This window comes from Burkholderia sp. ABCPW 11, from assembly GCF_001523445.1.
In the GTDB taxonomy this organism is placed as follows: domain Bacteria; phylum Pseudomonadota; class Gammaproteobacteria; order Burkholderiales; family Burkholderiaceae; genus Burkholderia.
Window position 1 is genome coordinate 1 of sequence record NZ_LOVM01000066.1, and the last position, 57,671, is coordinate 57,671.

The 57,671-nt window shown below is 66.6% G+C and carries 49 protein-coding genes, 1 tRNA gene and 1 pseudogene (1 of these 51 running past the window's edge); 20 read left to right on the forward strand and 31 right to left on the reverse strand.

All coding sequences use genetic code 11. The features are described from left to right. From WS61_RS34115 to hutH, 10 genes and pseudogenes are all read right to left on the reverse strand, one after another. Window positions 1–155 (reverse strand): annotated as a pseudogene (locus WS61_RS34115) (aspartate aminotransferase family protein); the annotation flags it as partial. Between the two features lie 28 nt (window positions 156–183). Beyond that, window positions 184–1,521, reverse strand: coding sequence for a glutamine synthetase family protein (locus tag WS61_RS23480; protein WP_059503968.1), 1,338 nt, complete (start codon window positions 1,519–1,521; stop codon window positions 184–186). A gap of 12 nt (window positions 1,522–1,533) precedes the next feature. Next, entirely contained in the window at window positions 1,534–2,334 is an 801-nt protein-coding gene (locus WS61_RS23485) for a gamma-glutamyl-gamma-aminobutyrate hydrolase family protein (RefSeq protein ID WP_059503970.1), read from the reverse strand. 739 nt (window positions 2,335–3,073) lie between these two features. After that, window positions 3,074–3,871, reverse strand: a complete 798-nt coding sequence (hutG, locus tag WS61_RS23490) for an N-formylglutamate deformylase (RefSeq protein WP_059503972.1) — start codon at window positions 3,869–3,871, stop codon at window positions 3,074–3,076. A 61-nt stretch (window positions 3,872–3,932) separates the two neighbouring features. Further along, a complete protein-coding gene (locus tag WS61_RS23495) occupies window positions 3,933–5,309 on the reverse strand; it encodes a formimidoylglutamate deiminase (protein ID WP_059503974.1) in 1,377 nt (458 codons plus the stop codon). Between the two features lie 195 nt (window positions 5,310–5,504). Continuing rightward, window positions 5,505–6,728 carry an imidazolonepropionase gene (hutI, locus tag WS61_RS23500; RefSeq protein ID WP_059503976.1) on the reverse strand — a complete coding sequence of 408 codons (1,224 nt, stop codon included), beginning with the start codon at window positions 6,726–6,728 and terminating at the stop codon, window positions 5,505–5,507. Window positions 6,729–6,732: 4 nt separating this feature from the next. Further along, window positions 6,733–7,344: a HutD family protein gene (locus tag WS61_RS23505; RefSeq protein ID WP_059503978.1), complete on the reverse strand. Its 612-nt coding sequence runs from the start codon at window positions 7,342–7,344 to the stop codon at window positions 6,733–6,735. A gap of 2 nt (window positions 7,345–7,346) precedes the next feature. Further along, window positions 7,347–9,035 (reverse strand): urocanate hydratase, encoded by a 1,689-nt coding sequence (gene hutU / locus WS61_RS23510; protein WP_059503979.1) that lies wholly within the window; start codon window positions 9,033–9,035, stop codon window positions 7,347–7,349. A 39-nt stretch (window positions 9,036–9,074) separates the two neighbouring features. Further along, window positions 9,075–9,770 (reverse strand): histidine utilization repressor, encoded by a 696-nt coding sequence (gene hutC, locus WS61_RS23515; RefSeq protein WP_059503981.1) that lies wholly within the window; start codon window positions 9,768–9,770, stop codon window positions 9,075–9,077. A gap of 4 nt (window positions 9,771–9,774) precedes the next feature. Beyond that, window positions 9,775–11,298: a histidine ammonia-lyase gene (gene hutH / locus WS61_RS23520; RefSeq protein ID WP_059503983.1), complete on the reverse strand. Its 1,524-nt coding sequence runs from the start codon at window positions 11,296–11,298 to the stop codon at window positions 9,775–9,777. A 212-nt stretch (window positions 11,299–11,510) separates the two neighbouring features. Between hutH and WS61_RS23525 the strand changes: the two genes are divergently transcribed. Next, window positions 11,511–12,431, forward strand: a complete 921-nt coding sequence (locus tag WS61_RS23525; RefSeq protein ID WP_059503985.1) for a glutamate/aspartate ABC transporter substrate-binding protein — start codon at window positions 11,511–11,513, stop codon at window positions 12,429–12,431. Between the two features lie 21 nt (window positions 12,432–12,452). Here WS61_RS23525 and WS61_RS23530 read toward each other — a convergent pair whose 3' ends face one another. Together WS61_RS23530 and WS61_RS23535 are read right to left on the reverse strand one after the other, a co-directional pair. Next, window positions 12,453–13,208, reverse strand: a complete 756-nt coding sequence (locus tag WS61_RS23530) for a 4'-phosphopantetheinyl transferase superfamily protein (protein WP_059503987.1) — start codon at window positions 13,206–13,208, stop codon at window positions 12,453–12,455. A 128-nt stretch (window positions 13,209–13,336) separates the two neighbouring features. Beyond that, window positions 13,337–14,374, reverse strand: coding sequence for an alpha/beta fold hydrolase (locus WS61_RS23535; RefSeq protein ID WP_059503989.1), 1,038 nt, complete (start codon window positions 14,372–14,374; stop codon window positions 13,337–13,339). A 327-nt stretch (window positions 14,375–14,701) separates the two neighbouring features. Between WS61_RS23535 and WS61_RS23540 the strand changes: the two genes are divergently transcribed. From WS61_RS23540 to WS61_RS35745, 3 genes are all read left to right on the forward strand, one after another. Then, window positions 14,702–15,643: a LysR substrate-binding domain-containing protein gene (locus tag WS61_RS23540; RefSeq protein ID WP_059503991.1), complete on the forward strand. Its 942-nt coding sequence runs from the start codon at window positions 14,702–14,704 to the stop codon at window positions 15,641–15,643. A gap of 164 nt (window positions 15,644–15,807) precedes the next feature. Continuing rightward, window positions 15,808–17,040 (forward strand): MFS transporter, encoded by a 1,233-nt coding sequence (locus WS61_RS23545; protein ID WP_059503993.1) that lies wholly within the window; start codon window positions 15,808–15,810, stop codon window positions 17,038–17,040. Continuing rightward, window positions 17,031–17,153 (forward strand): hypothetical protein, encoded by a 123-nt coding sequence (locus WS61_RS35745; RefSeq protein WP_059503995.1) that lies wholly within the window; start codon window positions 17,031–17,033, stop codon window positions 17,151–17,153. The genes WS61_RS23545 and WS61_RS35745 overlap by 10 nt, the downstream gene beginning before the upstream one ends. A gap of 22 nt (window positions 17,154–17,175) precedes the next feature. Here the strand turns inward: WS61_RS35745 and WS61_RS23555 are convergent, their stop codons facing one another. Both WS61_RS23555 and WS61_RS23560 read right to left on the reverse strand, forming a co-directional pair. Continuing rightward, entirely contained in the window at window positions 17,176–18,654 is a 1,479-nt protein-coding gene (locus WS61_RS23555; protein ID WP_059504045.1) for a deoxyribodipyrimidine photo-lyase, read from the reverse strand. Window positions 18,655–18,988: 334 nt separating this feature from the next. Further along, the gene (locus WS61_RS23560; protein ID WP_059504047.1) at window positions 18,989–19,969 is read right to left on the reverse strand and encodes a hypothetical protein; all 981 of its coding nucleotides are present in this window, start codon (window positions 19,967–19,969) and stop codon (window positions 18,989–18,991) included. Window positions 19,970–20,416: 447 nt separating this feature from the next. Here WS61_RS23560 and WS61_RS23565 point away from each other — a divergent pair, with 447 nt between their 5' ends. After that, a complete protein-coding gene (locus WS61_RS23565; protein ID WP_059503996.1) occupies window positions 20,417–21,784 on the forward strand; it encodes an MFS transporter in 1,368 nt (455 codons plus the stop codon). After that, window positions 21,771–22,817 (forward strand): beta-propeller fold lactonase family protein, encoded by a 1,047-nt coding sequence (locus WS61_RS23570; protein WP_059503997.1) that lies wholly within the window; start codon window positions 21,771–21,773, stop codon window positions 22,815–22,817. The genes WS61_RS23565 and WS61_RS23570 overlap by 14 nt, the downstream gene beginning before the upstream one ends. 67 nt (window positions 22,818–22,884) lie before the next feature. Here the strand turns inward: WS61_RS23570 and WS61_RS23575 are convergent, their stop codons facing one another. Continuing rightward, window positions 22,885–23,922 (reverse strand): AraC family transcriptional regulator, encoded by a 1,038-nt coding sequence (locus WS61_RS23575; RefSeq protein WP_059503999.1) that lies wholly within the window; start codon window positions 23,920–23,922, stop codon window positions 22,885–22,887. A gap of 224 nt (window positions 23,923–24,146) precedes the next feature. On the opposite strand from WS61_RS23575, the gene WS61_RS23580 reads away from it, so the two are divergent. After that, window positions 24,147–25,256 carry a fatty acid desaturase gene (locus tag WS61_RS23580; protein WP_059504001.1) on the forward strand — a complete coding sequence of 370 codons (1,110 nt, stop codon included), beginning with the start codon at window positions 24,147–24,149 and terminating at the stop codon, window positions 25,254–25,256. 31 nt (window positions 25,257–25,287) lie between these two features. Here the strand turns inward: WS61_RS23580 and WS61_RS23585 are convergent, their stop codons facing one another. From WS61_RS23585 to WS61_RS23640, 12 genes are all read right to left on the reverse strand, one after another. Then, complete coding sequence (locus WS61_RS23585) at window positions 25,288–25,911, reverse strand: HAD family hydrolase (RefSeq protein ID WP_034207802.1); 624 nt, start codon at window positions 25,909–25,911, stop codon at window positions 25,288–25,290. 123 nt (window positions 25,912–26,034) lie between these two features. Further along, window positions 26,035–26,907, reverse strand: coding sequence for a hypothetical protein (locus WS61_RS23590; RefSeq protein WP_059504003.1), 873 nt, complete (start codon window positions 26,905–26,907; stop codon window positions 26,035–26,037). A gap of 51 nt (window positions 26,908–26,958) precedes the next feature. Then, a complete protein-coding gene (locus WS61_RS23595) occupies window positions 26,959–27,615 on the reverse strand; it encodes a TerD family protein (protein ID WP_059504005.1) in 657 nt (218 codons plus the stop codon). 99 nt (window positions 27,616–27,714) lie between these two features. Then, complete coding sequence (locus WS61_RS23600; protein WP_059504007.1) at window positions 27,715–28,731, reverse strand: DUF475 domain-containing protein; 1,017 nt, start codon at window positions 28,729–28,731, stop codon at window positions 27,715–27,717. Between the two features lie 43 nt (window positions 28,732–28,774). Next, window positions 28,775–29,515: a VWA domain-containing protein gene (locus WS61_RS23605; protein WP_059504010.1), complete on the reverse strand. Its 741-nt coding sequence runs from the start codon at window positions 29,513–29,515 to the stop codon at window positions 28,775–28,777. A 20-nt stretch (window positions 29,516–29,535) separates the two neighbouring features. Beyond that, window positions 29,536–30,651, reverse strand: coding sequence for a toxic anion resistance protein (locus tag WS61_RS23610; protein ID WP_059504011.1), 1,116 nt, complete (start codon window positions 30,649–30,651; stop codon window positions 29,536–29,538). Window positions 30,652–30,994: 343 nt separating this feature from the next. Then, window positions 30,995–32,332, reverse strand: a complete 1,338-nt coding sequence (locus tag WS61_RS23615) for a hypothetical protein (protein WP_059504049.1) — start codon at window positions 32,330–32,332, stop codon at window positions 30,995–30,997. Window positions 32,333–32,378: 46 nt separating this feature from the next. After that, window positions 32,379–32,642: a PAAR domain-containing protein gene (locus WS61_RS23620; RefSeq protein ID WP_027784933.1), complete on the reverse strand. Its 264-nt coding sequence runs from the start codon at window positions 32,640–32,642 to the stop codon at window positions 32,379–32,381. A 9-nt stretch (window positions 32,643–32,651) separates the two neighbouring features. Then, on the reverse strand, window positions 32,652–34,133 hold the full coding sequence (locus WS61_RS23625; protein WP_095211824.1) for a virulence factor: 1,482 nt from the start codon (window positions 34,131–34,133) through the stop codon (window positions 32,652–32,654). After that, window positions 34,130–36,391, reverse strand: a complete 2,262-nt coding sequence (locus WS61_RS23630) for a hypothetical protein (protein ID WP_059504012.1) — start codon at window positions 36,389–36,391, stop codon at window positions 34,130–34,132. Before WS61_RS23630 ends, WS61_RS23625 begins: the two co-directional genes overlap by 4 nt. Window positions 36,392–36,414: 23 nt before the next feature. Next, window positions 36,415–39,192, reverse strand: coding sequence for a type VI secretion system Vgr family protein (locus WS61_RS23635; protein ID WP_059504013.1), 2,778 nt, complete (start codon window positions 39,190–39,192; stop codon window positions 36,415–36,417). A gap of 418 nt (window positions 39,193–39,610) precedes the next feature. Further along, entirely contained in the window at window positions 39,611–40,240 is a 630-nt protein-coding gene (locus WS61_RS23640; protein WP_059504014.1) for a LysE family translocator, read from the reverse strand. A gap of 342 nt (window positions 40,241–40,582) precedes the next feature. On the opposite strand from WS61_RS23640, the gene WS61_RS23645 reads away from it, so the two are divergent. Both WS61_RS23645 and WS61_RS23650 read left to right on the forward strand, forming a co-directional pair. After that, window positions 40,583–42,763 (forward strand): TonB-dependent siderophore receptor, encoded by a 2,181-nt coding sequence (locus WS61_RS23645; protein WP_059504015.1) that lies wholly within the window; start codon window positions 40,583–40,585, stop codon window positions 42,761–42,763. A gap of 57 nt (window positions 42,764–42,820) precedes the next feature. Beyond that, window positions 42,821–42,911 (forward strand) — tRNA-Ser (locus tag WS61_RS23650). Window positions 42,912–43,140: 229 nt separating this feature from the next. Here WS61_RS23650 and WS61_RS23655 read toward each other — a convergent pair. The 3 genes from WS61_RS23655 to acs all read right to left on the reverse strand — a co-directional run bounded on the left by WS61_RS23655 (window position 43,141) and on the right by acs (window position 47,569). Next, on the reverse strand, window positions 43,141–45,156 hold the full coding sequence (locus tag WS61_RS23655) for a sodium:solute symporter family protein (RefSeq protein ID WP_059504017.1): 2,016 nt from the start codon (window positions 45,154–45,156) through the stop codon (window positions 43,141–43,143). A 3-nt stretch (window positions 45,157–45,159) separates the two neighbouring features. After that, complete coding sequence (locus WS61_RS23660) at window positions 45,160–45,504, reverse strand: DUF4212 domain-containing protein (RefSeq protein WP_059504019.1); 345 nt, start codon at window positions 45,502–45,504, stop codon at window positions 45,160–45,162. Between the two features lie 82 nt (window positions 45,505–45,586). Further along, a complete protein-coding gene (gene acs / locus WS61_RS23665; protein WP_059504021.1) occupies window positions 45,587–47,569 on the reverse strand; it encodes an acetate--CoA ligase in 1,983 nt (660 codons plus the stop codon). Window positions 47,570–47,883: 314 nt separating this feature from the next. Here acs and WS61_RS23670 point away from each other — a divergent pair, with 314 nt between their 5' ends. From WS61_RS23670 to WS61_RS23710, 9 genes are all read left to right on the forward strand, one after another. Beyond that, a complete protein-coding gene (locus WS61_RS23670) occupies window positions 47,884–48,792 on the forward strand; it encodes a DMT family transporter (RefSeq protein WP_059504023.1) in 909 nt (302 codons plus the stop codon). A 112-nt stretch (window positions 48,793–48,904) separates the two neighbouring features. Next, complete coding sequence (locus WS61_RS23675; protein WP_059504025.1) at window positions 48,905–49,489, forward strand: TIGR00645 family protein; 585 nt, start codon at window positions 48,905–48,907, stop codon at window positions 49,487–49,489. A gap of 44 nt (window positions 49,490–49,533) precedes the next feature. Then, window positions 49,534–51,057, forward strand: a complete 1,524-nt coding sequence (locus WS61_RS23680; RefSeq protein ID WP_006478316.1) for a fumarate hydratase — start codon at window positions 49,534–49,536, stop codon at window positions 51,055–51,057. Between the two features lie 193 nt (window positions 51,058–51,250). Continuing rightward, on the forward strand, window positions 51,251–51,727 hold the full coding sequence (gene bfr, locus WS61_RS23685; protein ID WP_006478315.1) for a bacterioferritin: 477 nt from the start codon (window positions 51,251–51,253) through the stop codon (window positions 51,725–51,727). Window positions 51,728–51,761: 34 nt separating this feature from the next. Then, window positions 51,762–52,619 (forward strand): glutamate racemase, encoded by an 858-nt coding sequence (gene murI, locus WS61_RS23690; protein WP_059504027.1) that lies wholly within the window; start codon window positions 51,762–51,764, stop codon window positions 52,617–52,619. Between the two features lie 146 nt (window positions 52,620–52,765). After that, window positions 52,766–53,002 (forward strand): bacterioferritin-associated ferredoxin, encoded by a 237-nt coding sequence (locus WS61_RS23695; RefSeq protein WP_059504029.1) that lies wholly within the window; start codon window positions 52,766–52,768, stop codon window positions 53,000–53,002. Between the two features lie 217 nt (window positions 53,003–53,219). Next, window positions 53,220–53,957 (forward strand): energy transducer TonB, encoded by a 738-nt coding sequence (locus tag WS61_RS23700; RefSeq protein ID WP_059504031.1) that lies wholly within the window; start codon window positions 53,220–53,222, stop codon window positions 53,955–53,957. Between the two features lie 34 nt (window positions 53,958–53,991). After that, complete coding sequence (locus WS61_RS23705) at window positions 53,992–54,726, forward strand: MotA/TolQ/ExbB proton channel family protein (RefSeq protein ID WP_027784946.1); 735 nt, start codon at window positions 53,992–53,994, stop codon at window positions 54,724–54,726. A gap of 13 nt (window positions 54,727–54,739) precedes the next feature. Next, the gene (locus WS61_RS23710) at window positions 54,740–55,168 is read left to right on the forward strand and encodes a biopolymer transporter ExbD (RefSeq protein WP_006478310.1); all 429 of its coding nucleotides are present in this window, start codon (window positions 54,740–54,742) and stop codon (window positions 55,166–55,168) included. Between the two features lie 419 nt (window positions 55,169–55,587). On the opposite strand, the gene WS61_RS23715 is transcribed toward WS61_RS23710, so the two are convergent. Continuing rightward, entirely contained in the window at window positions 55,588–56,562 is a 975-nt protein-coding gene (locus WS61_RS23715; RefSeq protein WP_059504053.1) for a LysR family transcriptional regulator, read from the reverse strand. A gap of 121 nt (window positions 56,563–56,683) precedes the next feature. Here WS61_RS23715 and WS61_RS23720 point away from each other — a divergent pair, with 121 nt between their 5' ends. Then, entirely contained in the window at window positions 56,684–57,556 is an 873-nt protein-coding gene (locus tag WS61_RS23720; protein WP_059504033.1) for a pirin family protein, read from the forward strand. Window positions 57,557–57,657: 101 nt separating this feature from the next. Then, window positions 57,658–57,671, forward strand: the 5' portion of a protein-coding gene (locus WS61_RS23725) for an SRPBCC family protein (RefSeq protein WP_059504035.1). Its footprint extends 469 nt past the window's final position; only the first 14 of its 483 coding nucleotides appear in the window; the start codon lies at window positions 57,658–57,660; its stop codon lies beyond the right edge, outside the window.

Below are 57,671 nucleotides of genomic sequence, written 5' to 3' on the forward strand. Positions count from 1 at the left end.
TCCCACAGGTAGACGCCGTCGGCCTTCACGATCACGCGGCTGCCCGCGCGATTGAGCGCGCCCATGTCCGAGAACGGGTGGATGTGGTGCGCGGCGTCGAGCGCGCGAAAATCGGCGGTCGAGCGCGGCAAAAAAGCTTCGTTTCGATCGGTCATGTTTTCTCCGTCAAACAGCGCCGCACGCTCACACGTGCAGCAGCAGATGCCTGCGTTCCCACGAGCTGATCACGCGGAAGAACGCTTCGTATTCGGTTTCCTTCAACGCCAGGTAGGCCTTCACGAACTTGTCGCCGAGAATGCCGGCGAGCGGCTCGCACGCGGCCATCAGCGAAATGCCTTCCTCGAGATTGCGTGGCAGTTGGTACGGCAGGTCGTAGCCGTCCGATGCGATCGGCTCGGTCGGCGCGAGCTGCTGCATCATGCCGAGATAGCCGGCGGCGAGCGTCGCCGCGAACGCGAGGTACGGGTTGCAGTCGACGCCCGGGATGCGGTTCTCGATGCGCCGCGCGACCGGCGTCGACTGCGGGATCCGGAATCCGACCGTCCGGTTGTCGTAGCCCCACTGCACGTTGATCGGCGCGGCCATGAAGCGCGACAGGCGGCGATACGAATTGATGTACGGCGCGAAGATCGGCATCAGCGCCGGCGTGTACTTCTGCAGCCCCGCCAGATAGCTGTGGAACAGCGGCGATACGGCGCCGTTTTCGTCGGCGAACAGATTGCGTCCGGTGCGCATATCCGCAAGGCTCTGATGAATGTGCATCGCGGAACCCGGCTCGTTTTCCATCGGCTTGGCCATGAACGTCGCATACATGTTGTGACGCAGCGCTGCCTCGCGCACCGTGCGCTTGAACAGGAACACCTGATCGGCCAGCGAGAGCGCGTCGCCGTGCATGAAGTTGATCTCCATCTGCGCGGCGCCGACTTCGTGAATCAGCGTCTCGATATCGAGGCCCTGCATTTCGCAGTACTCGTAGATGTCCTCGAACAGCGGATCGAACTCGTTGACGGCCTCGATCGAATACGACTGGCGGCCCGTTTCCGCGCGCCCCGTACGACCGACCGGCGGACGCAGCGGCAGGTCGGGATCGGCGTTCATGTCGACCAGATAGAACTCGAGTTCCGGTGCGACGACCGGCTTCCAGCCCTTCGCCTCGTACAGGTCGAGCACGCGGCGCAGCACGTAGCGCGGCGAGATCTCGACCGGCGAGCCGTCGAAATGCACGCAATCGTGGATCACCTGCGCGGTCGGATCGACCGCCCACGGGATCAGGCAGATCGTCGACGGATCGGGCACGCACACCATGTCGGGATCGGTCACGCCGGTCAGTGTGCCGTCTTCCGGATAGTCGCCGGTGACGGTCTGCACCATCACGGCCTGCGGCAAGCGCATCGATTCGCCGGATTCGAATTTGTTGCGCGGAATGATCTTGCCGCGCGCGATGCCGGCCATGTCGGGAATGATCGCTTCGACTTCGGTGATACGGTGCTGTCGCAGGAATTCGCTCAGTTCGGGTTGCATGATCGGCCTCGTTCAGTCGATGTCGGATGCGGCAGGCGTCGCGCCGCCGGCCGCATGAATGCGGTGCGTCATGTGCGCGCGGCACGCCGCGCCGAATGCCGCGAAGATGTCGCGCGACAGCGGCTGCTCCGCGTAGCGCCACTCGGGATGCCACTGCACGCCCAGCGCGAACGCGCGCGCGCCGCGCACGCTGACGGCCTCGACCAGTCCGTCGGGCGCGCTCGCCTCGATCGCGAGCCCCGCGCCCAAGCGCGCGATGCCCTGGTCGTGCAGCGAATTGACCGTCGCCTCGTGCGCGCCGCGCGCGACCCGCTGCAGCAGGCCGCCGGGGGCGAACTGCACGACGTGCGCGGGGCCGTACTGCCGTTCGAGCGGATCGTCCGGCCGTTCGCGATGGTCGTCGAAGCCGGTCGTCGCATGCAGCCGCTGATGCAGCGTGCCGCCATACGCGACGTTCAGCTCCTGCATGCCGCGGCAGATCGCGAGCACGGGCACGCCCGCTTCGATCGCCGCGCAGATCAGCGGCAACGCGGTCGCATCGCGCGCCGGATCGTGCAGCATGTCGGACGCGCTCGCGGCGCCGCCGTAATGATGCGGCTCGACGTTCGAATAGCTGCCGGTCAACAGCAGCCCGTCGATGGCCGCGACGATCGCATCGGCCGGCTGCCGCGCGCCGAGCGCGGGCAGCACGAACGCCAGCGCGCCGGCGCCGTCGACGACGGCGGCGAGGTACTTCTCGCCCGCCGCGTGGTTCGGATGCGCACCGCGCAGGATGCGGTCGGCGGTAACGGCTACGATCGGTCGCGCACGCATCGGCGTCTCTCCGGTGATGGCGCGCGACACGCTTGCACGCACAACGATGCAGGTTCTCGGACGAGCCGCACGCGCGCGCCATCGCGCCACGCAAGCGAAAACGCCAGCGCAGACGCAAGCTTGCCGCGCGAAGGCTGCGGCAACAGGCGGTGCGGTCCGGGACGGAAGCGGAAAGGGACGCTAGGGCAACAACGATGCGCTGCCGTCGCACTGCACCGCGCTGAACACGTGCGCGGTCACGAGATTGAAGCGGCGCGGGCCGCGATCGGAAATGGCGAAAAAGCGAGGCTCGCGTAACGGGGCGGCGCGCGTGCCGCGATCAGCATGCCGGTTCGGCCCGGCCTGAGGCGGCGCGCCCGCCGACGGACTTCGCGTCCGGCGTATCGAAGGGCTGGCGGCTTTCACGATCGTACTCGACTGACTGATGAAGGCAGGACACGTGTCGCAATGCCGCGTGGCGGCACGTGAGCAAGATGTCTCGCACGAATTCCGGCGCAGTCCGGCCATCGTCGATGGCCTCGCCGCCGATACGCGCGTGACGACTTTCTGACATTCAGCTTATATCACTTAAAAATTGCGTCAAATTTTCAGGTGTCGATGACGACGTCGATCAGACGAAAAAAAACGGCATCGACCGCGCGGATCGATGCCGTTTTGTGCATTGCACCGGCTTGCCTGCTATGTGTCGACGGGGGGGACGCCCTGTCGCGCCGCGCTGCCGCATACAGGCGGCCGATGCTCAACGATGCGCAAGTGCGGTTTCGACGAGCGTTTGCAGCAGCGGCACGATCCGCGCGGCACGCGCTTCGTCGTACGCGTACGGACGCGTCTCTTCCATGTAGGTGATCTGCGACAGTTCGAGCTGCACGGCTTCGACGCCGGTATCGGGCACGCCATAGTGACGCGTGATGTAGCCGCCCTTGAAGCGCCCGTTCGCGACGGCCGTATAGCCGCCATGCGCGAGCACGCGCGCAGCCAGTGCCTCCGCGAGGCCGGGCGCCGCGCTCGCGCCGCTCGACGTGCCGAAGTTGAAATCCGGCAGGCGGCCTTCGAAGAAACGCGGCACGTGCGAGCGGATCGAATGCGCTTCCCACACGAGCACGCGGCCGTGTTCGCCCTTCAGGCGTGCGATCTCGCGTTGCAGCGCGTCGTGATACGGCAGCCAGTAGCGATCGCGGCGACGCATGATCTCGTCATTGCCGGGCAGTGCGTTCGCAGGATACAGCGGCGCCTTGTCGAACGTATCGACCGGCACGAGCCCCGTCGTGTCCTGCCCCGGATACAGGTTCTCGTTGTCGGGCGGACGGTTCAGGTCGACGACGTAGCGCGCGTGCGACGGCACGAGGATCGATGCGCCGAGATCGGCCGCGAAGCCGTACAGCCGCTCGAGATGCCAGTCGCAATCGTCGACGAAGCGCGCATCGGGCGTCATCGTCGCGGCGATGTCGTCGGGGATGTACGTGCCTGCGTGCGGAATCGAGATCAGCAGCGGCAGCGTGCCCTGCTTCAACGTGAATACAGCCGGTTGTTCAGTCATGTCGCCTCACCGTGTAAGAGTCTGCCGGCGCACGCATGCGGCGTGCGCCGGTTGCCGCGCGTCAGCGCAGCAGTTGCGCCAGCGCGGCGCGGTAGTCGGCATACGCGGCGGCTTCGTCGCGATGGCGGCGGCCGCTCACGACGCGCTCGCCACCCGTGTAGACGTCGAGCACCGGCGTCTCGCCGTGCTCGGCGAACACGATGCCCGACAGCCATGCCGCGCTGCCGTGCTCGGCGATCGCCGGATGATCGGGATCGAGCACGAGCCAGTCGGCGCGACAGCCTGCACGCAGCGCACCGATGCGCCGCCCGCTCGCCTGCGCGCCGCCCGCGAGCGACGCATCGAACAGGCGATCGGCGACGTGCGCCTGCGACTCGCTCGCCAGCACGTTGCGCGCGCGGTGCACGAGCCGCTGCCCGTATTCGAGCAGGCGCAGCTCCGAGCGCCATTCGACCGACGCGTGGCTGTCCGAGCCGACGCCGATCACGCCGCCCTGCGCGAGATAGTCGACCGCCGGGAACACGCCGTCGCCGAGGTTCGCTTCGGTCGTCAGGCACAGGCCCGCGACCGCGCGACGCTTCGCGAGCGCCGCCGTCTCGGCCGCGTCGACGTGCGTGGCGTGCACGAGGCACCAGCGCGCATCGACGTCGAAGCGATCGAGCAGCCATTGTACGGGGCGTGCGCCGTAGGCACGGACGCAGTCGTCGACTTCGGCCGTCTGCTCGGCGATGTGGATATGCACCGGCGCATCGTCGGGCAGCCCTTCGAGCAGCACGCGCAGCCCGCTCTCGGACACCGCGCGCAGCGAATGCGGCGCGACGCCGTAGCGCAGCCCGCCGTGTTCGGGCGCCGCGCGACGCATCGCGTCGAGCAGTTCGAGCACGCCGTCGGGGGTGTTGATGAAGCGGCGCTGGTCGTCGCGCGGCGGCTTGTTGCCGAAGCCGGCGAACTGGTACGACACGGGCAGCATCGTGATGCCGATGCCGGCCGCGCGCGCCGCATCGACCACGCGCGTGCCGAGCTCCGCGATCCGCGGATAGCGCGAGCCGTCCTGCGCATGATGCACGTAGTGGAATTCGCACACCGACGTGTAGCCGCACTTGAGCATCTCGACATACAGCCAGCGTGCAATCGCCGCGAGCGCGTCGGGCGTGATCTTCAGTGCGAAACGGTACATCAGGTCGCGCCAGCTCCAGAAGCTGTCGGCGGGATTCGCGCGGTATTCGGTGAGCCCCGCCATCGCGCGCTGGAACGCGTGCGAATGCAGGTTCGGCATGCCGGGCAGCACCGGCCCGGCCGCACGCGTGACACCCGCCGGTGCATCGGTGTCGGGCGTCACGTCGGTCAGCGTGCCGGTTGCGTCCCAGCGCAGCAGCACGTTGCGGCGCCAGCCATCGGGCAGGTAGGCATGGTCCGCGAACAACAGGGTATCGGTCATGGCGAGTCCTCATCGACCGGCTCGAGCGCGTCAGCGTCTCGTCCGGCCCGGTGCCGCGGCAGGCAGGCGCGCGCGTCACGCCCAGCGCCTGCCTCGCGGCGATCGACCGGAGGGCGCCGTTGCGCACCGGTCCGGTCCCATGCAAAGCGTCGGCCGGACCGGGCCGTCACGACCCGGCCCGGTCCGTCGCGAAACTTATCCGTTCATCCGGCGAAACACGGTCGTGCCGCCGCGTACGACCTGCTCGCACAGCGGCCGGCCGATCCAGTACGCCAGCTCGGCCAGCGAGCCGACCGACCACACGGCGAAATCGGCCTGGCGGCCGACCTCGAGCGCGCCGTGGCGATCCGCGCGGCCGAGTGCCGCGGCCGCGTGGCGCGTGACGCCCTGCAGCACCTCGGGCACCGTCATGCGGAACAGCGTGCAGCCCATGTTCAGCGTCAGCAGCAGCGATTCGAGCGGCGACGTGCCGGGGTTGTGATCGGTCGCGAGTGCGATCGGCACGCCGTGCTTGCGCAGCAGCTCGATCGGCGGCAGTTGCGTTTCGCGGATGAAGTAGTACGCGCCGGGCAGCAGCACGGCGACCGTGCCGGCCGCCTTCATCGCCTCGATACCGGCTTCGTCGAGAAATTCGAGGTGGTCGGCGGACAGCGCGCGGTAACGCGCGGCGAGCGCCGTCCCGCCCGCATTCGACAGTTGCTCCGCATGCAGCTTCACCGGCAACCCGCGCCGCGTCGCGGCCTCGAACACGCGCTCGGTCTGCGCGAGCGAAAAGCCGATGCGTTCGCAGAACACGTCGACCGCATCGACGAGCCCTTCGTCGGCCAGCGTCGGCAGCATCCGGTCGCAGACTTCGTCGATGTACGCGTCCGCGCGCCCCGTATATTCGGGCGGCAGCGCATGCGCGCCGAGGAAGGTCGTGTAGACCGTGACCGGGAAGCGCTCGCCGAGCTGGCGCGCGACGCGCAGCATCTTGCGCTCGCTTGCGAGATCGAGCCCGTAGCCCGACTTGATCTCGATCGCGGTCACGCCTTCGGCGAGCAGCGGCTGCAGGCGCGCGGCGGCCTGCACGAACAGCGTCGTCTCGTCGGCCGCGCGCGTCGCGCGCACCGTCGACACGATCCCGCCGCCCTGCCGCGCGATCTCCTCGTAGCTGACGCCGGCGAGGCGCTGCGCGAACTCGTCGGCACGCGTGCCGCCATACACGAGGTGCGTATGGCAGTCGACGAGGCCCGGCGTCACCCACGCGCCGTGCAAGTCCTCGCGCTGCCAATGCGCATAGCCGTGCGGCAGCGCGGACAACGCGCCGAGCCACGCGATCGCGCCGGTTTCGTCGACGGCAATCGCCGCGTCGTCGATCGTCTCGTCGGGATGGCCGTGCGGACACAGCCTCAGGTGATGCCAGACAGTCGGTTTCATGCGTTCAGTCTCGTTCGCCGACGGTGAGCGAGACGGCGAGCAGCGCGCCGCTTCCGCTCACGACGACGTCAAACGCACGCCGCGGCCCGTCGAGCCGCAACGTGTCCATTTCCTGCAGTGCGTGGTGCGCGCCGTCGATCTCGACGCCGACCGCACCCGTTGCGCAGAACAGCAGGACGGTATCGGCGCACTCGATGCGGTGCATGCCCTCGGGCCATACGTCGACCGACCCGCGCGCGGCCGAACGGCGCGTCATCAGGTTGAAGTCGCGCGTCGCACCGTCGTGCAGCGTCGCATCGATCGCCGTCTCGCCCGCGAAATCCGCGCGGGCCAGCGGTGCGTCGAGCACGTGCCGCGTGCCGCCCGCTTCGACGAGCGTCATGCCCGCGCCGGACAGCAGCACGAGCGTGCGGTCGACGCCGTCGAAACGCGAGAACGGCCCGGCCGTGCCGACGTCCGCGACGCTCACACGCCATGCGAACGCGTCGAGCGCAGCACCCGGCGGGAACGCGCCGATCTCGCGCGTCACGCCGCCGCCGTTCTTCCACGGCGACGCAACGAGATCCGCGCCGCGGATCAGCGCGGCGGTCGCCGGCGCCTGATCGAGCGCCGTCATGCTCAGCGGCCGAGCATCGGCAGCTTCAGGCCGGCTTCGCGAGCCGTCTGCTGCGCGAGTTCGTAGCCGGCATCCGCATGGCGCATCACGCCGGTCGCCGGGTCGTTCAGCAGCACGCGACCGAGACGCTCGTGCGCGTCGGCCGTCCCGTCGGCGACGATCACGACACCCGAGTGCTGCGAGAAGCCCATGCCGACGCCGCCGCCATGATGCAGCGACACCCACGATGCGCCGCCCGCGGTGTTCAGCAGCGCGTTGAGCAGCGGCCAGTCGCTGACGGCGTCCGACCCGTCCTTCATCGATTCCGTCTCGCGGTTCGGGCTCGCGACCGAACCGGTGTCGAGGTGGTCGCGGCCGATCACGATCGGGGCCTTCAGTTCGCCGTTCTTCACCATCTCGTTGAACGCCTGGCCGAGGCGATAGCGATCCTTCACGCCGACCCAGCAGATCCGTGCCGGCAGGCCCTGGAACGCGATGCGCTCACGCGCCATGTCGAGCCAGTTGTGCAGGTGCGGATCGTCGGGGATCAGCTCCTTCACCTTCTGGTCGGTCTTGTAGATGTCTTCCGGGTCGCCCGACAGCGCGACCCAGCGGAACGGGCCCTTGCCTTCGCAGAACAGCGGGCGGATGTACGCCGGCACGAAGCCCGGGAAGTCGAATGCGTTCTCGACGCCCATTTCCAGCGCCATCTGGCGGATGTTGTTGCCGTAGTCGAGCGTCGCGGCACCGCTTTCCTGCAGCGCCAGCATCGCGCGCACCTGGACGGCCATCGACTGCTTCGCGACCTTCACGATGCTCTGCGGATCGACCTTCTGCGCTTCGCGCCATTGCGCGACGGTCCAGCCTTGCGGCAGGTAGCCGTTGATCGGGTCGTGCGCGCTCGTCTGGTCGGTCACGCAGTCCGGCGTAATGCCGCGCGCGACGAGTTCCGCGAACACGTCAGCTGCGTTGCCGAGCAGGCCGACCGACACCGGCTTGCCGGTGCGCTTCGCTTCGTCGATCATGCCGAGCGCTTCGTCGAGCGTCGTCGCCTTCTTGTCGACGTAGCGCGTCTTCAGGCGGAAGTCGATACGCGTCTCGTCGCATTCGACCGCGATCATCGAGAAGCCGGCCATCGTCGCGGCGAGCGGCTGCGCGCCGCCCATCCCGCCCAGACCGCCCGTCAGGATCCAGCGGCCCGACGGATCGCCGTTGAAGTGCTGGTTCGCGACCGAGAAGAAGGTTTCGTAGGTGCCCTGCACGATGCCCTGGCTGCCGATGTAGATCCAGCTGCCGGCCGTCATCTGGCCGTACATCATCAGGCCCTTGCGATCGAGCTCGTGGAAGTGATCCCAGTTGGCCCAGTGCGGCACCAGGTTCGAGTTCGCGAGCAGCACGCGCGGCGCATCCTTGTGCGTGCGGAACACGCCGACCGGCTTGCCCGACTGGATCAGCAGCGTTTCGTTCTCTTCGAGATCCTTCAGCGACGCGAGGATCTGGTCGTAGCATTCCCAGTTACGCGCCGCGCGGCCGATGCCGCCGTACACGACGAGCGCATGCGGATGCTCGGCGACTTCCGGGTCGAGGTTGTTCTGGATCATCCGGTAGGCCGCTTCGGCCAGCCAGGTCTTGCAGGTTTTCTCGCTGCCGCGCGGCGCGCGGATCGTGCGCGTCGGATCGAGACGGGGATCGATGTGTTTCGGATGGTTCATGACGACTGCTCCCGAAGGAAAATGAATATCAATAAGGAATCAGAAATGCCCGGTGAAGCGATAACGGCTGCCGGGATGCCACAGATTCGCCACCGAGGCGACGACGCCCTGCGACCAGGTGCGCCGATGTAAAACCAGACACGGTTCGACGTCGTCCATCCGCAGCTGCTCGCGCCGCTCCGGTGCCGGCGCCGCCGCTTCGATCCGGTACTCGACGCGCTGCAGCGGCGCCGCGCGCATTAGGTACAGGTTCGGCGTCGTGTTCGTGAAATCCTGCTCGGCGTAATCCGGCGCGACCACCGGATTCACCCATCGTTCTTCGAGCTGCACCGGCTCGTCGTTCTCGAAGTGCAGCACCTGCGAATGAAACAGCTTCGTGCGCACGGCCACCTGCATCTCGTCGGCGAGCGCCTCGTCGGCGCGGATCGTGTCGAGCCCGAGCACGCTGGCGCGATACGCATGCCCGCGCGCACTGACTTCCTCGGAGATGCTGCGGATCGCCACCAGCGTCGACTCGTACTTCGGCCGCGCGACGTAGGTGCCCGCGCCCTTCATGCGCGTGAGCACCTGCTCGGCCGTCAACTCGCGCAGCGCGCGGTTGACGGTCATGCGTGCCACCTTGAACTCGCGCGCCAGCTCGTTCTCGGACGGCACCTGGTCGCCCTCCTCCCACTCGCCGGTGTGGATGCGGGCCAGGATGAAGTCCTTGATCTCCTGGTAGACCGGCGCGCTCATCGGCTTACTGTTCCGATGCGAACGAGAACGGTGCGACCTTCGCGAACGCGCGCTCGCCGACGAGCTTCGCGATCACCGCGATGTCCGGCGCGAAATAGTGGTCGAGTTCGTAGTGCGCGACCTGGCTGCGGATGATTTCCATCACCGGCGCGAGCTTCGGGCTCGTGTGGTACGGCGCGCGCAGGTCGACGCCCTGGGCGGCGGCCAGCAGTTCGATCGCGAGGATGTGCTTCGTGTTGTCCGCGATGTCGGCGAGCTTGCGCGCGGCGAACGTCGCCATCGACACGTGGTCCTCCTGGTTCGCGGAAGTCGGCAGCGAATCGACCGACGCCGGGTGCGCGAGCGTCTTGTTTTCCGACGCGAGGGCGGCCGCCGTCACGTGCGCGATCATGAAGCCGGAGTTCACGCCGCCGTCCTTCACGAGGAACGGGGGCAGGCCCGACAGCGTCGCATCGATCAGCAGCGCGATGCGGCGCTCGGCCAGCGCACCGATTTCCGCCGCGGCGAGCGCGAGGTTGTCGGCCGCGAACGCGACGGGCTCGGCGTGGAAGTTGCCGCCCGACAGCACTTCGCCGGTATCCGGGAAGATCAGCGGGTTGTCCGACACGGCGTTCGCTTCGACCAGCAGCACGTCGGCCGCATGGCGCATCTGGTCCAGGCACGCGCCCATCACCTGCGGCTGGCAGCGCAGGCTGTACGGATCCTGCACCTTGTCGCAGTCGCGGTGCGACTGGTTGATCGGCGAGCCTTCGAGCAGTTCGCGGTACGACGCGGCCGCGTCGATCTGGCCTTGATGGCCGCGCAGTTCGTGGATGCGCGCGTCGAACGGCTTCACCGAGCCGGCTGCCGCGTCGACCGACAGCGCGCCCGCGACGAGCGCGGTGCGGTACAGGTCTTCGATCGCGAACATGTTGTCGAGCGCGAGCGCCGTCGACGCCTGCGTGCCGTTCAGGAGCGCCAGGCCTTCCTTCGCCTGCAGCGTCAGCGGCGCGAGGCCCGCGACGCGCAAGCCGTCGAGCGCGCTCGCCCGCTCGCCGCGGATGAACACTTCGCCGACGCCGAGCAGCACGGCCGACATGTGCGCGAGCGGCGCGAGGTCGCCCGATGCGCCGACCGAGCCCTTCACCGGAATCAGCGGCAGCACGTCGGCGTTGAACAGCGTGATCAGCGCGTCCATCACTTCACGGCGGATGCCCGAGTGACCGCGGCCGAGACTCGACAGCTTCAGCGCCATCAGCAGGCGCACCGACGAGCGCGCCATCGGCTCGCCGACGCCGACCGCGTGCGACAGCACCAGGTTCTTCTGCAGCAGTTCGAGCTGGTCGTGCGGGATGTGGGTGCTCGCCAGGCGGCCGAAGCCCGTGTTGATGCCGTAGGCCGGCTCGCCCTTCGCGGCGATGTCGGCGACGGCCTTCGCGCCCGCGTCGATCTTCGCGAAGCTCGCCGGGTCGAGCTTCAGTTGCACGGATTCGCGAGCGATCCGGCGCAGTTGCGGGAGGGTCAGGTGGCCGGGGGTCAACGTAATCATGTGAGCAATCCTGTCTAGACAAGTTCGGAATGGATTGAAGTGTAGCCACGTCAACTTGTCTAGACAACCCGTTTTTCGCCGATTTCGACTCGGGAGTTTCCCTGATGCCCCGCAGCCCCGCCGGACTGGCCCGCCAGGACCGGGCATTAACATATGTTGCAATTATTTTGTCTTTGGCAACATACGAATCACCATTCGCTCCGGAGACCGCCATGCCCTTCCCGTCACGATTCGCCGCCCGCGTCGGCGGCCCCCTGCTCGTCGCCGCGTGCGCGCTCGCGTGCAGCGCGCCCTTCGCGGCCGAGCCGTCGTCCGGCACGCTGGAGAAAGTCCGGCAGGCCAACCTGATTTCGATCGGCCATCGCGAAACGTCGGTGCCGTTCTCGTATGTCGATGCGGGCGGCAAGGTCATCGGCTTCTCGCAGGACCTGTGCGACCGCGTGATCGCCGCGGTGAAGGCGCGCACCGGCAAGCCCGACCTGCAGGTGCGCTTCATTCCGGTCACCTCGCAGAACCGCATTCCGCTGGTGCAGAACGGCACCGTCGATCTCGAATGCGGCGTGACGACCAATCTCGCCGCGCGCCATGCGCAGGTCGCGTTCTCGACCACCTTCTTCGTCGCGACGACGCGCCTGCTCACGCGCACGAACTCGGGCATCCGCGACTTCCCCGATCTCGCCGGCAAGACGGTCGTGACGAACCAGGGCACGACATCCGAACGCCTGCTGCGCAAGATGAACGAGGAAAAGAAGATGAACATGCAGATCATCAGCGCAAAGGACTACGGCGAAGGACGCCTCACGCTCGAATCGGGCCGCGCGGCCGCGTACATGATGGACGACGTGCTGCTCGCGGGCGTGCGCCAGCTCGCCGCGAAACCGGCCGACTGGCAGATCGTCGGCACGCCGCAATCGTCGGAAGCCTACGGGTTCATGCTGCGCAAGGACGATCCGCAGTTCAAGGCGCTCGTCGACGGCGTGCTCGTGCAGCTGATGAAAGGCGGCGAGATCAACGCGCTGTACGACAAATGGTTCATGAAGCCGGTGCCGCCGAAGGGGCTGGCGTTCGACTTTCCGATGAGCGACGCGATCAAGGCGCGCTATGCGGCGCCGAACGACGCGCCGCTCGAGTAAGCGCAGCGCGCCGGCCCCGGCCTACGCGCGCGTCCACGCGACGCACGCCGCGTAGCCGGGCGCCGCGTCGAGCCACGCGGCGTCGAACGCCGCGACGCCGGCGGCGGGCGCGGCCGGCTCGACGACCGTCGTCGCAGGCGTCGTGGCGTCGCGCGGCGGCACGACCGCGAACGCGCGCAGCCCGCCGACGATGCCGGTGCCGAGCGCCTTGAGCAGCGCCTCCTTCGCGGACCACACCCGCATGAATTCGCGCTCGCGCGCGCCGGGCGGCAGGCCGTCGAGATACGCGACCTCCGCAGGCGCGCACACTTCGCGCGTCAGCGCGCGCCAGTCGGCCGCGCGGTTGCAGCCCTCGATATCGACGCCGACGCGGCCCGCCGGCGCCCACGCGATCAGCGCATGATCGCCTGCGTGCGACACGTTGAAATCGAGCGCCGCGCGATGCATGCGGTCCAGCGACGGCCGCCCCGATGCGTCGACGACGATCGCGACCGCGTGCGCAGCGATGCCGAGCGCCGCGCCGAGCACGTCGCGCAGCGCGGCGCGCGTCGCGGCGCTGCGTACCGCATCCTCATGCCGCAGGAAGCGCGCGGCTCGTGCGCGTTCGTCGTCGCTCAGCGCCGCATACGCGGGCGACACGAGCGGCACGCGCCAGTCGAAATCGACGCGCGCGACCCGCACGCCGGCGCGCGTCGCGGCGGGCGGCACGTCGAGCGCATGCACGCGCCACGCGTGCGGCGTTGCAACGGGAGAAGCGGAATCGGACGGAATGGACATCGGCGCGCGGCAGCTCGCTGGGCTTTAAGACGAAACGTCCGATGTTAATCGATCGCGCCTGCCTGCGGCCGCTGCCGCCGGATCGGAAAGCAAGCCACGAGAGCGGGGTGACGTTCGGATGCGCCGGGTCATCCGTTCGCGGCCCTGCCCGGCGCGCCGCTCCCCGACAGCCGTCCGCGCGACGCCGGGTGGAGCGCATGCACGGTGCCCGGCGCATCGGCCGGCAGCACGCCGTGTTGCAGCCAGTACGACGCGACGGGCCACAGCGTGTCGGTGAAGCGGCTATGGAAAAACGCGAAATGGCCGATCGCATCGACGCCGATGTCGGCCGGCGCGATCCGCAGATGCGTGACGTTGCTGCCCGTGTAATAGCCGACCAGCCGCTCGATCGCGTCGACCGTGCCGAACGCGTCGTCGTCGAGGCCGATCGCGAGCATCGGCGCCGACAGCCCCGCGAAGCGCGCCGGCAACGCGGCGCGGCTCGCCGCGCCGTCGTCGAGCACGCTGCCGATGTAGCCATCCTCGAAACGCGGCCGCGAACGCGCCCACGACAGCGCGATACCGCGCGGCGTGTCCTCCATCCAGCCGAGCCGCTTCGCGGGCACGTAGCCGAACACGGCCGCGAGCGCGGGCATCGCGACATGCCACTTCCACCACATGCGGCGCCGCTCGGCGAGCAGGTAATCGCGCCAGTACGCATACTGCGCGCCGACGGTCACCACATGCCGCACGTGCACGTTCGACGCCGCGAGGCCGAGCACGCAGCCGCCGATGCTGTGCGCGACCACATCGAGCGGCTGGCCCGGAAACGCGTCGCGCGCGTAATGCAGCGCGGCCTCGCAATCGAGCCGGCCCCAGTCGAGCCAGGTCGCGCGCAGCTTCGCGAGCTGCGCCGGGCGCGACCCGCCGATGCCGCGATAGTCGTAGACGAGCACGTCGCGCCCCTGCGCGAACAGCCACGCCGCGAAACGAAAGTAGTAGTCGCAGCGCACCGACGTCGCGCAATTGACGACCGTCACGGGCCGCACGCCGCCGCCGCGATGGCGCCAGACATGGCCGCGCAACGGGTAGCCGTCGGCCGCGCGCAGCGTCACGGGCTCGGGCGGCAATGCGCCCGCCGCGCGGCTGCCTGGCGCCGCGCCGCTTTCCTCGTTCGAAATCGTCATCGTGTCTCCTGTCGACCCCAGTCGGCGCTTTAGCGCTTACTGGCGTCACATGCATCGCGGTCGACCCCAGTTGGCACTTCGGCGCTTACTGGGGTGCCATGCATCGCGGTCGACCTAGTTGGCACTTCAGACCTTACTGGGTTTCGTGCATGGCGGTCGCCCCGGTTAGTGTTTCAGCGCTTACTGGAATCCCATGCTTCGCGGTCGGTCCGGGCGGGCGCCTCGGGCTTACTCAACCCCTCTTCCGCGATCGACCGGCCTCCATTGAACTTGACGCGTGCCGCGTTCTCAACCAATCTTGCTGCTCCGTTCACATGAGCCACGCGCATGTCAACGCCACTCGTCCGTCTCCCGTCGCTCGATCTCGTCCGCGGTTTCGTCGCCGTCGGCCGCCGCATGAGCATCACGCTCGCCGCGCAGGACCTGTGCGTCACGCAATCGGCGGTCAGCCGCCAGGTCCATGCGCTCGAAGCGCATCTCGGCGTCACCTTGCTGCAGCGTGGCTACCGGAAGATCGCGTTCACGCCGGAAGGCGAGCGGCTGTTCCGCGTCGCCGATGCGGCGCTGCACAGCCTGCAGGACACCGTCGCGTCGCTCGCCGCCGTGCGCGAGCGCCAGCCCGTGACGATCACCGCCAGCATCGGCGTGACCGCGCTCTGGCTGCTGCCTCGGCTCGGACGGTTGCAGGCGCGGCTGCCCGCGATCGACCTGCGCGTCGCCGCGAACGACAAGGTACTCGATTTGCGCGCCGAAGGCATCGACCTCGGCATCCGCTACTGCCCGCGCGACCGTGCGCCGGCCGGTGCGCTGCGCCTGTTCGACGAGATCGTCGTGCCGGTCGCGCATCCCGCGCTCGCCGCGCGGCCGGTCGCGAGCGCGGCGGCGATCGCCGATCACGTGCTGCTCGAATTCGACGGGCCGCCGCAACCGCATCTGCAGTGGCACGCACACCTGCACGCGGCGGGGCTCGGCGATGCGCGTCCGAAAGGCGTGTTGCGCTTCAACCAGTACGACCAGGTGATCCAGGCCGCGATCGCGGGCCAGGGCATCGCGCTCGGCCGGCTCGCGCTCGTCGCGCCGATGCTCGCCGACGGCCGGCTCGCGGTGCTCGGGCCGCACACGCAAACGCGCTCGGAAACGTACGGCTACTGGCTGTTCCAGCACGATCCGGCCCCGCGCCGCGAAGTCGCCGACGTGCGCGACTGGATACTCGCCGAAGCGGCCGAATGCGACGCGGCAATGCACGCGCACGATACGACGTCGGCCTGAGCCCGCGGCGCGGATGCGCGTGAGCGCAGGCAACGGCCGCCCTCTTCGCATTCCCGTTGCGCATGCCAACCTGACCGAATGATCGCTTGAGCGTCGGCCGCCCCGCTCGTCTAATCGGGATCGAGCGCGGCCGTTTCGCCGCGCGCCTTCATCCGGAGACACGCATGACCCCGATCGAGCAGGAAGTCCGGCGCCGCTGGCTGCCCGTGCTGGCAGGCGGTCTGATCATGGGCGCCGCGCTCGGCATCCGCCACGTGCAGGGCCTGTTCCTCGCACCCGTCTCGCTCGACCACGGCTGGTCGCGCGAAGCGTTCGGGCTCGCGCTGGCGCTGCAGAACCTGATCTGGGGCGTCGCACAGCCATTCACCGGGATGGTGGCCGACCGCTTCGGCTCGGTGCGCGTGATCGTCGCCGGCATGCTGCTGTATGCGGCCGGGCTCGTCACGATGGCGCATGCTGCGTCGACCGGCCTGTTCACGGTCGGCGCCGGGCTCGTGATCGGCGTCGCGCTGTCGGGCTCGGCGTTCGCGTCGATCTACGGCGCGTTGAGCCGCCTGTTCCCGCCCGACCGGCGCGGCTGGGCGCTCGGTATCGCCGGCGCGATCGGCGGGCTCGGCCAGTTCTGCATGGTGCCCGTCGCGCAGGAACTGATCGGCGGCATCGGCTGGCGGCACGCGTTCGTCGCGCTGGCGCTCGTCGCCGCGCTGCTCGCACCGCTCGCCGTGCTGCTGCGCGACCGGCCCGCGCAGGCGGCCGGCGCTGCAGCCGGCCCCGGCCAGTCGATCGGCGAAGCCATGCGCGAGGCGTTCGCGCATCGCGGCTTCTGGCTGCTGAACGCGGGCTTCTTCGCGTGCGGCTTCCAGCTCGCGTTCATCGCGACGCACCTGCCCGCATATCTGCTCGACCACGGGCTGCCGGCGCGCCACGCAAGCGTCGCGCTCGCGCTGATCGCGCTGACCAACGTGGCCGGCACCTACGCGTGCGGGCATCTGGGCGGACTGCTGCGGCGCAAGTACGTGCTGTCGGTGCTGTACCTCGTGCGCGCATGCGCGATGGCCGCGTTCGTCGCCGTGCCGCTGTCGCCCGCGAGCGTCTACGGGTTCGCGGCCGTGATGGGATTCACGTGGCTCGGCACGGTGCCGCTGACGAACGGCGTGATCTCGCAGGTGTTCGGCGTGCGCTACATCGCGACGCTGTTCGGCTTCGTGTTCTTCGGGCACCAGCTCGGCAGCTTCTTCGGCGTGTGGCTCGGTGCGGTCGTGTACGACGCGACGCATTCGTACCTGCCGCTGTGGATCGGTTCGATCGCGCTCGGCGTGCTCGCGGCGCTGCTGCACCTGCCAATCGACGACGCGCGTGTCGCGCGCCCGGCATCGGGCAACGCGGCATGGGCATGATCCGCGCGGCACTGGCGGCCGGCACGCTCGCGTTCGTCGCGTGGTGCGGCGCGGCCTATTTCGATTCGGGCGTCGCGCACGCGCTGCTCGAGCACGTCGCGCTCTGCAATTGATGCGGCAAACCGGAGCGGACGGTCAACGGCGCTTCGGCAACGCCGCCAGCGCATCGAGCGCCCGGGCACGCGCGGCCGCGGGCTCGACGAGCGGCGCCGGGTAGTCGACGCCGAGCCGTACACCGGCCGCGTCGAGCGCCAGCGGCGACACTTCCCAGGGCGCATGGATCGACGCATCGTCGAGGCCGGCAAGCTCGGGCACCCAGCGCCGCACGTACGCGCCGTCCGGGTCGAACTTCCGCCCCTGCGCGACCGGATTGAAGATGCGGAAATACGGCGCGGCATCGGCGCCGCAGCCGGCTACCCATTGCCAGCTCGCCGCATTGTTCGCGGGATCGGCGTCGACCAGCGTGTCGCGGAACCATGCTTCGCCCGCGCGCCAGTCGATCAGCAGATGCTTGACGAGGAACGACGCGACGACCATCCGCACGCGGTTGTGCATCCAGCCGGTCGTCCACAGCTCGCGCAGGCCCGCATCGACGAGCGGGTAGCCGGTCCGCCCGCGCTGCCATGCACGTAACGCCGCAGGATCGTCGCGCCACGGCATCGCATCGAATTGCGCGCGGAAGTTGTCGGTCGCGAGCGCCGGGAAGTGATACAGCAGCATGTAGCTGAATTCGCGCCAGCCGAGCTCGCTGAGGAATTTGTCGGCGTGCGCCGCATACGCCGCGCCGCCTGCACTCGCGGCGCCCTGCACCGCATGCCACACCTGTCGCGGCGACACGTTGCCGAAGCGCAGGAACGGCGACAGCCGGCTCGTCGTCGGAAGGTCGGGCCGATCGCGCGCCTGCGCATAGCCGGCGAGCGACGTCGTCAGAAACATGTCGAGTCGCGCGTGCGCGCCGGCCTCGTCGGGCGCCGGCCACGCATCGCGCAAACCGCCGGCCCAGTCCGGCGCATGCGCACGCAACGCGAGCGCGTCGAGCGCCAGCGCGCGGTCGCGCACGGCCTTCGGCCATGGATGAAACGCGATCCGCCCGGGTGCCGGCAGCGGCACGGCAACCGTGCGATCTCGCCGCACCGCGCGCCAGTACGCGGTGAACACCTGATACGGGCCGCCGCTGCCCGTCAGCACCTCCCACGGCTCGTTCAGCAGGCTGCCGTTGCTGCTCTCCACCGTCACGCCGCGCGCCTTGAGCGACGCTTTCAGCGCCGCATCCGCGTCACGCTGCGGCTGCGCATAGCGACGGTTCCAGTACACGGCCGCCGCGCCCGTATCGCCGACGAGGCGCTCGATCTCGCGCTGCGCGTCGCCGCGCAACAGCAACAAGCGCCCGCCCTGCCGCGCGAGCGCGGTGTCGAGCCCTGCCAGCGCCCCGTGCAGCCACCAGCGCGCCGCACCGCCGAGCGCGGGCCCGGCGCCGGCGCCCGTGTCGTCGACGAAGACGCAGACGAGCGGCCGGCCGGATGCGACCGCGCGCGTCAGCGCGGGCTGATCGGTCACGCGCAGATCGTCGCGGAACCAGACGATCGCGGGGGCAACGGACTGCCGGGTGGACATGGGCAGGCACCTCGATGGCGAAAGCAAAAAGAGACGCGTATTGTCGCGGCTGCGCTGCACAGCGTCGACGCCGGCCGTCTCGGCCAGCACGCCACCGCGCCACCGCGCCACCGCGTGCGGCGGCACGATCCGCTTCAATTCGATGGAAATCGCACTGCCGGAAGGCGGCACGCGCGGCATATTTCTCCGGCTGCGGTGCGTCGAGCGGTTCGTGCACACCGCGCACCCGCACGGCCGGTGCAACACCGAACGCATCGCATCGCGCTGCGGCGGCCCCACGGGCCGACCGTGCCGCCGATGCGACCGACCGATCGGGTCATTACGATGCGTCGCGTCAATCGAGCCGGAACGCGGCCTCGAAGCGCTCGGCGAACGCATCGAACTCGGCTTCCGGCAGATGGTTGATGCCGCCCGCGCGCTTGCGCCCGCCGCCGGTCGAGAAGCCGCGGCAGAACTCGTCCGCGCCGATCGGCCGGCCGTCGGGCACGCGTACGCTGACGACGAGCCCGCCGCCTGCGCGCGGCGACAGCACCGCGAGCGCCGCATGCGGCGCGTTGCGCATCCGCTCGTTGGCGAGCATGCCGGTCGCGCGCCGCGCCCACGGGAGATCGGGCATCCGCACGAGCGTCGCGCCCGGCACCTCGCGCACCGGCGCGAGCGCGCATGCGCGCGCCATGTCGTCGCGGTAACCGTCGCGCAGCGCGGCGAACACGGCCGTCTCGCGCACGAAATCGAGCGGATCGATGCACGGCAGCATCGCGTCGGCGAGCGCCGCCGGATCGAAATGCAGATCGCCGACGCACTCGCCGTATGCGTTGTAGTTCAGATAGCGCCCGAGTTCCGCGAGCACGCAACGCTCGGCTTCGTCGACGCCGTGCTCGCGCGCCAGCGCATCGCCGAGCGCCGGCAGCTCGTCGCCGAATGCCGCGACGATCGCCCAGCGCGCGTACCGGCCGCCGAGATGGCGGTTCACGATCGCGCTGGTGCAGACGTCGGCCGCCGTGTCGATATGCGCGTCGAAGCGCGGATGGTCCGGCAGTTCGCCTGCAAAGTGATGATCGAAGTAACGGACCGTCGCACCGTCGCGCAGCAGCCGCGCGCACGCGTCGCGGTTCTGGTCGTGCGACACGTCGAGCACGGTGACGAGGTCGCCTGCGCCCGCGTCGATACGCTCGAGCAGCCTGATGTCGCGCTTCACGCCGGTCACGAGCGTGCCCTGCACGCGTTGCGCGAGCCGCAACTGCTGAAGCGCGCACAGGCCGTCCGCGTCACCGTTGAACGCGAACACATGCCGCGCGTACTGGTTGTCCTGCATGATCCGTTGCTCCGTCGTCAAGGCATGAAATCGCCGCGGTTCGCGGCGAGCGTCGCGCCCGTCGCCGGGTTCGCACGCGAGGTATTTTGCCGCAACCGCGAGCGCATCCGTCGATGGAACGTAGCCGCCCTCCGCTGCAAACGGCTGGCGAGTCGCCTGCGCGTCGTTGAACGCGATCGCGCCGAGCTTCTTCATATGCGGTACGACCTCCCGCGACGGTACCGCTCGTCGCGACGGCAACCGGCTTGATGTCATACGTCATCAGACGTTTCGAGCAGAACATCTCTTGTCGAAAACTTCACCATCATTGGGAGATTTCCGGGTAAACCCGCGACGCCATCCCCGATACTCCGGCGTACCATGTTATACGACGACGTACTACACAAACCGCCACCCAGACGCCGACGCGGGGCCATCGCCCCGTCCGCCGCCCGACCGGAGACACCGTTGAACCCGCCCTCGTCCGCCCTGCCCGGCCGCGACCCGCTCGCATCCGCCGTCTCGAAAGTGAAGTGGCACGTGCTGCCGCTCGTGCTGATCATGTTCATCGCGAACTACATCGACCGCGTGAACGTCGGCTTCGTCGATCGCCATCTCGAAGCGTCGATCGGCATCGGCGCGGCCGCGTACGGGCTCGGCGCCGGGCTGTTCTTCGTCGGCTATGCGCTGTTCGAAGTGCCGTCGAACCTGCTGATGCAGCGCTACGGCGCGCGCGTATGGCTGGCGCGGATCATGGCGACGTGGGGCATCGTCGCGGCCGCGATGGCGTTCGTGTGGAACGACACGTCGTTCTACGTGCTGCGCTTTTTGCTCGGCGCGGCCGAGGCCGGCTTCTTCCCCGGCGTCGTGCTGTACCTGTCGCAATGGCTGCCGCCGCAGGAGCGCGGCAAGGCAATGGCGATCTTCCTCGGCGGCTCCGCGTTCGCGTCGGTGCTGTCCGGGCCCGTCACCGGCGCGCTGCTGTCGATCCACGGCTTCGGCCTCGAAGGCTGGCAATGGATGTTCCTCATCGAGGGGCTGTTCTCGGTTGCACTGTGCGGCGCGAGCTGGCTGCTGCTGAAATCGCATATCCGCGACGCGACGTGGCTCACGCCGGCTGAACGCACGGCGCTCCAGAACGCGCTCGACGACGAGCGCGCCACGCGCGACGTCCGCTCGAACGTGCCGGTGCGCGCCACCACGCTGCTGCGCGGTCCGCAGATCATGCTGTTCTGCTTCCTGTACTTCTCGATCCAGCTGACGATCTACGCGGCCACGTTCTGGCTGCCGACCATCATCCGCAAGATGGGCGGCCTCACCGATTTCCAGGTCGGCCTGTACAACACCATTCCGTGGATGATCGCGATCGGCGCGATGTACGGCTTCGCGGTGCTGTCGTCGAAATGGAAGCATCCGCAGCGCTGGCTCGCGTTCGCGCTCGTGCTCGCCGCGTGCGGGCTGTTCGCGTCGACGTCGCCCGATCCGGTGTGGTCGTTCGCGTCGATCTGCTTTGCCGCGCTCGGCTTCAAGGCGGCGGCGTCGCTGTTCTGGCCCATCCCGCAGGGCTATCTCGACACGCGCGTGGCCGCGGCCGTGATCGCGCTGATCAATTCGGTCGGCAACCTCGGCGGCTTCGTCGCGCCGACGGCCTTCGGCTATCTGAAGCAACATACGGGTTCGATCACGGGCGGGCTGTATGCGCTCGCGATCGCTTCGCTCGTCGCCGCGGTCGCCGCGCTGTTCGCGCGCACGCAGCGGCGCAGCGATCCGCCGCGCGGCCGGCCGGCCGACGAATCCTTCACGCACGCCCCGATGCTCCGCCATGCCGAACACTGACCGCCTGACCGTCGTCGTCTCGAATGCCGCCGACGGCGACCTCGCCACGTTCTCCCTCGCCGGCGACGGCACGCTCGCGCCGCTCGCCCGCTATCCCGCCGCCGACGTCGCGATGCCGATCGCCGTGCAGGCCGACCGCACGCGGCTCTACGTCGCGACGCGCGGCGAGCAGCCGACGATCGTCGCGTTCCGCGTCGCCGCCACGGGCGCGCTCGCGCGCATCGGCACGACCGCGATCGACGCGAGCCATGCGTACCTGTCGCTCGACCGCAGCGGCCGCTGGCTGCTCGGCGCATCGTACGGCGGGAGTTCGCTGAGCCTCTACGATGCGGCACGCGTGCGCGACGGCGACGGCGCGCCGCTGCAAGTTGCGGGCGGCATCGCGAACGCGCACGCGGTGATCGTGTCGCCGGACGACCGTTTCGCGTACGTCAGCTCGCTCGGCTCGGACCGCGTGTTCGGCTTCGCGCTCGTCGAGGACGCCGCCGGCTTGCGCGCGGTCGAACACGGCGAGACGCGCGTGCCGGCCGGCTTCGGTCCGCGTCACCTGCGGTTCGCGGATGACGGCCGCACGCTGGTCGTCGTCAGCGAATTCCAGGGCACGCTCGCAACCTTCGCCCGCGACACCGACACCGGCCGGCTCGGCGACGCACGCGTGAGTGCGCGCCACCCGGCCGTGGCCGACCTCGCGCAAGGCCATGCGCGTCCGCCCGCCCCCGCCGAGCCGTCCGTGTGGGCCGCCGATCTGCACCTGACGCCCGACATGCGTTTCGCGTACGTCAGCGAGCGCACGTCGAGCCGGTTGCTCTGCTATCGCCGCCACGAAGACGGCTCGTTCGAGCCCGCACACGCGACGGCCACCGAAACCCAGCCGCGCGGGTTCGCGATCGATCCGTCGGGACGCTGGCTCGTCGCCTGCGGCGAACGGTCGGAACACGTGGCGGTGTATGCGATCGCGCCGGACGACGGCACGCTGTCGCTGCACGCGCGCGTGCCGGGAGGCCGCGGCGCGAACTGGATCGCGATCGTCTGAAGGCAGGAAGGCTTGAAGAAGCATCGGCGCGCGAGCGGGCGCCGGCACGCCGATGCGGGCCCGGCGTTCAGCGCCGCTCGCTCGGCGCAACGCCCGTCCAGCGCTTGAACGCGCGCGTGAAATTGGCGCGGTCGGTATAGCCGACGCGCGCCGCGATCTCGTCGACCGGCAGCCGTGTGCCTTCCAGCAGCCGCAGCGCGTCGCGCAGCCGGATCTCGTCGAGCAGCGCCGAATAGGTCGCGCCGTATTCGGCGAGCTTGCGCTTGAGCGTGCGCGCCGACACGTGCAACTCGCGCGCGACGTCGTCGACCGACGGATAACCGCCTTCGTCGCAGATCAGCAGATTGCGCACGCGCTCGACGATGCTCTCCGCATAGCCGAGCCGCGCGAGCTCCGCCTCGCACTGCTGGACGATCATCTGTGCGGTCTGCGCGTTCGCGGTGCCGATCGGCTCGTCGAGCAGCGCGGCGTCGCAGCGGATGCGGTTCGCGCTCGCATCGAAATGGCAGCGCGGCAGCCGCGCGCGATAACGCTCGAACCACGGCGGCTCGGGCCATTCGAAGTGGAGTTCGGCACGCGACTGCAGCGTGCGCCCCGGGGTCGGATACAGCAGCGAATTGAACAGGATCGCGGTCTCGACCAGGAAGTTTTCCACCGCGAACTGGCGCAGCCGGCCGAGCGGAAACGCTTCGAACACGTCGATGTCGACGATGCCGTCGAGCTGCGCGAGCCGCACCGAGAAAAACGGCACGCGCGTCGGCAGATAACGGATGCCGAGCGCGATCGCCTCGCCGAGCGTCGCGCAACTCATCAGCCCGAAGCCGATCAGCCCCGCCTTCGTCAGGCTGCTGCGCAAGCCGATCTCGATCGCGATCGACGGATCGCCGGTCGCATCGAGCAGGTTGAACACGATCGTCGCCTGCTGCAGCGGCGTGATGCGCGCATCGGGCTGCGCGAGCCGGTCGCGCTCGACGCCCGAGCCGGCGAGAATGCGGCCGCCGTCGATGCCGCGCTCCTCGGCCAGCATCAGCATGAACAACGCATACGCGGACGACACCGTCGCCTTGTTCAACTGGCGCGCGGCATCCGGAACGGACGGGACCATGCGGCTCACTCCGGGCGGTTTCGGCGGATTGTAGCGTCGCTGGCCCGCAATGACACCGCGGCGGCACTCTAGCCACGTATCGGCGCATCGACTGCGGATTGCCGGCCAACGTGGCCCGAAATGACACCACCATTGGCACCGCCGGCCCTCGCATGCGCTCCGGCACGCGCCTATGCTTGTCACATCGGCATTGCGCCCTACTCTTTCCACACGGATTCCGGCCGATGAGCCTACCCGCACGAACCGTCTTTCGAAACGACGCCGACAAGGTCGCGTACGTCCGCCGCGAAGTCAACGCCGCGAGCGACGCGATCCGCGCGCGCTTTCCGCTGCTCGACAACCAGAACCTCATCGGCGCGACCGTGATGGCCGTGTCGGTGAGCGCGATGCTCGCGATCGCATGGCTGTATGCGCGCGGCGCGATCGCGTGGTACGTCGCGCTGCCGCTCGCCGCGTTCGTCACGTCGCTGATCCACGAGCTCGAGCACGACCTGATCCATCTGATGTACTTCAAAAAGACGCCGTGGGCGTATCACCTGATGATGGCGCTGTGCTGGCTCACGCGGCCCGGCACGATCAACCCGTGGACGCGCCGGCGCATGCACCTGCATCACCACAAGGTGTCGGGCGGCGAATCGGATCTCGAGGAATTCGGCATCACCAACGGCGAACGCTGGGGGGTGAAGCGCCTGCTGATGATCGCGGACGGCATGCTCGCCGTCGTGCTGCGACCGGCCGCGATGCGCCGCAAGGTGAAGCAGTACGTGGCCGCGCAGCCGGTGCAGGATCCGTCCGAGCGCCTGCAGTTGCGCGTCGAGCAGGTGTCGTCCTACATGCCGATCGGCCACCTGTACTACACGCTATGGCATGCGTTCGTCGTCTATCACGTCGGCCTGTTCGCGCTGCATGCATTCGGCTACGCGGTGACGGTGCCGGCCGTCGTCGAGCACGTGATGCGCGTCGTCGATTTCCTGGCGGTGGTGTGGCTCGGGCCGAACTTCGTGCGCAGCTTCTGCATCAACTTCGTCAGCTCGAACATGCACTATTTCGGCGACATCGATTCGCGCAACGTGATCCAGCAGACGCAGGTACTGAACCCGTGGTGGATGCTGCCGTTCCAGCTGTTCTGCTTCAATTTCGGCAGCACGCACGCGATCCATCACTTCGTGGTGCGCGATCCGTTCTACATCCGGCAACTGACCGCGCGCACCGCGCACGCGGCGCTGCGCGAAGTCGGCGTGCGCTTCAACGACGTCGGCACGTTCGCGCGCGCGAATCGCTGGGGCGGCTATCGCCCGTCTCGCGACACGCACCCCGCGCAAGCCGACGCGTAACGCCGACGGCGCGCGTCAGCGCATCGGCGCTTCATCGATCGCCGATCGGCGGCATCGGCCCCTGCCCGCGGATCCACGACCAGTTCGCGAGCTCGGCCATTTCCTTGTCGCCGCGGCTGTCGCCGTATGCGAACAACTGCTGCGGCGGCCGGTCGCCCCACCAGCCGCGCAAGCGCACGACCTTCTGCGGCCCCCAGCAGTTCTCGCCGTCGAGCCGCCCGGCGAAGACGCCGCGCTCGAACGCGAGCCGCGTCGCCAACACGGCGTCGAAGCCGGCCGTCTTCGCCCACTTCTCCAGATACAGCGAAGGCGACGCGCTGACCAGCACGACTTCATGCCCGCGCGCGCGATGCTCGCGAATGCGCTCGAGCATCTCCGGACGCACGAGGTTCGGCAGATAGCTGTCGACGAACCTGCGCGCCTGCGCATCGAGCGCGTCTTCGCGGATCGGCCCGAACGCGAACGATGCGAACTTCGCCTTCGCGTCGCCGCGCGACAGCAGCCCGGCCTTCATCGCGACGATCCACGGCAGCGCCCGCAGCCCGGCCCACGCGAAACGCGGCGTGCCGACCGCATGGCGGACGAAATGGCGAAAGCTGTCGGTAGTCGTGATGGTGCCGTCGAAATCGAAGGCGGCGACGATGCGGTCGGTCATGGAGAATCGGCGGGAAAGCGATGAGATGCCCGGGAAGATAGCAGACTCGCGGCCACGCGCGTGAAACCGTGGCGCCCGACACGAGGCCGCGCGCGCCGAAGCGCATGCGCTCGTATCGTTCGCTCAGCGCGACGGCCGCGCGGCCAGCGCCGCCGGCAGCACGACGTTCATCAGGTGATCGGCGCGCGACAGCAGGTCGGTCACGCGCTCGTCGAGCCCGCGCAGTTGCGCCGGCTGCATCCGGATCTGCTGCACGGCCTGCCCGACGATGTTGCGGCGGTCGAACAGCGTGCGCTCGACGCCCGCATCGTCCGGCGCCCGCACGACGTCCGACACCGCGCTCAGCGCCGCGAGCACGACCACGAGGTTCTCCTCCGCACGGCGAACCTCCGCGGCGAGCGCCTCGGTACGGCGCGGGAAAAAGCCGAGCGACTGCTTGAGCGCGCCGAGCGCCGCGCGGTAGTCGACATGGCCGGACGCCGCACCGAACCAGCGTTCGAACATGCCGGCCTTGCGTGTCGCCTGCGCGAGCAGCCCCGCCATCATGTCGGCCGCGCCGAGTTCGTTGAACTCGCGCGTCGTCGCCGCGACGGCCTCGACGAGGTTGCCGGCCGTCTCCAGCGCGCCGTCGCCGATCGTCGCGACCGTCGCGAGCTTCAACGGCACCAGTTGCCGGATATGCCGCTCGATGCGCGACGCGTAATCGGGATAGAGATTCGGAAAGCTGGCCTGCGCGGCGCGGAAGCACGCTTCGAGCTGCGGATGATTCGATTCGCCGAACAGCGCGCGGCCGACCGCATCGGCGGGCGCCGTGCGCACGGCTCGATCGGACGCCGGCGCCGGCCCGAAGTCGAGCGCCTGGGGTGCAGGCCGCGCCGACGCACGCGCGACCGGCGCACCGGGCGCGGCCGGCGCGTCGAACGCAAGACGCCCGGGCGTGCGCTCGGGCGTCGTATCGAACTCGAGCCGCTTCGGCTCGTCGGACGGATTCGTCATCGCCGCTTCCTGCCCGGCGCGGCGGGGTGCCGCGCGCCGGGCTGCCGCCAGTCAGACCGCGCCGCCGTACGCGCGGACGAAATCGCCGAGGCCGCGGTTGTAGCCCGCGCCGACCGCCTTGAACATGAAGTGGCCGTCGCGACGATAGAAGCTGCCGACCTGCACCGACGTCTCCATCGAGAAGTCTTCCTCGAGCGCGTACTTCGCGATCACCGCGCCCGACACCTCGTCGGCGATCTGGATGTAGCTGTTGCGAACCTGCCCGAAATTCTGGCGGCGCGCTTCGGCCTGGTCGATCGTCACGACCACCGAGATTTCCTCGACGTCGGCCGCGAGCTTCGTCATGTCGATGAAGATCACTTCGTCGTCGCCGTCGCCGCTACCCGTGCGGTTGTCGCCGCTATGCACGACGCCCAGGCATTTCGACGAAGGCATTCCGCGCTTCGGGAAATCGTCGCCCGGCTGGATGAAGGTTTCCTTGCGCTCCATCGTGCGCACTTCGCTGTTGTAGAACACGAAATGCTGATCCGAGATCAGTTTCGGATTGTTCTGCGCGTCGTACTTGCACAGGAACACCGACACGTCGAGATCGAAATCCGTGCCCGTGTCCGTCGCGTTCGCGTCCCAACCGAGACCGATGCGGAATTTCTGCGTGCCGGGCGCTTCCTTCGACAGGTTGACGCGACCGCCTTTCGACAAATTGATCATCTGAACCTCTTGTGCTGGAACCGCCGTTGCGCCGGCGGCGATGCCGGGCCGCCTGCGGCGGCCCCTTCGTTGATGCTGTTCGCGCCGCGTGACGCGCGCTTACTTGCCCGCCACCACCGCGCGGTTTTCCTTGCGCTGCACGACGATCGACGACCACACGGCCGCGGCGATCATCGCCGCGCCGATCAGGCCCGTGACGACCTCCGGCACCTCGAATTTCACGCCCAGGAACATGATCGTCGCGAGCGCGCCGATCGCCCAGAACGCGCCGTGCTCGAGAAAGCGGTACTGCGCGAGCGTGCCCTTCTTCAGCAGCACGAGCGTCATCTCCCGGATGTAGGCCGCGCCGACGCCGAGGCCGAGCGCGATCAGGAAGATGTTGTTCGACAGCGCGAACGCGCCGATCACGCCGTCGAAGCTGAACGACGAATCGAGCACTTCCAGATACATGAAACCCGCGACGCCTTCGCGCACCACGCGCGTGCCCGTGTCCTCGCCGCCGACCAGGTCGCCCACGCCGTGCGCGATCACGAAGCCGATCACGCCGAACGCGCCCGCGAGCAGGAAGCTCACCTGCTCGGCCGCGGGCACGTAGAACGACGCGACGATCACGATCGCGAGCGTCAGCGCCACTTCCAGCGCGGTGATGCGGCCGAGATGGCGCATCGGGCCTTCGAGGAAGCCGATCCAGTGCTCGTCCTTCTCGGTGTCGAGCATGAACTTGAAGAACACCATCAGCAGGAACGCGCCGCCGAACGCCGACACCTCGTGATGCGCGGACGTCAGCACCGCCGCGTACTTGTCCGGCGATTCGATCGCGAGCGTCAGCGCATCCCACAGGCCGATGTGGCCGATCACCGCGACGATCAGCAGCGGGAACACGAGCCGCATGCCGAACACCGCGACGGGGAGGCCGAACACCATGAAGCGGTTGCGCCACTTCTCCGACCAGTTCTTCAGCACCGATGCGTTGACGACCGCGTTGTCGAGCGACAGCGAAATTTCGAGCACGCACAGGACCGCGACGATCAGCATGTCCTTCACGCCGCCGAGGAGATAGGCCGCGATCAGCGCGAGCGCCGTGAGCGACAACGGGATCTTGAAATCTTTCAACATGATGGGGTAATCGAGTTCAGAAAAATGGGCAGGCGGCACGCGCTTACTTCGCGCGTACCCAGTCGCAGAATTCCTGCGTGATCAGTTGTTCGTAGATCTGTTCGTCGCTGAGGTCGAGCGATTCGAGATGCAGGAAGCCGACGTTCGGCATTTCGTCCGCGACTTCCGCGAGGAAGTCGAATTCGCTCGGATCGCCGACGCCGACGAGCGACCAGTACAGCGGGAAATGCTGCGATTCGGCCAGCAACTGGCGCACGCGCTTGCGGTCGTTCTTCGGGTTCTGGCCGTCGGTGACGAACAGCACCCACGCGGGCAGATGGCCGTTCACGGGCGCCGAAGCGGCCGGCGCGGACGTGTCGTCCGCACCGCCGAACAGCCGGCTCAGGAAGCCGCGCTTTTCCTCGCGCTTCGGCTCCGGCGCGCGGAAGAAGAAGTCGACGATGTCGTTCATCACCGGCGCGTACTGCGTGCCGCCCCACTTGTCGATCCGCGCGTTGAGCACATGGTCGGAAATGTACGAGCCGTAGTTGTCGGGCGTCGCGGTCGGCAGGCGGTCGTAGCCTTCGGTGAAGGTCCACGTGTCGACTTCGCCGTTGTCGTCGAACTTCAGGGCGATGCCGAGAATCCGGTCGTGCGTCTCCTGGATCACGCCCGACTGGTACAGCGGCTTCGCGGAGCCCGAGATGTCGAGCGCCGCGCCGACGCGCACGACGGGCGGCTTCAGGATCTGACGTTTTTCGAGGACGATCGCGACCTTCGCCGCGCGTTTCTCAAGCGTAATCATGCAGTGTTCTCTCGGTTCTCTTAGTTGTGCTTCGGAGCGAATCGGGTGATCAGGTCCTGTTCGAGCTGGCGCAGGCGCGGCGCGTCCTGCTCGCGCTGGCGTCGGCCGTCGGCGATGATCTGCGTGATGTCGTCGAACGCGCCGAACAGCTGCTGCTGCGCGTATTCGAACGTGTCGGTCGAGATCACCGGACGCTGGCCGAGCTTCGCGACTTCCTGCGCGTTCCGGCGATTCAGGTCGGCCTGCGCGCGGATCGCCTCGTCGGCCGCGTCGTACGTCGCGTTCGCGAGCGCCGCCGCGCGCTTCGTGCCGAGCTGCTCGAGATAGAGCGCGAACGCGTTGGTCCACGCGGGGATCAGCACGGTCTTGATCGTCATGAACTTCGACGTCAGCGTGCGTTTCTGGTCCTGCTCCATCCGGATCTGCGGCGCGAGCTGCTTCGACATCAGCATCGCGCGATCGAGGTCGTCGAGCTTGCTTTCGAGTGCGTCGACCTTGCGCTTCACGTCGAGCAGGCGCTGCGCGGCGAATGCGTCGTCCGCCGGCTGCTGGCCGGCCGCGAGATGCGCGCGCAGCGCCGCGAGCGCCGTTTCGCCGTGCGCCTTCGACTGCGCGAGCGCCTGGTGCAGCGCGTAATTGTCGTTGTACATCCGCTCGAGCTCGTCGATGCCGGCCTTCTGGCGCTGCGCATGGTTTTCGAGCTCGACGACGAGCGTGTCCATCCGCTTGCTCACCGACTCGTATTGCGACAGCAGCTTCTCCTTGGTCGAGCGGAACAGCCGCGTGACCTGCGTGAGCAGCCCGCCCTTGTCGGCGCCGCGCGGGTCGAGCCCCTTCGCGGTCGCGATCAGCTCGTTGAGCTTGTCGCCGAACTGGTCGGCATCCGATGCCCGGACGCTCGCGAGAATCTGCTGGGAGAAGGCGGCGATGCGCGTGCCCTGCGTCGCGCCGAGCTGGTCGATCTCGTCGACGGTGATCAGGCGCGCATGTTCCGTCGGCGACGCTGCCGATGCCGGCACGACGACGTTGGCGACGACGTTGGCGACGGCGGCCGGCACGGCGACGGGTGACGAAGACGAGGTGGACGGACGATCGCTGACCGCATCGGATTTGTTGTCGTCGAATAGCGGCTTCATGTGGCTACCACGTTTCCTTTTCTGCTTTTTGCTACGTGTTGTCGTGCGCGCGAGGTACGTTTGCGCGGTTGCCGTCGTGCTCTCTCACGGGCGGCAGACGGACAATAAAGGGGGACGGTGCGGTGCGTCAAGCCGGGCAATTCTTTCAATTGCCATTCGATCTGTAAGACATGCGATAGGAATTCCGATACGGCCTCCGACACGTCAGGGCCCGTGCCTTGATGGAGCGCGAATCCGGATTTCCCCGTGCACATCGGTAAAGAGAATCGGAAAGAGTTTTGAAAGAATCGGCCTCTCGCTATTCCGCTGATTGTTACAGATTGCTTAACGCGGGTGTCGCGTCCTAGTACGAGTAGCCTTGCGACGTCGGGCGCGCGTCGTGACGGCGGCCCCACCACGGCAAGTACGCGTTGTTCTCTCCGCGTGCGCGGAACCAGTCCTTGTCGGGATCGATCGGCGTCAGCTTCGACGGCGCGACGACGACCACGGCCGTCGGACGCTCAGCGTCGGTCGTGCCCGCCACGAGCACGTTTCCGCCGAGATGATTTGCGCGGCCGATCGCGAGCGCCACATCGGTCAACGCCGCGCCGGCCCCCATGTCACCGAGCAGTGCCGACGTGTTGAAGGTCGCGCCGCGGAGGTCGCTTTCCGGCACGGCTTCCGCGAGCCCTTGCAAAAGGGACGCGGCCCTTGCCGAAGCGGCAGCGCTGCCCTTGCCTGCATCGTGGATAACGTAGTTCAGCGACGAGACCGTAACGCCCGCATTGGCTGCCGCCGCATCGATCGTCGACTTCCATGCCGGCACCGCGCGGCTGCCGTTCTGCTTCGCGTCGAGATCCATGACGCTACCTTGCGCCGCCTTGCCGATCCATGCCAGCGGTTCGCGTTCGGTCTTCAGATCCGGGCCGGCGAGGAACAACACCACCATGTTCTCGTTGATCTGTTCGTCGTGCGGGGGAAAACTTGGTGCGTCCCAGTTCATCACCCACACGCTTTTGTCGGGATGCGCGGCCAGGTAGTCCAGCGCGGCGTTCAGCGACGTGAAGCCGGCATTTCCGTGGCCCGACGTCACGTGCACGTCGGGCGGCGTATCGCGGATCCATAGATTTTTTGCGGAGGGGTTGCCGATTTCATACATGTTTACCATTTCGTCGCGCAAGAACGCGCCGGCAGCTATCGGATCGAGACGGCCGGCAGGAAGTGCAAGTTCGACACGCACCCCGGCCAGTTCACGCCATTCACGCTTGTACTTCGAGCCGATGCTGTAAAAATAATCGGGGTTCATCACGTAGCGCGTCCGAAACAACACAAGAAGTTCGCCGACGTATTTTTCATAGAACCCGGCAAACGATTCACGTCCCCGGTTGCCATCCGCGACGATGGATATCGCTTGCAAGGTCGAGTATTTCACGGGGTTGGTCCGGACCATATCGTCGTTGGCATTCGGCTTCACCAACCCGAGCGTCCACAGCAATTGCCACTCGGTCGGATAGTCGCGACGCTGCAGCGGATTGAGCCATTCAAGTCCGACGACTTGAGCAACAAACGGCGCGGCAGACGCACCTTCGACGGATCGCGTCGATGCAGCGCGCGTCTCAACCCGCAATGGCGAGCACGACAAGAGCGTCGCCATCACGATCGAGACGCACCCGATACGTCTGGCAAGAGTGAAACAGTGCATGAATACCCCGATCGAACCGGCCAACCCGGCGCGCCGGTCCGCAAATTCATTCCCGTCCGGACGACGCTAGACTCGAAATCAGCGTTGCACCGCACGATGTCTTGTGACCATCGAATGCCGCCGGTTTCCCGTCGACGATGACCTGCGGATCGCCTTCGGCGATAAAGCAGGCCTGATGGCCCGCGATCGGGCAGACACACGTGTCACCGAGCCGGGCGACCGGCCGCCCCATCACTTCGCTGACCGCACTGCCGGTCACGACCTGACCGCCGTGGCTCGTTGCGTCGCCGACCCGAATGATGCCGCGCATGCGCGCTCCTTATTCCGAATAGCCTTGCGATGCCGGACGTGCGTCGTGACGGCGCCCCCACCACGGCAAATACGCGTTGTTCTCACCGCGCGCGCGGAACCAGTCCTTGCCGGCGTCGATCGGCGTCAGCTTCGAAGGTGCGACGACGACGACTGCCGTCGGATGCTCCGCGTCGGTCGTTCCGGCTACGAGCACATTTCCACCGAGGTGATTCGCGCGACCGATCGCCAGCGCCACATCGGTCAGCGCCGCACCGGCGCCCATGTCACCGAGTAGCGCCGATGTATTGAAGGTCTGCGTACGGAAATCGTATTCGGGCAGTACTTCCGTCAGCGTCTGCGACAGTGACGCAATGCGTGTCGATGCAGCATCGCTGCCCTTGCCCGCGTCGTGCACGATGTAATTCACCGACGACACCGGCACGCCTGCATTACTCGCCGCCGCATCGATCGTCGACTTCCATGCCTGCACCGCGCGGCTCGCGCCTTGCTTGGCCTCGAAATCCTTGACGTTGCTTCGAGCAGCCTTGCCGATCCAGGCCAGCGGCTCACGCTCGGTCTTCAGGTCGGGGCCGGCGAGAAACAGCACCACCATGTTCTCGTTGATCTGTTCGTCCTTCGGTGGGAAGCTCGGTGCGTCCCAGTTCATCACCCATGCGCTTTTGTCCGGGTGGGCGGCCAGATAATCCAGTGCCGCGTTCAGCGACGTGAAGCCGGCATTGCCCTGCCCCGATGTCACATGCACATCCGGCGGTGTGTCGTGGCTCCATAAATTTTTAGCCGACGGATTGCCTATTTCGAAAAAGTTAACAATCTGATCTCGCAAATGCGACGACGCCCGCTCAGGATCGAGTCGACCAGAGGGGATTGCCAGTTCGACATGCATGCCAGCCAATTCTCGCCACTTCTTCTGGCTATCCGAGCTAACTGTGTAAAAATAATCCTCATTTGTGAAATATCGAGTCCGAAAAAGCACCAGCAACTCATTGATATACTTCTTATAAAACCCGGAAAACGATTCACGCCCCCAGCGGCCATCGGCCACGATAGAAATCGGTTGCAATGTTGAGTATTTTTTGGGATTGACCCGAACCATGTCATCGTTGACATTCGGCTTTACTAGGCCGAGCGTCCACAATATCTGCCACTCGGTGCTGTAATCCTTGCGCTGCAGCGGGTTCATCCAGCCAAGCCCGACGACCTGAGCCACGAATGGTCTGGACGCCCCGGCTCCGGTAGCTGGAACCGCCTTCTCGTTCAATGAAGCCGCGACTGCTCGCGGGCTCGCAATCACCGTTGTAAATGCAAATACCATGATTGCTACAAGTCCTGGAACCAGGACTAACCGCTTCATCAAAGTTCCCATGCTCAACAATGCTCCTGTCCGCTCATCAGACGCAACCAATATCAAAACCGATACACCCAGCGCAAGAAGCAATGCACCGCCGGCGACTCCGAATCGACGCGGCCATGTAGCAATGGCCGATCTCATAAAATGCCTCCAAGCTTCAGGAAAAACCCACCATCTCTTTCGTCGTGTATCTTGGAAGGCATTTTTGCATGATCATCCTTAACAATCCAATCCTGCAAAAATAATTTTTCACATTTTCCAGTTATAATATATTCCGCCATCTTACCATTTTGGCCCTCATCCCCCAAACTATTGGCAAATCGCCAATCAGCCTGAATCCTGATTTCCTCCAAATCCGTCTCAGTCAGATAACAGAGCCCAATTGCCACATCATAAGCCAACGCCTTCTCAGCATGGTCCTTGTTGGTCATGATGGTCGAATGGTTCGTTGGATTATTCTTGTCCCCGCCGTTCAGAATCTGAAATATCTCGTTGTTCCGCCATTCGGTATAGTCAGCGCTCGCTGCCCCCGGATTGTCCTCCCCGACCACATTTCCGAACTTGTCCACCCATCGACGGTTTCCGGATCTGCGCGCTTCCATCCGGAGAATGGAATGATCCTCATACCGCTGCGCAGCTTCGGATGCAGTATCCCCCTGCGCCTTCAGCGCATCACCCTCAGTCTTGAATTTTTCCGATTTCGCGTCGAAGTTGTCGTACGGATCGTCATCGCGCTTGTTCTCCTTGTTGGCGTCACGCGCGGCCGACGGCGGATCGTAACTCTCGTTGAAGCTCCCTTCCTTGATCGGTTTCCCTTGCGCATCGCAAGCGCCCGATGGTTTGCCATAACGGAACGCCTGCGGGAGGAAGCGAGTCTCCTTATCGAGCATCGGTGCCGTGATCGGGATTTCCCAGTCTTTTGGCGGATCGGCATTGACCTTCATATCGGTCAAATTAAACAGATAGAGGGCGGGACTCGTTATCAGCGTCATGAACTTCGGGAACAACCCTTCATTGGAATGCATACCTCGTCCAAGACCATATCGCGCAGGCGGTGATGGCGGATACCAGAAACCTTCCTTCTGGTTCTTGTCCTTGCGCCAGCCGTCCTGCCAATACCGATAGAGCTTGTTCTCTCCGCCCACCTCGAAATTCGACGCGAATACGCGTTGCGAAAAAACACCCCACCCGTTCGTCGAACTGATTTCATCGATACTCATCCCGCGCCAGCCGATTCCCTGAACGGTCAAGGCGGAAATGACCTGATCGTGCGGGCAACAGTACAGCGTCACTCTCCCGTAGGTGTTCTTCTGGTACAGCCCATGCGCCTCTCGGTCCTTGGCTGCGCTATACGGTTTGCCCCCGTTCTTCGACGGTCTCGCGTTTTCCATCGCCCGATCGAGATCCTCCGCAGGCATCTCGAGCTCGGCCCGCGCACGCAGGATATCGAAGTACTCTCTCAGCGTTTCCTTGCGCGCGACATAGGTCTCGCGTCCCACGCGCCCGTTCTTGTCGCGCACCCCGCGCTGGGCCCACGAGTCGGTCATGTTGGCTTCGACGAGACTGTACGGGGGATTGGCGAGCACATAGGTGTCGGCCACGCAGCGCCCTTTCTTGCCCCACTGATCCGTCACCTCGGGCAACCGGTCACCGAGGAACGCTGCGGCGAGACCGATCATGTTTCCCTGGCTGTGGCACACGATCGTGATCGGCGCGTCGGCCTGTCGCTTGCGGATCGATTCGACCAGGCGTGCCAGCCGCAGTGCGCCAAGCACACCGTAAGTGCGCGGTGGCGTGGAGTAGATTTTTCGATTGCCGATGCCGTTCATGTGCTGGACGGTCAGCCACAGAAAAAGCCGATCGTTCAACCCGTCGTTCCACAGGTCCGGCAAACTCGTACACCCGCCCGCGAACGGACCACCGCCCCAGTAATTCTTCTCGTTGAGCATGATCTTGTCGCCATACTCCTGCAGCTCCTCCGCATTCGCGGCATAGCCCCATCGAAAGTGGATGACGGGCGAAAAGGACGGATCGGGCTTGATGTACGTCTTCGACGACATGTCCGGATTCAGGAAGCCGTCCGGCGTCAGGCTTTCGATATAGCTGACCGGCGTCATCTGCCCGGCCACCGGCCCCCAATGGAACAGCTGATCGTCATAACGCCCCATGCGCCGGTTCAATCCTGCACACAACCCCTTCTCGGCCTCCTTGAACCATTCCCCTTCCGAATTCACCCCGTGCACGAAAATGACGACGCCCGGCAACGGCATCTGCATCACGCACTCGAGGTCGTTGCGGTTGAACAGCGTCGTCCCCAGTCCACCGCCCACCGGAGTCTGCGACGGGTCGTCCGTCGACGGTTGCCCGCCCGGGTTCTGCGCAAAGTTGTAGTTCGACATGTTGTTTTTCTTGAAGACTCAACTCAGGTTCTAGACTTGAAGAAGCGAACCGCCAATTGTTCGAACTGATCGCTGCTGACTGGCGCCAGCTTGCCCTGCGCGTCGGTCTTCCCCTTGATCAATTCGCCCGACGCCTTTCGCACCTCGGCTTCCATGCCCTCGACCGGCTGCCCATCGGTGGCCCGGACCAGCTTCGGCACCCGCCCCAGCGAGCCCTGGTCGAACTTCGGAAAATCGGCGCTCATGCTCGCCGGCCCGGCCCAGGTATGGGACGCGGACTTGACGGTAAAACTCCCCGGACACCCGAGCTCGATATCCCCGCCCTGCAGCTTCAGATACGCGCCGCCCGACGTCACGAACACGACCTGCTCGCTGGCCATACCCGCGAGCTTGCCGCCGCCCGCCGTCATCTGGATGTTCTTCGCCGAATCGATCTGCGTGTCGTCGTTCTGGCTCTGCAGCGCCACCTTTCCCTGGTTGGCGATCGCCGACACGCCGTCGCTGTGCGCGAACATCGCGACGCCATGCCCGGCCTGCAGATTGATCCGCTGCCCGCTCGTGTACTGAAGATGGTTCTGCGCAACGACATCGACGTTACCGCCCGCGTGGGTCGTCACGGTCTTCGGCGTCGCCATGCTGATGCCGGCCGGCGCGGTGATGCCGATGGCCGCCATCGACGCGCCTGACGACTCACCGTCGCCGGACGCCTCGCCATTCGGCCAGCCTTTCACCGTGGTCATGAGCGCATCGTGCGGTTGCGTATCGGGCGCCACGCCCTGATGCTGGCCCGCGTAGTCGCCGAGACTCTTGAACAGTTCGACGCACTCCTGCATCAGTTGCAGATACTCGTCCCGAGCGAGGTGGCCGTCGCTCGCGCGAAGCCGCTCCCAGGCCGAAATCAGCATCGCCTTGCCGCTGCGAATCGCCACGTGCGCATCGCTGCGCAATTCGGCGCCCTCGCCGCGCGCCGCCCCCTGCCCGTTGTCGCGCGGCTGCGTCAGATAGCCGAGGTTCAGCTGACTGTACGCATGCTCGCTTGCCAGCTGGCTGCTGATCTGCCCGGGCGTATCGTCGAAGCGGATCTGGTTGTACCGCTGCCCCTTGATTTCCTTCGTCTTCGTGCCGGAAAGATAGCGGTTGCCCGGCAGCGCGCCGGTATGGCTGAAGGTCGCCGGCACGTTCGGGCCGTTGGCCAGTACACCCATCACGACGAGCCGGTCCGGATCGCCGCCGATGTGACCGATCAGCACTTCCATCCCGACGCGCGGCAACGTATTCGCACCGAAACCCGGCCCGGCGAGCGCGCACGCGACGCGTACCGGCGCACTGTCGGACGGCGTACCGCTCGTGCCGGCACCCTGTGCGTGCGCATGATCGTCCGGGCTCAGTCCCTGTATCTGCACACGGATGCGGCCCATTTCATCGCAGAACACCTCCTCGCCCTGCGGCCCGACGACGACCGCCGTCATCGGATGCACGGGCGGCAGATCGACGTGGGGATCGTAGGCCGGCGTCAGCGGCACGCCGCGGCGCACGCACGAGAACGTGTTCTCGTAGCGCCTGTCGTTTTCGTCGCCCGGCTTGCCGCTCACGTCGGTCGGCACTGCGTTGAACAGCACGCGGCTTGCCGCGAACAGCGATTGCGCGCGCTCGTTCAGTTCCTTCGGCAGGTTGTTCCGCACGCAATGATGAAGCGACGTGACGACGAACTGTCGCTGTTCGGCCGGCAACATGTCGAGTTGCGGATGCTCCGCGAGCGCAAACCAGTGACCGACGGCCAGATCGCGCACATTGCTCACGCCGTCGACGGATTCGGCGCGCAGTTCATGCGCCAGCATCCGGTCCTTGCCGATCCGGTCGAGATCGGACGACGAATCCCCGGCATGCGGGATATCGATGACGACGTCGGCCAGCAAATGCCCGAGGTCGTTGCCGCCGTCGCCCTGATCGACGATCGTCGCCTGCTCGGTTTGCGACATCCGGCCGCTCTTGTAGTCCCACGTCGGCCGAACGATCTTGCCCGGGATCAATCGGCGGCTCGTCGCCCACAGCGTGATCGAGTCGCGCTCTTCGGTGGCGGCGTCGCGATGGTAGCGGACGGTGCCGGCGGCCGTCTGCGGCAACTTCATCGAGTCGTCGGCAAAGACGAGCGTATGAACCGGCGTGTCGTGCGCATTGCCGCTCGCCCGTTCGCCGGCCTTGCCCGCCTTGACGAAGACGGTCGCCCCCTCCCGTCGCAACAGCCGCCGGATGAAATGCGCATCCGATTCGTTGACCTGCCTCGTGAGTTCACGCGCGGGATAACGCTCGGCTTGCAGACCGGACAGGTCGAACTCGAATGCGCCCGCGAGCGCCGAGCTGCGCTGGCGCCATTCCTGAAGCAGCACACGCAGGATGTCGGGCAGGCTCTTGGACCGGAACAACCGTGAATTGGTCCGCCGCTCCATCACGGACAGCACGTCGCGAATCGTCAGTTGGTAGCAGGTCAGTGAACCGTCCGATTGTCCGGTGCGAACGTCGGTGACAATGCCGTTGATGGTATGGAGACGCCCACGATCGGTCGTCATCTCGACGGAGACTGGCAGCCCGATGAAGCTGCGGATCGGCAGATCGGCCCGTGCCGACACGCAGGTCAAATGCCCCTCGATACCGGTCATCAACCCTTCGCGGATATCGGCATACTGGAGCGCAAGCACTTGCTCGAGCGTTTTCTGGGCGGGCCCCCAGTTCATGCGAACCGGCCGATTGTTCTGATCGACCACCCCCGACGCAAACGTGCGTAGCAATTCGGCTGTATTCACAGCGTGACTCTCAGGATTTTGTTTGACTTCGTTGTTCGGCGAGCAATCACGCCCGCTGGTCCGCCCTGGGAGTGCCGCCCGTCTGATTTTCGGCGAGCATAGCAAATTTGTCAGATTGGTGACGGCTTTTTGACAGGATTTAGAATCTTTTTTGCAAAGCCCACAACGGGCTCAACCCTTCACATTCTTTCGAAACGGGCCAGTTCCGTCCCGTGCCCCTCGATCGTCGCTCCGGTCTCGTTCCCGTCCGTGCCCGCATCCCCATTACGCGCCGAACGAACGGCATCGCCAAGTGACGAATCGTGTACCCGCCTCGCCTGTCGATACCGACCAACGTCGCGCCGAAATACCGATCGCCGGCCCACGTCACTCGTCCTGATGGCACGACGCTACGCCGCTTCTCCGCTCCATCATCGCGTCAATGCACGGCCTTGCGATACAGCGCAACGTACCCCGCGAGCATCAGCAGCAGCGATCCGCTGATCCGGTTCAGCCACTTCTCCCCGGCCGCCTTCCATACGCGAACCGAATGCACGCCCAGCAGCGCGTAACCGGTCATCCCGATTGCATCGATGGCGACGATCGTCGCCGCGAGAATCGCGTACTGCGGCGCGATCGCATGCGACCGGTCGACGAACTGCGGCAGCAACGCGGACATGAACAGGTAGTACTTCGGATTGCTCATCGCGACGAAGAAGCTCTTCAAAAAAGCGCCCCGGCGATCGGGCGTCGCGGGCACGCAAGGCTGTGCAGCCGCGGCCCCGCGGCTCGACATCAGCATCCGGATGCCGACATACGCGAGCCACGCCGCACCGAGCAGCTTCAGCGTCACGAACGCCGTTTCCGACGCGTCGAGCAACACGCCGAGGCCGAACCCGACCAGCGCGACGAGTACGACGTCGGCGGTGACGGCGCCGAGCATGCCGACCATCGCGTGACGCAATCCGTAGCGCGAACCGTTGCTCATCGCGAGCAACACCGTCGGGCCGGGCGTCGCGACACCGACGGACAGAATCAGCGCAAAGGCGAGCAAGGCGGAGAGCGACATGGCGTGGCGTTCCTTTTGAAGAGAGCGGTGCGGACGGCATCGACACGATCGGCCCGACGGACCGCAACCGATACGGACGGTTTGTTACGACGAATACGGACTTCGCATGATCGCATGTCCATCCCGACATCCGCCGGGCGGTTGAGCACCGTCGCCGGTGAACGGCACCCGGTTATCTCAAATAGTGGACTGATCTTTCCGTAAACGACAATGATTCTCGTTTACGCTAGACTCCGCCGCTCGATAGAAAAACACGTCCGCGACAGTACGGACGCGTCACGCCGCCCGGATTCCGACTCGCCGCCCCGGGATGGATCACCGACCACACCCGATTTGCGTCCCATGTCGACACGTTCGTTACCCGTCCGGCGTCTCACGCCGATTGCCTTCGGCATTGCGCTCGCCTGCACTTTCCCGGCCGCGGCCCGGGCCCAACAGGCCACTTCCGCCGCCAACGCAGCACCCGACTCCGCCATGCTGCCGTCGATCAACGTAACCGGCGCGGCCGAGCCGCTGCCCGGCGACCTCGCGCCGACCTACGCCGGCGGCCAGGTCGCGCGCGGCGCGGATTTCGGCGTGCTCGGCCGGCAAAAGGCGAGCGACGTGCCGTTCAGCATGACCACCTACACGTCGAAACTGATCGAGGACCAGCAGGCGCGCACGCTTGCCGACGTGCTCGACAACGATCCGGCCGTGCGCAGCGCCTCCGGCTACGGCAACTTCTCGCAGGTCTTCGTCATCCGCGGTTTCGAGCTCGCCGGCGACGACGTGTCGCTGAACGGCCTGTACGGCGTCACGCCGCGGCAGCTCGTCCAGACCGATGCGGTCGAGCGTGTCGACGTGTTCAAGGGCGCGAATGCGTTCCTGAACGGTGCATCGCCGAACGGCTCGGCGGTCGGCGGCGGTGTGAACCTGCAACTGAAGCGCGCGGACGACAAGCCGCTCACGCGCGTCACCGTCGACGGCGCCACGTCCGGCTCGCTCGGCACGCATGTCGACATCGGCCGCCGCTTCGGCAGCGAAGGCCAGTTCGGCGTGCGCGTGAACCAGTCGATCAGCGGCGGCGACACCGCCGTCGACGACGAGCGCCGCCGCAGCAACGTGACGGCGGTGTCGCTCGACTGGCGCGGCGACAGGCTGCGCCTGTCCGGCGACTTCCTGTATCAGCGGCAGCGGATCGACAACGGTCGCCCGGTCGTGCTCGTCAGCGGCAATCAGTTGCCCGCCGTGCCGTCCGCGACGCACAACTATGCGCAGCCGTGGAGCTTCAGCGAACTCGAGGACACGGTCGGCATCGTGCGCGCCGAGTATGACTTCCTGCCCGCGTGGACGGCCTACGTATCGGCCGGCGCACGCCATACGAACGAGCACGGCGACTACTACACGCCGACTTACTCGTCGTCCGGCACGACCGGCTCGCGCCTGAGCGTGCCGCACAAGGAAGATGCGCAGTCGGCCGAAGCCGGCGTGCGCGGCCGCTTCACGACCGGCCCCGTGTCGCACTTCGTGACGGCCGGCGCGTCGTTCATCCGCATCGACAGCCAGTCCGCGTACACGATGTCGAACGCGTTCCCGACGACGCTCTACGATCCGGCGCCGCTCGCGTCCCCGCCAACCGCCTATGCAGGCGGCGACATGAACGATCCGGGTACCATCACGAAGACCTGGCTGCGCAGCCTCGCGGTATCCGATACGCTCGGCTTCCTCGACGACCGCGTGCTGTTCACGATCGGCGCGCGGCGCCAGTCGATCTCGGTCGACAACTTCGACTACACGGGCGCGATCGCCACCGCCTACAGCGACGCGATCACGACGCCGGTGTTCGGTCTCGTGGTGAAGCCGTGGCGCAACGTGTCGATCTTCGCGAACCGCAGCGAAGCGCTCGCACAGGGCGAGATCGCGCCGAACACCGCACGCAACGCGGGCCAGGCGCTGTCGCCGTACCGATCCAAGCAATATGAAGCCGGCGTCCGCTACGACACCGACAAGTACGGCGCGTCGCTTGCGCTGTTCCAGATCGAGAAGCCGATGGCATATACCGATCCGGCGACGAACCTGTTCGGCGCCGACGGCACCCAGCGGCACCGCGGCATCGAGACGGCCGTGTACGGCGAGCCGTGGAAAGGCGTGCGGCTGATCGCGGGCGCGACGTATCTCGACGCGACGCTGCGGAACACGGCGGGCGGCGCGAACGACGGCCACCGGCCGATCGGCGTGCCGTCGTTCCTGCTCAACGCGGGCGCCGAATACGACGTGCCGATGCTGAACGGGCTCACGCTGACCGCGCGCTGGATCCACACGGGGCCGCAGTACCTGGACGTCGCGAACACGATGTCGATTCAGGCGTGGGACCGCGTCGATCTCGGCGCGCGTTACGCGACCGACGTGTTCGGCAAGAAGACGACGTTCCGCGCGACCGTGCGCAACGTCGCGAACAAGTCGTACTGGTCGTCGACGATCGGCGGATATCTGACGCAGGGCGACCCGCGCTCGGTGTGGCTGTCGGTGACGACGGATTTCTGACGGGCGCCGAAGGGAGTGGCGGGCAGCCGCCAGAGTTTGCTATACTCTCGGTCTTCCGGAGAGATGGATGAGTGGTTTAAGTCGCACGCCTGGAAAGCGTGTATAGGTTAATCGCCTATCGGGGGTTCGAATCCCCCTCTCTCCGCCAGTATTCAATGCCCGCGCCAGCGGGCATTTTCGTTTCCGGAGAAAAGCAGGCCGATGGTTCGGCTTGCGCGGGGATTCGATGGGATTCGCTCGCGAGCGAATCCGCAGCCCGCGCTTGTTTGGGCGAATCCCCTCTCCTCGCCAGAAAGCATAAGGCCCCCGATTTCCCGAGAAGTCCGAGGGGGCGTTTCATTTTGCACGTCGGTACGCGCTACGGCCGCCTTGCATCCTCACGGATGCCGAATGTAATCCACCAGCGCCCGCGTATATTCATCCGGCCGCTTGTCGCACAGACTCACCGCGATCGCCACCGCGAACCCCGCCGGCACGCCGAACACGCCCGAGCTGATCGGCTCGATCCCGAACCACGCGCGCCCGGCGAATCCGGTCAGTTGCGTGAAGAACGGATAAGTCGACACGATGTAGTACACGCACACCGCCAACCCCGTCACCATCCCGGCAATCGCGCCGCGCGTCGTCGTGCGCTTCCAGAACACGCCCAGCACCAGCACCGGAAAGAAGCTCGACGCCGCCAGCGAAAACGCGGCGCCGACGAGAAACAGGATCTTCCCGGTATTGAGCGACGCGACATACGACGCGAACAGCGCCACCCCCAGCAGCAGCACCTTCGAGATCGTCACGCGCCGCTGGCTCGTCGCATCGGGCGCGACCATGCAGTAATAGACGTCGTGCGACAGCGCGTTCGCGATCGTCAGCAGCAGCCCGTCTGCGGTCGACAACGCCGCGGCCAGCGCACCGGCCGCGATCAACCCCGACACCACGTACGGCAGCCCCGCGATTTCCGGCGCGGCCAGGACGACCATGTCCGGCTGCATCTGGATTTCCGACCAGTGCACGATGCCGTCGCGAATCACCTCGACGACGCTGATCAGGTCGGGTTCGAAGTGATGCCATTGCGTGACCCACGCCGGCAATTCGGCGAACGGCCGCCCGACGAGATTCGCGAGGATCTCGTACTTGATCAGCACCGCGAGCACCGGCACGCTCAGGTAGAACAGCGCGATGAAGAACAGCGTCCAGCCGACGGAACGCCGGGCGGACGCGACCGACGTGGTCGTGTTGTAGCGCGTCAGGATGTGCGGCAGGCTCGCGGTGCCGAGCGACAGGCACAGCAGCAGCGCGAGGAAATTCCGCTCGCGCGGCTTGCGTTCGTCTTCGCTCGCGGCCGGAAACGGCTCGTGCATCGGCACGGGCGGCTCGGCACGCGCGAGCAGGTCGTCACGCGCCTGTGTCCACGCCACGCGCGCCGCCGCCGGATCGCGCGGGAAATCGGCCAGTTCGCGCTCGAGCTGGCTGATCTCGCGCAGCGGCCCGTTGTGGCGCCGCAGGTCGGCAAGCCGGTCGACGAGATGCCGGCGCGCGTCCGCATGGGACGCCGGCAACCGGTCGAGCCGCGTCTGGATATCCGCGGCTTGCCGGCGGTACGCATCCCGCACCTGCTGCTCGTCGCGCGCGTCGCGCACCTGCGCCTCGCGCGCCGCGACACGCTCCATCAGCTTGCCGTAATTGAACTGCGGCACGGGCCCGAGGCCATTCTTCAGCGCGATCAGCGACACCGGAATCAGGATCGCGCTGATCAGGATGATGTACTGCGCGACCTGCGTCCACGTGACCGCCCGCATCCCGCCGAGAAACGAGCACACGAGAATGCCCGCGAGCCCGCAGAAGATGCCGATCGCGAAATCGACGCCGATGAAGCGCGTCGCGATCAGGCCGATCCCCTGGATCTGCGCGACCAGGTACACGAACGAACACAGGATCGCCGCGCCGGCGGCGAGCGCGCGCACGGCCGTGCTCGAAAAGCGCGTGCCGAGAAAATCGGGAATCGTGTAGCGCGCGAGCTTGCGCACATACGGCGCGAGCAGAAACGCGACGAGGCAGAACCCGCCCGTCCAGCCCATCACGTACGCGAGCGCGTCGTAACCGGTCGCGTAGAGCGAACCGGCCAGGCCGATGAAAGACGCGGCCGAGAGCCAGTCGGCCGCCGTCGCCATCCCGTTGAACGCGGACGGCACGCGCCGCCCGGCCACGTAGTACTCGACGAGATCGGACGTGCGCGACAACAACCCGATCACCGCATACACGGCGATCGGCACGAACAGAAACACGTAGCCGATCCAGACGCCCGAGCCCGTCGCGCGCTCGATCCGCCACATCAGCAGCACGAACCCGAGAAACCCGAGCGTGTAGAGCGCGTACGCGCGTATCAGTCGATGCGTCAGCATGAATCAGCGCCCGCCGCTCGCAGGGCCGGCGCGTGCCGCATGCTCGTCGTACGCGCGGCGCAGCGTACGGTCCGCGCGTTGCATCAGCCCGATGTAGACGACGATCAGCACGAGGTATACGAGAATCGCGCCCTGTGCGCCGACATAGAACGGCAGGCTGAAACCGGCGAAGCGAACGCCGGCGAGCGCGGGTCCGAAGAACGGCACGATGAACGACACCGCGAAGCCGATCACCATCAGCACCGCGATCAGCGCGACGTTGAAGCGCCAGTAGCGTGCGTGCGCACGCGCGAGCGGCGCGGGAACGGGGGGTGGCGCAGCAGGCGCCGAACGGGTCGGAACGGTCATGCCGTTATGTAGCAAAAAGCCCCTGCGCGGGCAATCGGGATTGCCGCGCAGGGGCTCGCGCGCATGACGCGCAACCGTGTGCTCAACGCACTTCGGTGAGCTGCTCGAGGATGGCCGGATTCTCGAGCGTGGACGTGTCCTGCGTGATCGCCTCGCCCTTCGCGAGCGAGCGCAACAGGCGCCGCATGATCTTGCCCGAGCGTGTCTTCGGCAGGTTGTCGCCGAAGCGGATGTCCTTCGGCTTCGCGATCGGCCCGATCTGTTTGCCGACCCAGTCGCGCAGCGCCTTCGCGAGCGCCGCGGCTTCGTCGCCTTCCGGGCGCGAACGCTTCAGCACGACGAACGCCACGACCGCCTCGCCCGTCGTGTCGTCCGGACGGCCGACCACCGCCGCCTCGGCCACCAGCTCGTGCGACACCAGCGCCGATTCGATCTCCATCGTGCCCAGCCGGTGGCCCGACACGTTCAGCACGTCGTCGATCCGGCCCATGATCGTGAAGTAGCCGGTCTCCTTGTCGCGCACGGTGCCGTCGCCGGCGAGATAGAGCGTGCCGCCGAGCTCCTCGGGGTAATAGCTCTTCTTGAAGCGCTCCGGGTCGCCCCAGATCGTGCGGATCATCGCCGGCCACGGGCGCTTGACGACGAGAATCCCGCCTTGCCCGTTCGGCACGTCCTGGCCCGTCTCGTCGACCACCGCGGCCGTGATGCCCGGCAGCGGCAGCGTGCATGAGCCCGGCACGGTCGGCGTCGCGCCCGGCAGCGGCGTAATCATGTGGCCGCCGGTTTCGGTCTGCCACCACGTATCGACGATCGGGCAGCGCTCGTGGCCGACGTGCTTGTGATACCACATCCACGCTTCCGGATTGATCGGCTCGCCCACCGTGCCGATGATGCGCAGGCTCGACAGGTCATAGCTCTTCGGGTGAACCTTGTCGTCGGCTTCGGCCGCCTTGATCAGCGAGCGGATAGCGGTCGGCGCGGTGTAGAACACCGTGACCTTGTGATCGCCGATCATCTTCCAGAAACGGCCGGCGTCCGGATAAGTCGGCACGCCTTCGAACACGACCTGCGTGCCGCCGCACGCGAGCGGCCCGTAAGTGATGTACGTATGGCCCGTGACCCAGCCGATGTCGGCCGTGCACCAGAACACGTCCGTGGGCTTCCAGTCGAAGGTCCACTTCATCGTCTGCGCGGCCCACAGCAAGTAGCCGCCCGTGCTGTGCTGCACGCCCTTCGGCTTGCCGGTCGAGCCCGACGTATACAGGATGAACAGCGGATGCTCGGCGCCGACCCAGGTAGGCTCGCAGCGCTCGGATTCGCCGTCGACGAGTTCGTGCATCCACAGGTCGCGCTCGGCATGCCAGTCGATCTTGCCGCCGGTGCGGCGATAGACGATCACACTCTTGACCGCCTCGCAGCCGCCCAACGCGATCGCCTCGTCGGCGATGCTCTTGAGCGGCAGCGTCTTGCCGCCGCGGGCCTGCTCGTCGGCGGTGACGAGCGCGACCGCGCCGACGTCGACGAGCCGCTCGTTCAGCGATTTCGCGGAGAAGCCGCCGAACACGACCGAGTGCGTCGCGCCGATGCGCGCGCAGGCCTGCATCGCGACGATGCCTTCGATCGACATCGGCATGTAGATGACGACGCGATCGCCCTTCGCAATGCCGCGTTTCTTCAGCGCATTCGCGAAGCGCGACACGCGTGCGAGCAAGTCGGCATAGGTGACGCGGGTGACGGTGCCGTCGTCGGCCTCGAAGATCACCGCGACGCGCTCGCCGTTGCCGGCTTCGACGTGGCGGTCGAGACAGTTGTACGACGCGTTCAGCTCGCCGTCCTCGAACCACGTGTAGAACGGCGCGTTGCTCTCGTCGAGCACCTTGGTGAACGGCTTGTGCCACGCGAGGCCCTCGCGCGCGAGGCGCGCCCAGAAGCCTTCGTAATCCTGCTCGGCCTCGGCGACGAGCGCGCGATAGGCCGGCATGCCGGAAATGGTCGCCGTCTTCTCGAGCGCCGCGGGCGGCGCGAACTGACGGGTTTCGTGAAGAACCGATTCAATCGCAGACATCGACTACCCCTTGGTGAACATGAATCCTCTGCATGGCGGCGCGATCGTGCACGCCGCGCGTCTTGGCCGGCGCTCGCGCGCCGCTGTCTCCCACCCACCCGCACGCGGCCGCGACGGCCTGCGCACGATGCTGCACCGCACCACATCACGCGAACGCGACCTGCGGCCCGGCAGTGTCCACGATAAGCGCTCCAACTTACCCGTCACTTACGCGGCCTGGCCGTTTCGTGCGCGGGGCGGCGCATCGAGTCAGCTTTACGCTGTTACAACCGCGACCCTACAATCCTAACTGAACTCGCCTTCCGGATTCCAGCTTGAATCGCTACGCCCTCTTCCTCATCCTGTCGATGCTGTTCGTCGGCAGCAACGTCGGTATCGGTAAATCCATCGTTGCATTCGTCCCCGTCGCCATCCTCGCCACGCTGCGCTTCGTGATCGCGATCGCCGTGCTGTGGCCGCTGTTCAGGCCCGTGAAAATGCGCGCGGTCAAGCGCGGCGAATGGCTGAACCTGTTCCTGCAAGCCTTCTTCGGCACCTTCATGTTCACGCTGCTGATGCTCAACGGCGTGCAGCGCACGAGCGCGGTGGCCGCGGGCGTCATCACGAGCACGATCCCGGCGATCGTCGCGCTGTTCGCGTGGCTGATCCTGCGTGAAAAGCCGAACGGCCGTGCGCTCGTGTCGATCGCGCTCGCGATCGTCGGCGTCGTGACGATCAACCTCGCCAACGGCGGCGCGGCCGGGCATGGCGCGCACGGCGACGCGTCCGGCTCGCTGGCCGGCAACCTGCTGATCCTCGGCGCGGTGTGCTGCGAATCGATCTACGTGATCCTGTCGCGCCGGCTCACGCAAACGCTCGCCCCGATCGACATCTGCGCCTACACCCACCTGTTCGGCCTGTTCCTGATGCTGCCGCTCGGCGCGACAGCGCTGTGGCGCTTCGATTACGCGAGCGTGCCGGCCGGCACCTGGGCGCTCGTCGTCTGGTACGGGCTGTCGGCGAGCATCTTCTCGTTCTGGCTGTGGATGAAGGGCATCCGGCACGTGCCGGGCAGCCTCGCCGGCGTGTTCAGCGCGGTGCTGCCGATCGCCGCGGCCGCGTACGGCATCGCGTTCCTCGGCGAGCGCCCGACGCTCGCGCACGGCATCGCGCTCGCGTGCGTCGTCGCCGGCATCGTGCTCGCGAGCCTGCGTGTGAAAAGCGTGCCGGCCGCCGCTTCGTGATCCGTCCCTCGCAGTGCCGGCGCGTCGCTGCAGCCGCGCCGGCCGACGCGTTACAATAGCGCGCCTTTTCAAGATTACCCCCGATACCTGCGCCCCGCGCCCGTACCCCGACATGTCCGCCCCGCATTCGCCCGGTCATTCTGGCCGTCGCCCGCTTCGTCCGCTTCCCGCGCTGATTTTCATGAGCCGCTGGCTCCAGGTTCCGCTTTACCTCGGCCTGATCGTCGCGCAGGCCATCTATGTGTTCCTGTTCCTGAAGGAAGTCTGGCACCTGCTGTCGCATGCGACGGGCCTCGACGAAATCAGCGTGATGCTCGCGGTGCTCGGCCTGATCGACGTCGTGATGATCTCGAACCTGCTGATCATGGTAATCGTCGGCGGGTATGAAACGTTCGTGTCGCGGCTCGGCATCGAGGGCCATCCCGACGAGCCCGAATGGCTCGACCACGTGAACGCGGGCGTGCTGAAGGTCAAGCTGTCGATGGCGCTGATCAGCATTTCGTCGATCCACCTGCTGAAGACCTTCATCAACCCCGATCAGCACACGACGCACGCGATCATGTGGCAGGTGATCATCCACGTGTCGTTCCTCGTGTCGGCGCTCGTGATGGCATGGGTCGATCGCCTCACGACGCACACGCATCCGGCCCATTTCCACGAGACGCATGCGCCAGCGGCGTCCCGACCGGCGGCCTGAACCGTCGGCAAATCCTTCCCCACTGTCCCCACAGAGTCTCAGCCATGACCGTCATCAAACAGGAAGACCTGATCCAGAGCATCGCGGATTCGCTGCAATACATCAGCTACTACCACCCGCTCGACTACATCCAGGCCCTCGGCCGCGCGTACGAGCTGGAAGAGAGCCCGGCGGCGAAGGACGCGATCGCGCAGATCCTCACGAACAGCCGCATGTGCGCGGAAGGCAAGCGTCCGATCTGCCAGGACACCGGCATCGTGACGATCTTCGTGAAGGTCGGCATGGACGTGCGCTGGGACGGCGCGACGATGGGCCTCACCGACATGATCAACGAAGGCGTGCGCCGCGGTTACACGCACCCGGACAACGTGCTGCGCGCGTCGATCGTCAATCCGCCGGAAGGCGCCCGCAAGAACACGAAGGACAACACACCGGCCGTGATCCACTACGAGATCGTGCCGGGCGACAAGGTCGACGTGCAGGTCGCGGCGAAGGGCGGCGGCTCCGAGAACAAGTCGAAGTTCGTGATGCTGAACCCGTCCGACTCGATCGTCGACTGGGTGCTGAAGACGGTTCCGACGATGGGCGCCGGCTGGTGCCCGCCCGGCATGCTCGGGATCGGCATCGGCGGCACCGCCGAGAAGGCGATGCTGATGGCGAAGGAATCGCTGATGGAGCCGATCGACATCCAGGAAATCATCGCGCGCGGCCCGAAGGACTGGGTGGAGGAGCTGCGCGTCGAGCTGCACGAGAAGGTCAACGCGCTCGGCATCGGCGCGCAGGGCCTCGGCGGCCTCGCGACCGTGCTCGACGTGAAGATCATGGCGGCGCCGACGCACGCGGCCTCGAAGCCGGTCGCGCTGATTCCGAATTGCGCGGCCACGCGCCACGCGCACTTCGTACTCGACGGGTCGGGCCCGGCCAAGCTCGAAGCGCCGTCGCTCGACGCCTGGCCGAAGGTGCAGTGGGAACCGAACACCGAAACCAGCAAGCGCGTCGACCTGAACACGCTGACGCCGGAAGAAGTCGCGAGCTGGACGCCGGGCCAGACGCTGCTGCTGTCGGGCAAGATGCTCACCGGCCGCGACGCCGCGCACAAGCGCATCGCCGACATGCTTGCGAAGGGCGAGAAGCTGCCGGTCGACTTCACGAACCGCGTGATCTACTACGTCGGCCCGGTCGATCCGGTGCGCGACGAAGTGGTCGGCCCGGCCGGCCCGACGACGGCCACGCGCATGGACAAGTTCACCGAGACGATGCTCGCTCAGACGGGTCTGATCTCGATGGTCGGCAAGGCCGAGCGCGGCCCGGTCGCGATCGACGCGATCAAGAAGCACAAGGCAGCCTACCTGATGGCGGTCGGCGGCGCGGCCTACCTCGTGTCGAAGGCGATCCGCGGCGCGAAAGTGCTCGCGTTCGAAGACCTCGGCATGGAAGCGATCTACGAGTTCGACGTGCAGGACATGCCGGTGACGGTCGCCGTCGATTCGTCGGGCACGTCGGTGCACCAGACGGGTCCGAAGGAATGGCAGGCGAAGATCGGCAAGATCCCGGTCGCCACCGCTTAAGCGCGATCGAACGAAAGGCCGGACGGAAGTCCGGCCTTTTTACTTCTCATTCTCATTATTGTGTGCGGCCGGTTGTTCGAGGCTGATTCTCATTACACGCAAAAGGCAGGCCCGACAAGGCTTCGAGGCTTGGCTTTTCTCGTTCGAGCGATTATCGTTCGGTTTCTGAAGCCCCACTGAACAAGGAACAGCCATGCAAGGCGACAAGAAAGTCATCGAATATCTGAACGCCCAACTGAAGAATGAACTCACGGCGATCAACCAGTACTTCCTGCATGCGCGCATGTACAAGCACTGGGGGCTCGACAAACTCGGCAAGCACGAATACGACGAGTCGATCGGCGAAATGAAACACGCCGACTGGCTGATCGAGCGCGTGTTCATGCTCGACGGCCTGCCGAACCTGCAGGACCTGCACAAACTGCTCGTCGGCGAGGAAACCGAAGAGATCCTGAAGTGCGACCTGAAGCTCGAGCAGATCTCGCAGTCCACCTGCAAGGAAGCGATCGCCTACTGCGAATCGGTGCGCGACTACGTGTCGCGCGAGATCTTCGAGAAGATTCTCGACGACACCGAAGAGCACATCGACTGGCTCGAAACGCAGATCGACCTGATCGGCAAGGTCGGCCTGCAGAACTATCAGCAAACGATGATGGGTTCGGCCGAGTAATCGCGCCACCCGCCAGCCCGCCGCCCGCCCGACGATGACGAACCCGTCCGCCGCTACCGCGCCGCGCGCCGCCGCCCCTGTCGGCATCTTCGACTCGGGGCTCGGCGGCCTGTCGGTACTGCGCGCCGCGCGCGCGCATTTGCCCGACGAATCGTTCGTCTACGTCGCCGACTCGCACCACGCGCCGTATGGCCCGCGCGACGAGGCATTCATCACGGAACGCACGCTGGCGATCGGCGAGTGGCTCGCCCGCGAAGGCGCGAAAGCGCTCGTCATCGCGTGCAACACGGCAACGGCACGGGCGATCGCGACCATCCGCGAACGCCTGTCGATCCCGCTCGTCGGCGTCGAGCCGGGCATCAAGCCGGCCGCCGCGCTGTCCGCGACCGGCGTCGCGGGCGTGCTCGCCACGCAATCCACGTTGAACAGCCCGCGCTTCCAGGCGCTGCTCGACCGCTACGGCGCGGGCCGTCGCTTCATCTGCCAACCCGGCCACGGGCTCGTCGAAGCGATCGAACGCGGCGACACGAACTCCCCCGAGTTGCGCGCGCTGCTCGAGCGTTACCTACAGCCGATGCTCGACGACGGCGCCGATACGCTGGTACTCGGCTGCACGCACTATCCGTTCTTCACGGAAACGATTCGTAACCTTGTGGGCGAGCGCCTGACGATCGTCGACACGAGCGATGCCATCGCCCGCCAGCTCGCGCGGGTGCTCGACGAACGCGGGCTGCGCGCGCCGGCCGGCACGCACGCCGCGCCCCCGCGCTTCTGTTCGACGAGTGACGGCCTGCAACTGCGCGCGCTCGCGTCGACGCTGCTCGGCCTCGATGCGCCGGTCGAATCCGTCACCATTTCCTCGCCGAACGCGCGCGCCTGCGCGACCGCCTGACGCGGGCCGGCACGTCCGCTCTCCCTGCTTCGCCACGCCCGCCGCTTCAAGGGTCCGATGGCTTTAAAAAAAGCCGACCCAGGCTTGTCAACGCCTGCAAAATTAATGATAATAATTCGCATTAACGTTAGCTATCGCAACTCATCATGATCGTCTGCGTGTGCAAGTCTGTTTCCGATCGCAAGATTCGCGCGTCCCTCGCCGAGGGCGTGAGCTCTTTCGACGAACTCCAGTTCGAACTCGGCGTGGCCACGTGCTGCGGCAAGTGCGAGGAGTCCGTACGCGACCTCATGGCCGAGCAAGGCGTCTGCGCGAGCCGGTGCGGTGTCGAGCATCATGCGCATCCGATCCCGATCACGTTCTACGACCGCAAGGCGGCCTGAGCGACGCTGAGCGTGCGCATGCGGCCAGGCCGCATTTTTTGTTTTGACCGTCAGCAAGCCACCGTCTGCGCGAGCCAACGGCTTACCTGCCAAGGAGCCTGTGATGGAATTGCTGATCGGATTCGTAACCACCGTTTGCATCTCGCTGCTGATCTTCCGCAAGTGATGCCGATTCACCTGCCGCGCCCCGGGTGCGACGTCGTTCTTTCAAGCTAACATGCAGGCTTCGCATCTCGCTCCTGCCGGCGCCATGCCGGCTGCACCACGTATGAATCCCCGAGTGATCGTCGTCGCGGTCGGTGTGCTTGCCGCACACGCGATCATGCTCACGGCCGCGTGGCTCCATCGCAACCCGCCGCCGCCGAAATCGGTCGAGGTGCAGTCGATCACCGCGCAGCTCATCGCGCCTGCGCCGATCGCGCAACAGGTCGCGGCCGAGTCGATCCCGCAGCCCGCGCCGCCGAAGCCAGTGCCGCGCGTGAAGCCGAAGGTCGAGCCGAAACCGATGCAGAAAGCGGCGAAGCCGACCCCGCAACCGGTTGCGCCGTCGCCGGCCCCGTCGCCCACGCCCGCTCCCGCCGCCGATCCGACACCTGCTCCCGCCGCCCCCGCTCCCGCGGCACCGGCCGCCACGCCGGGCCCGGCGCGCGAAACGATGCAGGTCAGCGCGCCGAAGAACGTGCCGACGCTCCAATGCAACTTCGTGAAGCCCGACTATCCGTCGATGTCGCGCCGCCGCGGCGAATCGGGCACCGCCTATGTTCACTTCGTCGTTGGCGTGACCGGCAAGATCGAAAGCGACAGCATCGTGTTACAGAAGAGCAGCGGCTATCCGCGCCTCGACGATGCCGCACTCGACGCGATGCGCTCGACCACCTGCCGTCCATATATCGAGAACGGCCAGGCGATCCGCGCCGCCCGCACACAGCCCTACAGCTTCGGGCTCACCGACTAACCTGCCTCATCCGGAAGATTCAAAGGAAACAAAAATGCAAAGCTACGGTATCGCGCACGTCTGGGCGCAAGGTGATTTCGTCACACGCGCGATTGCGATCACGCTGCTCGTGATGTCGGTCCTGTCGTGGATCGTGATCGTCGTCAAAGGCTGGAACGTGATCCGCCTGAACCGCCTCACGAAGAACGCCGAACAGGCATTCTGGCATTCCGACAATTTCGACGATGGCATCAAGAAGCTCGGCCTCGCCGCCTCGACGCCGAACGACAACCCGTTCCTCGCGCTCGCGCTGTCGGGCAAGGAAGCCGCCGACCACCACCATCAGACCCAACCGCACCTGCACGATCGCATGGACGTATCGGACTGGGTCACGCGCTGCCTGAAGGACACGATGGACGAAGGTATTTCGCGCATGCAGAGCGGCCTCGCGATCCTCGCATCGGTCGGCAGCACGGCGCCGTTCGTCGGCCTGTTCGGCACGGTCTGGGGGATCTACCACGCGCTGCTCGCGATCGGCGCCACCGGCCAGACGTCGATCGACCAGGTCGCGGGCCCGGTCGGCGAATCGCTGATCATGACGGCCTTCGGCCTGTTCGTCGCGATTCCCGCCGTGCTCGGCTACAACGCACTGACCCGCGCGAACAAGGGTGTCGTCAGCAAGCTGCGCCGCTTCGCGCACGGCCTGCACGCGTACTTCGTGACGGGCGCGAGCCTCGCGTCGTCGTCGACGCGCGACGGCCTGCGTCTCGCATCGCGCGCCGCCAGCTGAGACGAGGTGATCCATGGCCATGAACACCGGTTTCAGCGACGATGACGACGATGCCGTGATGAGCGAGATCAACATGACGCCGCTCGTCGACGTCATGCTCGTACTCCTGATCATTTTTCTCGTGACGATCCCGGCGATGCAGCATGCGGTGAAGATCGACCTGCCGCACGCCAGCAGCCAGCCCGTCGACGAAAAGCCGCAGACCGTCGACGTCGCGATCCAGGGCGACGGCACGATCCTGTGGGACGACCACACGGTCACGCGCGAACAACTGCAGGCACGCATCGCGGAAGCCGCGAAACGCACGCCGCAGCCGGAATTGCATCTGCGCGCGGACCGCAAGGTGGCGTACGAGCACGTCGCGGAAGTGATGTCGGATGCGCAGGCAGGCGGCTTGACGAAGCTCGGCTTCGTGACGGAGCCCGGCGCGAAAGCGAAGTAACGTGCGCGCGTCCCGCCGTCGCGGGTAGTATCGGCGCACCTAGCCGGCCACCCCTGACCGGGCGTCCCTAACCGGGCGTCCCCAACCGGGCGTCCCCAAAGTAAAAGGCCTTCATCGCCAGATGAAGGCCTTTTTTCATGCGCACGCGGGCGCCTTCGGGCGGCGGGCTCTTCGGCGGTATCGGTTGCGCCTCGAGCAACGCAAATGCGACTCTGCCGTGGTCTGCACGGACTGCGCGTTCTGCCCTATCTGGCTCACAATATATGCGGCCACCTGATTTCGCTCAGAACTTCCTTCACGAAATGGGATTTCAATATAGGCTCGCCCGTCCGCGCATTCAAGGTTCCGGCGATTGAAACTTGCGATTGCAGGCGACGCTTCAATGACAAAACAAATTTGCGTCGCCGTGGGCGCCGTGTTCAGGTCGCCGAAACATCGGCCGCCGCTTCCTTCTTCGCGCGCTCGGGGCAACCCGGCTCCTTGTACGCGCCATGGTCGAGCTTCTCGACCAGGTAATCGACGAACGCTCGTACCGCGGGCGGCATCCCTTGCCGCGATACGAACACCGCATACAGTTGCGGCACCGGCAGCGTCCAGCCGGGCATCACGGGCGACAGTTGCCCCGCGCGCAGCGCGTTGCCGTACATCATCTCCGGCAGCGCCGCGATGCCGAGGCCATCGAGCACGGCCTCGCGGATCGTCATCAGGTCGGCCGTCACGAGCCGAGGATCATGCTCGTGCACGTGGCGCGTTCCGTCCGGCGCGATCAGGTTGAATACGTGCCGGCCGTCGACGCTCGGCGTATCGAGCGTCTCGAAGCCGGCCAGGTCGTCCGGCACCAGCGGCGGCGCATTCTGGCTCAGCAGGCTCGGCGCGCCGACCAGCATCTGCTCGGTGCGCCACAGCGGCCGCACGACGATGTTGGCGTTCTGCGGCGGCTCCGAGCGCACGCGCAACGCGACGTCGATCGAATCCTCGAACAGGTCGATCACGCGATTCGTCACGCGCACATGCACCTTCACCTCAGGATAGCGGCGCAGGAATTCGGGCAGGATGCGCGACAGCATCGTCTGCGACAGCGTCACCGGCACGCTGACGCGCACCGAGCCGCGCGGCGACGCACGCAACTGCTGCACCGCGTTCATCGCGGCCTTCGCTTCGGCGAGCATCGCCTGGCAATGCTGGTAGAACAGCTCCCCCGCCTCGGTCAGTGCGAGCTTGCGCGTCGAACGCTGCAGCAGGCGCACGCCGAGCGCCGCTTCGAGCTCGGTCAGGCGCCGCGACAGACGCGATTTCGAGATGCCCAGCACGCGCTCGGCGGCCGAGAAGCCGCCATGTTCGACGACCTGCGAGAAGTACATCAGGTCGTTCAGGTTATGTGCATCGATATTCATCTCATCGTTCCAATTCCAGAACAATCCATTGCGAACCGCCGCGAATCGCGCGGTAAAACGCCCAATATAATAGCGCCATGTTTCAAAAATAACGCTATTCCGATGATGTCGAGGGCTTCCCATGACCACCGCTCGCTCGCTTGATCGCACCTACCCCGCGCTTCGCACCACTGAAGGCGGCGGTTTCGTGGTTCACCGCCCGTTCCCCACGCGGCTGCTGATGGATTTCGATCCGTTCCTGCTGCTCGATGAAATGGGCCCCGTCGACTACGCCCCCGGCGAAGCCGTGGGCGCGCCCGACCATCCGCATCGCGGCTTCGAAACCGTGACCTACGCGCTCGACGGGCGCTTCCGTCATCGCGACTCGTCCGGCCATGCCGGCACACTCGGCCCCGGCGACGTGCAGTGGATGACGGCCGGTGCCGGCGTCGTGCACAGCGAGATGCCGGACCCGGCGTTCGCTCAGGCAGGCGGGCGCTCCCACGGCTTCCAGCTGTGGGTCAACCTGCCGCGCCGCGACAAAATGATCGCGCCGCGTTACCAGGAGATCCCGGCTGCCCGCATTCCGACCGCGACGTCGCCGGACGGCCGCGCGCGCGTGCGCGTCATCGCCGGCGAAGCATTCGGCGTACAGGCCGCGATCGAGACGCGCACGCCGATCCTCTATCAGCACTTCACGCTGGAACCCGGCGCAACGGTCACGCAGCCCGTGCCGGCCGGTTACCGCGTGTTTGCCTATCCGATCGACGGAACGGGCCTCTACGGGCCCGACAGGCAGGCTGTCGACGCACGGCACATGATCGTCTACGGCGACGACGGCGACACCGTCACGTTCGCTGCCGGCGACACGTCGCTCGATCTGCTGCTGATCGGCGGCGTGCCGCTCAACGAGCCGATCGTCCGTTACGGCCCGTTCGTGATGAATACCGAGGAAGAAATCCGGCAGGCCGTCGTCGACTACCAGACCGGCCGCATGGGCCGCATCGACGCGTGAACCAGTTGGGGCGCAGGTGCCGCGAAGCCCGTGGTTTTGCGTCACAATAAGTGCTTGAATCATGCATGTGGCGCCCCCGTCACCAGAAGGAACCCCTGCCCTTGAACTTCGAACA

Bases quoted from the DNA above. Each gene is read 5' to 3' on its own strand.
- WS61_RS23480 (WP_059503968.1), bottom strand. From the start codon at position 1,521: ATGCAACCCGAACTGAGCGAATTCCTGCGACAGCACCGTATCACCGAA.
- WS61_RS23485 (WP_059503970.1), bottom strand. From the start codon at position 2,334: ATGCGTGCGCGACCGATCGTAGCCGTTACCGCCGACCGCATCCTGCGC.
- hutG (WP_059503972.1), bottom strand. From the start codon at position 3,871: ATGACTGAACAACCGGCTGTATTCACGTTGAAGCAGGGCACGCTGCCG.
- WS61_RS23495 (WP_059503974.1), bottom strand. From the start codon at position 5,309: ATGACCGATACCCTGTTGTTCGCGGACCATGCCTACCTGCCCGATGGC.
- hutI (WP_059503976.1), bottom strand. From the start codon at position 6,728: ATGAAACCGACTGTCTGGCATCACCTGAGGCTGTGTCCGCACGGCCAT.
- WS61_RS23505 (WP_059503978.1), bottom strand. From the start codon at position 7,344: ATGACGGCGCTCGATCAGGCGCCGGCGACCGCCGCGCTGATCCGCGGC.
- hutU (WP_059503979.1), bottom strand. From the start codon at position 9,035: ATGAACCATCCGAAACACATCGATCCCCGTCTCGATCCGACGCGCACG.
- hutC (WP_059503981.1), bottom strand. From the start codon at position 9,770: ATGAGCGCGCCGGTCTACCAGGAGATCAAGGACTTCATCCTGGCCCGC.
- hutH (WP_059503983.1), bottom strand. From the start codon at position 11,298: ATGATTACGTTGACCCCCGGCCACCTGACCCTCCCGCAACTGCGCCGG.
- WS61_RS23525 (WP_059503985.1), top strand. From the start codon at position 11,511: ATGCCCTTCCCGTCACGATTCGCCGCCCGCGTCGGCGGCCCCCTGCTC.
- WS61_RS23530 (WP_059503987.1), bottom strand. From the start codon at position 13,208: ATGTCCATTCCGTCCGATTCCGCTTCTCCCGTTGCAACGCCGCACGCG.
- WS61_RS23535 (WP_059503989.1), bottom strand. From the start codon at position 14,374: ATGACGATTTCGAACGAGGAAAGCGGCGCGGCGCCAGGCAGCCGCGCG.
- WS61_RS23540 (WP_059503991.1), top strand. From the start codon at position 14,702: ATGTCAACGCCACTCGTCCGTCTCCCGTCGCTCGATCTCGTCCGCGGT.
- WS61_RS23545 (WP_059503993.1), top strand. From the start codon at position 15,808: ATGACCCCGATCGAGCAGGAAGTCCGGCGCCGCTGGCTGCCCGTGCTG.
- WS61_RS35745 (WP_059503995.1), top strand. From the start codon at position 17,031: ATGGGCATGATCCGCGCGGCACTGGCGGCCGGCACGCTCGCGTTCGTC.
- WS61_RS23555 (WP_059504045.1), bottom strand. From the start codon at position 18,654: ATGTCCACCCGGCAGTCCGTTGCCCCCGCGATCGTCTGGTTCCGCGAC.
- WS61_RS23560 (WP_059504047.1), bottom strand. From the start codon at position 19,969: ATGCAGGACAACCAGTACGCGCGGCATGTGTTCGCGTTCAACGGTGAC.
- WS61_RS23570 (WP_059503997.1), top strand. From the start codon at position 21,771: ATGCCGAACACTGACCGCCTGACCGTCGTCGTCTCGAATGCCGCCGAC.
- WS61_RS23575 (WP_059503999.1), bottom strand. From the start codon at position 23,922: ATGGTCCCGTCCGTTCCGGATGCCGCGCGCCAGTTGAACAAGGCGACG.
- WS61_RS23580 (WP_059504001.1), top strand. From the start codon at position 24,147: ATGAGCCTACCCGCACGAACCGTCTTTCGAAACGACGCCGACAAGGTC.
- WS61_RS23585 (WP_034207802.1), bottom strand. From the start codon at position 25,911: ATGACCGACCGCATCGTCGCCGCCTTCGATTTCGACGGCACCATCACG.
- WS61_RS23590 (WP_059504003.1), bottom strand. From the start codon at position 26,907: ATGACGAATCCGTCCGACGAGCCGAAGCGGCTCGAGTTCGATACGACG.
- WS61_RS23595 (WP_059504005.1), bottom strand. From the start codon at position 27,615: ATGATCAATTTGTCGAAAGGCGGTCGCGTCAACCTGTCGAAGGAAGCG.
- WS61_RS23600 (WP_059504007.1), bottom strand. From the start codon at position 28,731: ATGTTGAAAGATTTCAAGATCCCGTTGTCGCTCACGGCGCTCGCGCTG.
- WS61_RS23605 (WP_059504010.1), bottom strand. From the start codon at position 29,515: ATGATTACGCTTGAGAAACGCGCGGCGAAGGTCGCGATCGTCCTCGAA.
- WS61_RS23610 (WP_059504011.1), bottom strand. From the start codon at position 30,651: ATGAAGCCGCTATTCGACGACAACAAATCCGATGCGGTCAGCGATCGT.
- WS61_RS23615 (WP_059504049.1), bottom strand. From the start codon at position 32,332: ATGCACTGTTTCACTCTTGCCAGACGTATCGGGTGCGTCTCGATCGTG.
- WS61_RS23620 (WP_027784933.1), bottom strand. From the start codon at position 32,642: ATGCGCGGCATCATTCGGGTCGGCGACGCAACGAGCCACGGCGGTCAG.
- WS61_RS23625 (WP_095211824.1), bottom strand. From the start codon at position 34,133: ATGAGATCGGCCATTGCTACATGGCCGCGTCGATTCGGAGTCGCCGGC.
- WS61_RS23630 (WP_059504012.1), bottom strand. From the start codon at position 36,391: ATGTCGAACTACAACTTTGCGCAGAACCCGGGCGGGCAACCGTCGACG.
- WS61_RS23640 (WP_059504014.1), bottom strand. From the start codon at position 40,240: ATGTCGCTCTCCGCCTTGCTCGCCTTTGCGCTGATTCTGTCCGTCGGT.
- WS61_RS23645 (WP_059504015.1), top strand. From the start codon at position 40,583: ATGTCGACACGTTCGTTACCCGTCCGGCGTCTCACGCCGATTGCCTTC.
- WS61_RS23655 (WP_059504017.1), bottom strand. From the start codon at position 45,156: ATGCTGACGCATCGACTGATACGCGCGTACGCGCTCTACACGCTCGGG.
- WS61_RS23660 (WP_059504019.1), bottom strand. From the start codon at position 45,504: ATGACCGTTCCGACCCGTTCGGCGCCTGCTGCGCCACCCCCCGTTCCC.
- acs (WP_059504021.1), bottom strand. From the start codon at position 47,569: ATGTCTGCGATTGAATCGGTTCTTCACGAAACCCGTCAGTTCGCGCCG.
- WS61_RS23675 (WP_059504025.1), top strand. From the start codon at position 48,905: ATGTCCGCCCCGCATTCGCCCGGTCATTCTGGCCGTCGCCCGCTTCGT.
- WS61_RS23680 (WP_006478316.1), top strand. From the start codon at position 49,534: ATGACCGTCATCAAACAGGAAGACCTGATCCAGAGCATCGCGGATTCG.
- bfr (WP_006478315.1), top strand. From the start codon at position 51,251: ATGCAAGGCGACAAGAAAGTCATCGAATATCTGAACGCCCAACTGAAG.
- murI (WP_059504027.1), top strand. From the start codon at position 51,762: ATGACGAACCCGTCCGCCGCTACCGCGCCGCGCGCCGCCGCCCCTGTC.
- WS61_RS23695 (WP_059504029.1), top strand. From the start codon at position 52,766: ATGATCGTCTGCGTGTGCAAGTCTGTTTCCGATCGCAAGATTCGCGCG.
- WS61_RS23700 (WP_059504031.1), top strand. From the start codon at position 53,220: ATGCAGGCTTCGCATCTCGCTCCTGCCGGCGCCATGCCGGCTGCACCA.
- WS61_RS23705 (WP_027784946.1), top strand. From the start codon at position 53,992: ATGCAAAGCTACGGTATCGCGCACGTCTGGGCGCAAGGTGATTTCGTC.
- WS61_RS23710 (WP_006478310.1), top strand. From the start codon at position 54,740: ATGGCCATGAACACCGGTTTCAGCGACGATGACGACGATGCCGTGATG.
- WS61_RS23715 (WP_059504053.1), bottom strand. From the start codon at position 56,562: ATGAATATCGATGCACATAACCTGAACGACCTGATGTACTTCTCGCAG.
- WS61_RS23720 (WP_059504033.1), top strand. From the start codon at position 56,684: ATGACCACCGCTCGCTCGCTTGATCGCACCTACCCCGCGCTTCGCACC.